The sequence below is a fragment of the Methyloversatilis sp. NSM2 genome, assembly GCF_038066675.1.
Lineage (GTDB): Bacteria > Pseudomonadota > Gammaproteobacteria > Burkholderiales > Rhodocyclaceae > Methyloversatilis > Methyloversatilis discipulorum_A.
Genome location: NZ_JBBUKV010000001.1, coordinates 804,363 through 859,937 on the forward strand (window position 1 = coordinate 804,363; position 55,575 = coordinate 859,937).

At 66.8% G+C, this 55,575-nt stretch carries 53 protein-coding genes, 1 tRNA gene and 1 riboswitch (2 of these 55 running past the window's edge); of the genes, 30 read left to right on the forward strand and 24 right to left on the reverse strand.

Translation table 11 applies throughout. The features are described from left to right. The 8 genes from der to WJU27_RS03690 all read left to right on the forward strand — a co-directional run. Positions 1-741: the 3' portion of a ribosome biogenesis GTPase Der gene (gene der / locus WJU27_RS03655; protein ID WP_019917980.1), read on the forward strand. It extends 588 nt beyond the left edge of the window; the window shows 741 of its 1,329 coding nt (coding positions 589-1,329); its start codon lies off the left edge, out of view; it ends in the stop codon at positions 739-741. A 100-nt stretch (positions 742-841) separates the two neighbouring features. Then, the gene (gene hfq / locus WJU27_RS03660; protein WP_019917982.1) at positions 842-1,081 is read left to right on the forward strand and encodes an RNA chaperone Hfq; all 240 of its coding nucleotides are present in this window, start codon (positions 842-844) and stop codon (positions 1,079-1,081) included. Between the two features lie 36 nt (positions 1,082-1,117). Then, on the forward strand, positions 1,118-2,383 hold the full coding sequence (gene hflX / locus WJU27_RS03665) for a GTPase HflX (protein ID WP_020164936.1): 1,266 nt from the start codon (positions 1,118-1,120) through the stop codon (positions 2,381-2,383). Positions 2,384-2,403: 20 nt separating this feature from the next. Beyond that, positions 2,404-3,615, forward strand: coding sequence for an FtsH protease activity modulator HflK (gene hflK / locus WJU27_RS03670; RefSeq protein ID WP_020164935.1), 1,212 nt, complete (start codon positions 2,404-2,406; stop codon positions 3,613-3,615). Next, complete coding sequence (gene hflC / locus WJU27_RS03675; RefSeq protein WP_019917985.1) at positions 3,615-4,496, forward strand: protease modulator HflC; 882 nt, start codon at positions 3,615-3,617, stop codon at positions 4,494-4,496. Before hflK ends, hflC begins: the two co-directional genes overlap by 1 nt. Positions 4,497-4,603: 107 nt before the next feature. Next, positions 4,604-4,789, forward strand: a complete 186-nt coding sequence (locus WJU27_RS03680; protein ID WP_019917986.1) for a DUF2065 domain-containing protein — start codon at positions 4,604-4,606, stop codon at positions 4,787-4,789. Next, positions 4,789-5,961 carry an ATP phosphoribosyltransferase regulatory subunit gene (locus tag WJU27_RS03685; protein WP_341421158.1) on the forward strand — a complete coding sequence of 391 codons (1,173 nt, stop codon included), beginning with the start codon at positions 4,789-4,791 and terminating at the stop codon, positions 5,959-5,961. The genes WJU27_RS03680 and WJU27_RS03685 overlap by 1 nt, the downstream gene beginning before the upstream one ends. 2 nt (positions 5,962-5,963) lie before the next feature. Beyond that, positions 5,964-7,268, forward strand: a complete 1,305-nt coding sequence (locus WJU27_RS03690) for an adenylosuccinate synthase (protein WP_341421159.1) — start codon at positions 5,964-5,966, stop codon at positions 7,266-7,268. Positions 7,269-7,383: 115 nt separating this feature from the next. On the opposite strand, the gene WJU27_RS03695 is transcribed toward WJU27_RS03690, so the two are convergent. Then, positions 7,384-7,468, reverse strand: a tRNA-Leu gene (locus WJU27_RS03695). A 57-nt stretch (positions 7,469-7,525) separates the two neighbouring features. Between WJU27_RS03695 and rnr the strand changes: the two genes are divergently transcribed. The 8 genes from rnr (at position 7,526) to WJU27_RS03735 (ending at position 15,193) form a co-directional block, all read left to right on the forward strand. Next, complete coding sequence (rnr, locus tag WJU27_RS03700) at positions 7,526-10,129, forward strand: ribonuclease R (RefSeq protein ID WP_341421160.1); 2,604 nt, start codon at positions 7,526-7,528, stop codon at positions 10,127-10,129. Next, a complete protein-coding gene (gene rlmB / locus WJU27_RS03705) occupies positions 10,126-10,878 on the forward strand; it encodes a 23S rRNA (guanosine(2251)-2'-O)-methyltransferase RlmB (RefSeq protein WP_296811936.1) in 753 nt (250 codons plus the stop codon). Before rnr ends, rlmB begins: the two co-directional genes overlap by 4 nt. Before the next feature lie 119 nt (positions 10,879-10,997). Further along, positions 10,998-11,384: a 30S ribosomal protein S6 gene (gene rpsF, locus WJU27_RS03710; protein ID WP_008058992.1), complete on the forward strand. Its 387-nt coding sequence runs from the start codon at positions 10,998-11,000 to the stop codon at positions 11,382-11,384. Next, complete coding sequence (priB, locus tag WJU27_RS03715) at positions 11,381-11,716, forward strand: primosomal replication protein N (RefSeq protein ID WP_341421161.1); 336 nt, start codon at positions 11,381-11,383, stop codon at positions 11,714-11,716. Before rpsF ends, priB begins: the two co-directional genes overlap by 4 nt. A gap of 32 nt (positions 11,717-11,748) precedes the next feature. Then, positions 11,749-12,021 carry a 30S ribosomal protein S18 gene (gene rpsR, locus WJU27_RS03720; protein ID WP_008058994.1) on the forward strand — a complete coding sequence of 91 codons (273 nt, stop codon included), beginning with the start codon at positions 11,749-11,751 and terminating at the stop codon, positions 12,019-12,021. 15 nt (positions 12,022-12,036) lie between these two features. Beyond that, a complete protein-coding gene (gene rplI / locus WJU27_RS03725; protein ID WP_029143718.1) occupies positions 12,037-12,486 on the forward strand; it encodes a 50S ribosomal protein L9 in 450 nt (149 codons plus the stop codon). Between the two features lie 189 nt (positions 12,487-12,675). Further along, complete coding sequence (gene dnaB / locus WJU27_RS03730) at positions 12,676-14,091, forward strand: replicative DNA helicase (protein ID WP_020164928.1); 1,416 nt, start codon at positions 12,676-12,678, stop codon at positions 14,089-14,091. 7 nt (positions 14,092-14,098) lie between these two features. Beyond that, positions 14,099-15,193 (forward strand): DUF748 domain-containing protein, encoded by a 1,095-nt coding sequence (locus WJU27_RS03735; protein ID WP_341421163.1) that lies wholly within the window; start codon positions 14,099-14,101, stop codon positions 15,191-15,193. Between the two features lie 35 nt (positions 15,194-15,228). Here the strand turns inward: WJU27_RS03735 and WJU27_RS03740 are convergent, their stop codons facing one another. The 4 genes from WJU27_RS03740 to WJU27_RS03755 are packed head-to-tail and all read right to left on the reverse strand — an operon-like array spanning position 15,229 to position 18,180. Continuing rightward, a complete protein-coding gene (locus tag WJU27_RS03740) occupies positions 15,229-15,690 on the reverse strand; it encodes a MarR family winged helix-turn-helix transcriptional regulator (protein WP_019917998.1) in 462 nt (153 codons plus the stop codon). A gap of 21 nt (positions 15,691-15,711) precedes the next feature. Beyond that, positions 15,712-17,166: a PhoH family protein gene (locus tag WJU27_RS03745; RefSeq protein WP_020164926.1), complete on the reverse strand. Its 1,455-nt coding sequence runs from the start codon at positions 17,164-17,166 to the stop codon at positions 15,712-15,714. 48 nt (positions 17,167-17,214) lie between these two features. Then, positions 17,215-17,667 (reverse strand): peroxiredoxin, encoded by a 453-nt coding sequence (locus WJU27_RS03750; protein WP_296811922.1) that lies wholly within the window; start codon positions 17,665-17,667, stop codon positions 17,215-17,217. A 36-nt stretch (positions 17,668-17,703) separates the two neighbouring features. Beyond that, complete coding sequence (locus WJU27_RS03755; protein WP_020164924.1) at positions 17,704-18,180, reverse strand: Mth938-like domain-containing protein; 477 nt, start codon at positions 18,178-18,180, stop codon at positions 17,704-17,706. Between the two features lie 72 nt (positions 18,181-18,252). Between WJU27_RS03755 and WJU27_RS03760 the strand changes: the two genes are divergently transcribed. The 3 genes from WJU27_RS03760 to WJU27_RS03770 are packed head-to-tail and all read left to right on the forward strand — an operon-like array spanning position 18,253 to position 21,322. Continuing rightward, a complete protein-coding gene (locus WJU27_RS03760) occupies positions 18,253-19,524 on the forward strand; it encodes a pyridoxal phosphate-dependent aminotransferase (protein ID WP_020164923.1) in 1,272 nt (423 codons plus the stop codon). Further along, positions 19,514-19,972, forward strand: coding sequence for a GNAT family N-acetyltransferase (locus tag WJU27_RS03765; protein WP_341421164.1), 459 nt, complete (start codon positions 19,514-19,516; stop codon positions 19,970-19,972). The genes WJU27_RS03760 and WJU27_RS03765 overlap by 11 nt, the downstream gene beginning before the upstream one ends. Positions 19,973-20,008: 36 nt before the next feature. Next, positions 20,009-21,322: a homoserine dehydrogenase gene (locus tag WJU27_RS03770; RefSeq protein ID WP_020164921.1), complete on the forward strand. Its 1,314-nt coding sequence runs from the start codon at positions 20,009-20,011 to the stop codon at positions 21,320-21,322. Between the two features lie 21 nt (positions 21,323-21,343). On the opposite strand, the gene WJU27_RS03775 is transcribed toward WJU27_RS03770, so the two are convergent. After that, the gene (locus WJU27_RS03775; protein ID WP_341421165.1) at positions 21,344-22,531 is read right to left on the reverse strand and encodes an HPP family protein; all 1,188 of its coding nucleotides are present in this window, start codon (positions 22,529-22,531) and stop codon (positions 21,344-21,346) included. 163 nt (positions 22,532-22,694) lie between these two features. Between WJU27_RS03775 and thrC the strand changes: the two genes are divergently transcribed. The 3 genes from thrC to WJU27_RS03790 all read left to right on the forward strand — a co-directional run bounded on the left by thrC (position 22,695) and on the right by WJU27_RS03790 (position 27,684). After that, a complete protein-coding gene (gene thrC / locus WJU27_RS03780; protein WP_341421166.1) occupies positions 22,695-24,140 on the forward strand; it encodes a threonine synthase in 1,446 nt (481 codons plus the stop codon). Positions 24,141-24,241: 101 nt separating this feature from the next. Continuing rightward, positions 24,242-25,087 carry an HDOD domain-containing protein gene (locus tag WJU27_RS03785; RefSeq protein ID WP_232416033.1) on the forward strand — a complete coding sequence of 282 codons (846 nt, stop codon included), beginning with the start codon at positions 24,242-24,244 and terminating at the stop codon, positions 25,085-25,087. Positions 25,088-25,159: 72 nt separating this feature from the next. After that, a riboswitch (cyclic di-GMP riboswitch) is annotated at positions 25,160-25,248 on the forward strand. Between the two features lie 87 nt (positions 25,249-25,335). After that, positions 25,336-27,684, forward strand: coding sequence for a DUF1631 family protein (locus WJU27_RS03790; protein WP_341421167.1), 2,349 nt, complete (start codon positions 25,336-25,338; stop codon positions 27,682-27,684). Positions 27,685-27,707: 23 nt separating this feature from the next. Here WJU27_RS03790 and WJU27_RS03795 read toward each other — a convergent pair whose 3' ends face one another. After that, positions 27,708-28,040, reverse strand: coding sequence for a hypothetical protein (locus tag WJU27_RS03795; protein WP_341421168.1), 333 nt, complete (start codon positions 28,038-28,040; stop codon positions 27,708-27,710). Between the two features lie 150 nt (positions 28,041-28,190). On the opposite strand from WJU27_RS03795, the gene WJU27_RS03800 reads away from it, so the two are divergent. The 4 genes from WJU27_RS03800 to WJU27_RS03815 all read left to right on the forward strand — a co-directional run bounded on the left by WJU27_RS03800 (position 28,191) and on the right by WJU27_RS03815 (position 30,097). Beyond that, positions 28,191-28,643, forward strand: a complete 453-nt coding sequence (locus tag WJU27_RS03800) for a DUF3106 domain-containing protein (protein WP_341421169.1) — start codon at positions 28,191-28,193, stop codon at positions 28,641-28,643. Further along, positions 28,627-29,226 (forward strand): RNA polymerase sigma factor, encoded by a 600-nt coding sequence (locus WJU27_RS03805; protein ID WP_341421170.1) that lies wholly within the window; start codon positions 28,627-28,629, stop codon positions 29,224-29,226. The genes WJU27_RS03800 and WJU27_RS03805 overlap by 17 nt, the downstream gene beginning before the upstream one ends. After that, on the forward strand, positions 29,219-29,485 hold the full coding sequence (locus WJU27_RS03810; RefSeq protein ID WP_341421171.1) for a hypothetical protein: 267 nt from the start codon (positions 29,219-29,221) through the stop codon (positions 29,483-29,485). The genes WJU27_RS03805 and WJU27_RS03810 overlap by 8 nt, the downstream gene beginning before the upstream one ends. Before the next feature lie 69 nt (positions 29,486-29,554). Continuing rightward, entirely contained in the window at positions 29,555-30,097 is a 543-nt protein-coding gene (locus tag WJU27_RS03815; RefSeq protein WP_341421172.1) for a hydrolase, read from the forward strand. Here WJU27_RS03815 and WJU27_RS03820 read toward each other — a convergent pair. The 5 genes from WJU27_RS03820 to nadC all read right to left on the reverse strand — a co-directional run bounded on the left by WJU27_RS03820 (position 30,075) and on the right by nadC (position 35,393). Further along, on the reverse strand, positions 30,075-31,046 hold the full coding sequence (locus WJU27_RS03820) for an alpha-hydroxy acid oxidase (RefSeq protein ID WP_341421625.1): 972 nt from the start codon (positions 31,044-31,046) through the stop codon (positions 30,075-30,077). The genes WJU27_RS03815 and WJU27_RS03820 overlap by 23 nt on opposite strands. A gap of 71 nt (positions 31,047-31,117) precedes the next feature. After that, positions 31,118-31,801, reverse strand: a complete 684-nt coding sequence (locus WJU27_RS03825; protein ID WP_341421173.1) for a Fe2+-dependent dioxygenase — start codon at positions 31,799-31,801, stop codon at positions 31,118-31,120. Further along, on the reverse strand, positions 31,801-34,047 hold the full coding sequence (locus WJU27_RS03830) for a TonB-dependent receptor (protein WP_341421174.1): 2,247 nt from the start codon (positions 34,045-34,047) through the stop codon (positions 31,801-31,803). Before WJU27_RS03830 ends, WJU27_RS03825 begins: the two co-directional genes overlap by 1 nt. Before the next feature lie 310 nt (positions 34,048-34,357). Next, positions 34,358-34,495, reverse strand: coding sequence for a hypothetical protein (locus tag WJU27_RS03835; protein ID WP_008059032.1), 138 nt, complete (start codon positions 34,493-34,495; stop codon positions 34,358-34,360). A gap of 49 nt (positions 34,496-34,544) precedes the next feature. After that, on the reverse strand, positions 34,545-35,393 hold the full coding sequence (gene nadC, locus WJU27_RS03840) for a carboxylating nicotinate-nucleotide diphosphorylase (RefSeq protein WP_020164908.1): 849 nt from the start codon (positions 35,391-35,393) through the stop codon (positions 34,545-34,547). A 302-nt stretch (positions 35,394-35,695) separates the two neighbouring features. Here nadC and WJU27_RS03845 point away from each other — a divergent pair, with 302 nt between their 5' ends. After that, complete coding sequence (locus WJU27_RS03845; protein ID WP_341421175.1) at positions 35,696-37,849, forward strand: putative bifunctional diguanylate cyclase/phosphodiesterase; 2,154 nt, start codon at positions 35,696-35,698, stop codon at positions 37,847-37,849. A gap of 3 nt (positions 37,850-37,852) precedes the next feature. On the opposite strand, the gene WJU27_RS03850 is transcribed toward WJU27_RS03845, so the two are convergent. Together WJU27_RS03850 and WJU27_RS03855 are read right to left on the reverse strand one after the other, a co-directional pair. Further along, positions 37,853-38,689 carry a DMT family transporter gene (locus WJU27_RS03850; protein ID WP_296811885.1) on the reverse strand — a complete coding sequence of 279 codons (837 nt, stop codon included), beginning with the start codon at positions 38,687-38,689 and terminating at the stop codon, positions 37,853-37,855. A gap of 22 nt (positions 38,690-38,711) precedes the next feature. After that, complete coding sequence (locus WJU27_RS03855) at positions 38,712-40,253, reverse strand: bifunctional ADP-dependent NAD(P)H-hydrate dehydratase/NAD(P)H-hydrate epimerase (protein ID WP_020164905.1); 1,542 nt, start codon at positions 40,251-40,253, stop codon at positions 38,712-38,714. A 300-nt stretch (positions 40,254-40,553) separates the two neighbouring features. Between WJU27_RS03855 and WJU27_RS03860 the strand changes: the two genes are divergently transcribed. After that, entirely contained in the window at positions 40,554-42,968 is a 2,415-nt protein-coding gene (locus tag WJU27_RS03860; RefSeq protein ID WP_341421176.1) for a putative bifunctional diguanylate cyclase/phosphodiesterase, read from the forward strand. Between the two features lie 15 nt (positions 42,969-42,983). On the opposite strand, the gene WJU27_RS03865 is transcribed toward WJU27_RS03860, so the two are convergent. The 3 genes from WJU27_RS03865 to WJU27_RS03875 form a co-directional block, all read right to left on the reverse strand. Further along, entirely contained in the window at positions 42,984-43,568 is a 585-nt protein-coding gene (locus tag WJU27_RS03865; RefSeq protein ID WP_020164903.1) for a DNA-3-methyladenine glycosylase I, read from the reverse strand. Then, complete coding sequence (locus WJU27_RS03870; protein WP_029143715.1) at positions 43,565-46,255, reverse strand: bifunctional acetate--CoA ligase family protein/GNAT family N-acetyltransferase; 2,691 nt, start codon at positions 46,253-46,255, stop codon at positions 43,565-43,567. The genes WJU27_RS03865 and WJU27_RS03870 overlap by 4 nt, the downstream gene beginning before the upstream one ends. A 185-nt stretch (positions 46,256-46,440) precedes the next feature. Continuing rightward, a complete protein-coding gene (locus tag WJU27_RS03875; RefSeq protein ID WP_341421177.1) occupies positions 46,441-48,147 on the reverse strand; it encodes a sensor histidine kinase in 1,707 nt (568 codons plus the stop codon). A gap of 93 nt (positions 48,148-48,240) precedes the next feature. Between WJU27_RS03875 and WJU27_RS03880 the strand changes: the two genes are divergently transcribed. Next, positions 48,241-48,768, forward strand: coding sequence for a class I SAM-dependent methyltransferase (locus tag WJU27_RS03880; RefSeq protein WP_341421626.1), 528 nt, complete (start codon positions 48,241-48,243; stop codon positions 48,766-48,768). Here the strand turns inward: WJU27_RS03880 and mnmH are convergent. Together mnmH and WJU27_RS03890 are read right to left on the reverse strand one after the other, a co-directional pair. Beyond that, on the reverse strand, positions 48,720-49,838 hold the full coding sequence (mnmH, locus tag WJU27_RS03885) for a tRNA 2-selenouridine(34) synthase MnmH (RefSeq protein ID WP_341421178.1): 1,119 nt from the start codon (positions 49,836-49,838) through the stop codon (positions 48,720-48,722). The genes WJU27_RS03880 and mnmH overlap by 49 nt on opposite strands. A 42-nt stretch (positions 49,839-49,880) precedes the next feature. Then, the gene (locus WJU27_RS03890; RefSeq protein WP_341421179.1) at positions 49,881-50,504 is read right to left on the reverse strand and encodes an arylesterase; all 624 of its coding nucleotides are present in this window, start codon (positions 50,502-50,504) and stop codon (positions 49,881-49,883) included. Here WJU27_RS03890 and WJU27_RS03895 point away from each other — a divergent pair. Further along, complete coding sequence (locus WJU27_RS03895; protein ID WP_341421180.1) at positions 50,503-51,192, forward strand: ABC transporter ATP-binding protein; 690 nt, start codon at positions 50,503-50,505, stop codon at positions 51,190-51,192. The two genes, WJU27_RS03890 and WJU27_RS03895, sit on opposite strands and share 2 nt — an antisense overlap. Before the next feature lie 214 nt (positions 51,193-51,406). Here WJU27_RS03895 and WJU27_RS03900 read toward each other — a convergent pair whose 3' ends face one another. The 5 genes in view from WJU27_RS03900 to WJU27_RS03920 are tightly spaced (each overlapping or abutting the next) and all read right to left on the reverse strand, a layout consistent with a single transcriptional unit that may run on beyond the window. After that, positions 51,407-52,504 carry an FAD-dependent oxidoreductase gene (locus WJU27_RS03900; RefSeq protein WP_341421181.1) on the reverse strand — a complete coding sequence of 366 codons (1,098 nt, stop codon included), beginning with the start codon at positions 52,502-52,504 and terminating at the stop codon, positions 51,407-51,409. Then, entirely contained in the window at positions 52,501-53,232 is a 732-nt protein-coding gene (locus WJU27_RS03905) for a DUF3047 domain-containing protein (protein WP_020164895.1), read from the reverse strand. The genes WJU27_RS03900 and WJU27_RS03905 overlap by 4 nt, the downstream gene beginning before the upstream one ends. Further along, positions 53,226-53,855 (reverse strand): TIGR04282 family arsenosugar biosynthesis glycosyltransferase, encoded by a 630-nt coding sequence (locus tag WJU27_RS03910; RefSeq protein ID WP_341421182.1) that lies wholly within the window; start codon positions 53,853-53,855, stop codon positions 53,226-53,228. Before WJU27_RS03910 ends, WJU27_RS03905 begins: the two co-directional genes overlap by 7 nt. Beyond that, positions 53,848-54,534: a TIGR04283 family arsenosugar biosynthesis glycosyltransferase gene (locus tag WJU27_RS03915; protein ID WP_341421183.1), complete on the reverse strand. Its 687-nt coding sequence runs from the start codon at positions 54,532-54,534 to the stop codon at positions 53,848-53,850. The genes WJU27_RS03910 and WJU27_RS03915 overlap by 8 nt, the downstream gene beginning before the upstream one ends. After that, positions 54,531-55,575: the end of an FAD-dependent oxidoreductase gene (locus tag WJU27_RS03920; RefSeq protein ID WP_341421184.1), read on the reverse strand. Its footprint extends 1,106 nt past the window's final position; the window shows 1,045 of its 2,151 coding nt (coding positions 1,107-2,151); its start codon lies off the right edge, out of view — the gene reads right to left on this strand; its stop codon occupies positions 54,531-54,533. The genes WJU27_RS03915 and WJU27_RS03920 overlap by 4 nt, the downstream gene beginning before the upstream one ends.

The following is a 55,575-nucleotide window of genomic DNA, read 5'->3' on the forward strand; positions in this document are numbered from 1 at the left end:
GGCGAGGAACGCGTGATCGCCTTCGATCAGGCCGGCACGACGCGCGACGCGATCAGCATTCCGTTCCAGCGTGGTGGCAAGGAGTACACGCTGATCGACACGGCGGGCCTGCGGCGCAAGGGCCGGGTGTTCGAGTCGATCGAGAAGTTCTCGGTGATCAAGACGGTGCAGGCGATCGAGCAGTCAAACGTATGCGTGCTGGTGCTCGACGCGACCCAGGAAGTGTCTGATCAGGATGCCCACATCGGTGGCTTCATCGTCGAGAGCGGCCGTGCGCTGGTGCTGGTGGTCAACAAGTGGGATGCGGTGGACAGCTACCGCCGCGAAATCTTCAAGCGGGAGATCGCGCGCAAGCTGGGTTTCCTCGGCTTCGCGCGCCAGCTCTACATTTCGGCGCTGGAGGGGCAGGGCGTCAGCGGCATTTTCGGCGCTGTGGACGCCGCTTACGCCGCGGCGATGATCAAGCTGCCTACACCGCGCCTGACGCGGGCGCTGCAGGCCGCGGTCGAAAAACAGGCGCCGCCCAAGCACGGCCTTTTCCGCCCGAAAATGCGTTACGCGCACCAGGGCGGCATGAATCCGCCGGTCATCGTGATTCACGGCAGTGCGCTCGAACACATTGCCGACAGCTACCGGCGTTTCCTCGAACGCAGTTTCCTCGAAACCTTCAAGCTTCAGGGCACACCGTTGCGGGTTCAGTTCCGCACTGCGCACAACCCTTTTGCCGCACGGGAAAAATGATCGGCCGCTCCGGGATCAAATCGGCTGACGCCGCGTCCAAGGCTGCGGTGCATCAAAAAATCCAGTACAGTTGAATTTCAAATATACAAGAGGTGTTCCCATGAGCAACAAAGGGCAAATGCTACAAGACCCCTTCCTCAACACCCTGCGCCGTGAGCACGTTCCGGTCGCGATTTACCTGGTCAATGGCATCAAGCTGCAGGGCCAGATCGAATCTTTCGACCAGTACGTCGTGCTGCTGAAGAACACGGTCACCCAGATGGTTTACAAGCACGCGATTTCCACCGTCGTGCCGGCCCGTCCGGTCAATATCCAGCACGACCAGGGCGAGGGCAGTTGATTCCGTTCCAGATCTCTTCCATGAAAGCCTGCGCGGATGTTTGATCGTCCGTCAGGTGGGGAGCGTGCGGTCATCGTCCAGCTCGATCTGGGTGCGAGGGACTACGAAGACCGTCTCGACGAATTCACTCTGCTGGTGCGCAGTGCCGGTGCCGAGCCGGTCGCTCGCGTCGGCGGGCGCCGGCAGTCGCCGGACCCGGCCACCTTCGCCGGCAAGGGCAAGGTCGCTGAAATCCTCGATCTGGCCAACGCCAACGAGGCCGACATCGTCCTGTTCAACCACGAACTGTCGCCGGGGCAACAGCGCAACCTCGAGCGCGCGCTGTCGCGCCGTGTGGTCGACCGCAATGCGCTCATCCTCGACATTTTCGCGCTGCGTGCGCGCAGTCACGAGGGCAAGCTGCAGGTCGAACTGGCACAGCTCGAACATCTGGCCACCCGCCTGGTGCGCGGCTGGACTCACCTGGAACGGCAGAAGGGCGGTATCGGCCTGCGCGGCCCGGGTGAAACGCAGCTCGAAACCGACCGCCGTCTGCTTGGGGAGCGCGTCAAGGCGCTGAAAGAGAAGCTTGAGCGCGTCGAGCGCCAGCGTGGCGTGCGGCGCAAGTCGCGCGAGCGCCGTGAAACCCCGGTCGTCGCGCTGGTCGGCTACACCAACGCCGGCAAGTCCACGCTGTTCAATGCCCTGACCAAAGCCGGTACCTATGCCGCGGACCAGTTGTTCGCGACGCTGGACACGACGTCGCGCCAGCTTTACCTCGGCGACTTCGGTCAGGTGGTGCTGTCCGATACCGTGGGTTTCATTCGCGATCTGCCTCATACGCTGGTCGCTGCCTTCCATGCAACGCTGGAGGAGACCGCGGGCGCCGATCTGCTGTTGCACGTGATCGATGCGTCGGCCCCCGATCGTGACGCGCAGATCGCGGCAGTGGACAAGGTGCTGGCGGAAATCGGTGCCGATGCGGTACCGCAGATCCGCGTGCTGAACAAGATCGATCTGGTGCCGGCTCTGGCGCCCGGAGCCGATTCGGGGGGCTGTGATACCATTCAAACGGCGCGTGTAAGCGCTCGCACGGGCGCCGGACTCGCCGATCTGAGGGCGGCGGTTACGCAGCGCCTGATTGACGAACGAATAGCTGCCGCCAACCGGAAGTCACCGAATGACGATCCGCGTGGGCTGAATCTGGAACCCTCGTCGAGGTCTGCACTCCCAGTCATCTCACCGTCGGCGGGTGATGAAGCTTCGTCAGCCGACGGAGCGAACGCGTCACCCGACTCATCCATCCTTACTTATCCAGTCTGAACGTGCTCAATGCGATCTTGATGTCGCTCAATGACCCCCGCTGGGGCAATCAGGGCGGCAACGGCAACAAGGGCGGCAACCAGGGACCGCCCGATCTGGAAGATCTCTGGCGTGACTTCAATCGACGACTGTCCGGCATGTTCGGCGGCAAGTCCTCGGGCGATGGTGGCAACGAGGCGCGCCCGCCGGTCGGCCCGCGCCAGTTCGGCGGCGGCATCGGCATCATTCTCGGCCTGGTGCTCATCGTCTGGCTGGCCAGCGGTCTGTACATCGTGGACGCCAGCCAGCGCGGCGTCGTGCTGCGCTTCGGCAAGCTGCACGAAACGACCGAGCCGGGCCTGCAGTGGCGCCTGCCCTTCCCGATCGATTCGCACGAGCTGGTCAATCTGACCGGCGTGCGCACGGTCGAGATCGGCTACCGCGGCAGCGAGCGCAACAAGGTGCTGAACGAAGCACTGATGCTCACCGACGACGAGAACATCATCAACATTCAGTTCGCGGTGCAGTACATCCTGAAGGATCCGGTCGCCTATCTGTTCCAGAACCGCCTGCCGGAAGACACGGTGGTGCATGCGGCCGAGACCGCGATGCGCGAGATCGTCGGCAAGAGCAAGATGGATTTCGTGCTGTACGAAGGTCGCGAGCAGATCGCCGTCGATGCACAGCGCATCATGCAGCAGATCCTCGACCGCTATCAGACTGGCATACAGATCAGCAAGCTGACGCTGCAGAACGCCCAGCCGCCCGAGCAGGTTCAGGCCGCGTTCGACGACGCGGTGAAGGCGGGTCAGGATCTCGAACGGCAGAAGAACGAGGGTCAGGCCTACGCGAACGACGTGATTCCGAAGGCGCGCGGTACCGCTTCGCGCCTGATGGAAGAAGCCAACGGCTACAAGCAGCGCATCATCGCCACCGCCGAGGGTGACGCCAGTCGCTTCAAGCAGGTTCTTTCCGAGTACGTGAAGGCGCCTGAGGTGACGCGCCAGCGCATGTACATCGACACCATGCAGCAGATAATGACCAATACCAGCAAGCTGATGATTGATGCCAAGGGCAGTGGCAACCTGCTGTATCTGCCACTGGACAAGCTGATGCAGCAGTCCGGCGCGTCGGCTGATGGCACCGCCCGTCCGGCTGAGCCGATGACCTTGCCGCCGCTGATGAGCGATCAGACGGCGAACGACGCGCGCAACCGCGAGGCGCTGCGTTCGCGTGAGCGGGGAGAGCGTTGATGAAGGAAAAGCTTCCGCTGCTGCTGGGCAGCATCATCCTCGCCATCGTGCTCGCGTCGACCTCGCTTTTCACGGTGGATCAGCGTCAGTACGCGATCGTCTTCCAGCTCGGTGAAGTCCGTAACGTGATCGAACAGCCGGGCCTGCATTTCAAGTGGCCGCTGGTGCAGAACGTACGCGTGTTCGACCGTCGCATCCTGACGCTGGACAGTGCCGATCCCGAGCGCTTCATCACGTCCGAGAAGAAGAACGTGCTGGTGGACCTGTTCGTGAAGTGGCGTATCACCGATGTGAAGCAGTACTACATTTCGGTGGGCGGCAACGAGCGCCTGGCGGAAACGCGCCTGCTGCAGACGGTGAATGCCGGCCTGCGCGAGGAGTTCGGTCGCCGCACCGTGCACGAGGTCGTGTCCGGCGAGCGCGACAAGATCATGGAAGACATGCGCAGCAAGGCCAACGTCGATGCGGTCAAGATCGGCGTCGAAATCGTCGATGTGCGTCTCAAGCGCGTCGACCTGCCGAGCGAGGTGTCGGAATCGGTCTATCGCCGGATGGAAGCAGAGCGCAAGCGGGTGGCCAACGAACTGCGTTCGCGTGGTTCAGCCGAGGCCGAGAAGATCCGCGCCGATGCCGATCGCCAGCGTGAAATCATCGTCGCCGAGGCCTACCGCGAAGCGCAGAAGATCAAGGGCGAGGGCGATGCCCAGGCGGCCGCGATCTACGGCAGTGCGTTCGGCTCCAATCCCGAGTTCTACGCCTTCTACCGCAGCATGGACGCTTACCAGAAGAGTTTCCGCAGCAAGAGCGACGTGCTGGTGATCGAGCCGAATTCGGATTTCTTCCGCTATCTGAAGAATGGTTCGAAGGCGCCCGGGAAGTAAACACAGCGGGTGAAGCCGGTGGGCGTGCTGTATAGTCCACGGGTTGTTCCAAGAGGGAACCGGATCGAAGGCGACAGCCCGCATTGCGGGCTGTGCCTTTTTTGCTGATGGAATCAATCCTGTTGATCGCTGTGGGGCTCATGCTCGTCATCGAGGGTGTGCTCCCCTTTGTCGCGCCCCGTCTGTGGCGCGACACCTTCCGACGGGCGACCGAACTGGCAGACGGCCAGTTGCGCTTCGTCGGCCTGACTTCAATGATTATCGGTATCGCGCTGATCGCGCTGTTCAAGTGATGCGTCGCTGGCTGCTTCCTGAATCCATAGAAGACCTGCTCCCCGATGAAGCACGGCAGGTCGAGCGTCTGCGCCGCGGATTGCTCGACGAATTCGCGCTGCACGGCTATGAGCTGGTTTCCCCCCCGCTGGTCGAGTACATCGAGTCACTGCTGACCGGCAGTGGCCGCGACATGGATCTGCGCACCTTCAAGCTGGTCGATCAGCTGTCGGGCCGCACCATGGGATTGCGTGCCGACATCACGCCGCAGGTGGCGCGCATCGACTCGCACCTGCTCAATCGAAACGGTGTCGTGCGTCTGTGCTACTGCGGCCCGGTCGTGCATGCACTGCCGTCAGGCTTCAATGCTACGCGTGAGCCGATACAGCTCGGCGCCGAGCTTTACGGCCACGCAGGTATCGAGGCCGACGTTGAGCTGATCGGCCTGCTGCTGCGTGCGCTCGAGGTGGCGGGTGTGCAGCCGGCGCGCGTCGATCTCGGCCACGTCGGCGTGTTCCGTGCACTGGCTTCGCGCCTGCAATCCACCGCGCTGCGCAGCGAGGACGGCGAGCAGGAGCTGTTCGCCGCGCTGCAGTGCAAGGATCTGCCGGCACTGCGCCAGTTGCTCGTCGACGAACCGGCCCAGGTGCGCGACGCCTTCATGGCGCTGCCCGGGCTGTACGGCAAGATCGATGTACTGACGAGGGCACGTGCGGAACTGCCGGACTGGCCGGACATCGGCCAGGCGCTGGACTCGCTGGCGCAGCTTGCAGCGGCGATCGATCCGGCCGTGGCGGGTGTGGATCTTGCCGATCTGCGCGGCTACCACTATCACAGCGGAGTGAGCTTCGCGGTCTATTGCGCCGGTCAGGCGCAGGCAATCGCGCTGGGCGGGCGCTACGATGAAGTGGGCAAGGCCTTCGGCCGGTCGCGGCCGGCAAGCGGGTTCAGCCTCGATCTGCGTCAGTTGGCACAGCTTGCGCCGACAGTCGAGGCGAAGTCAGCCATTCTTGCGCCGGCCGTCTCTGACGCCGCGCTGCGTGCCCGTGTGAGTACGCTGCGGGCACAAGGTGAAACGGTGATTGCGGCACTGCCCGGTCACGACGACGATGTGCAGGAACTGGCGTGCACTCGCCAGCTGGTATTTGTTGAAGGTGAGTGGCAGGTGAAGCCGCTCGAAAGAAAGGTTTGAGCATGGCAAAGAACGTAGTGGTCATCGGCAGCCAGTGGGGCGACGAGGGCAAAGGCAAGGTCGTCGATTGGCTGACCGATCACGCGCAGGGTGTCGTGCGCTTCCAGGGCGGCCACAACGCAGGCCACACGCTGGTGATCAAGGGGCAGAAGTACGCGCTGAACCTGATCCCGTCCGGCATCATGCGCGACGGTGTCGCCTGCTACATCGGCAATGGCGTCGTGCTGTCGGCTTCCCATCTGCTGTCGGAAATCGACAAGCTGGAAGCGGGTGGCATCGAGGTGCGTTCGCGCCTGAAGGTGAGCGAGGCCTGCCCGCTCATCCTGCCTTTCCACAGCGCGGTCGATATCGCGCGTGAAGACGCGCGTGGCGGTGCCAAGATCGGTACCACCGGCAAGGGCATCGGCCCGGCCTACGAAGACAAGGTCGCGCGCCGCGCGCTGCGCGTGCTTGATCTGTTCAATCCCGAGCGCTTCGCAGAGAAGTTGCGCGAGGTGATGGAGTTCCACAACTTCCTGCTGGAAAAGCAGTTGGGCGCCAAGCCGGTTGATTATCAGCAGACGCTCGATGACGTTCTGGCGCTCGCGCCGAGGCTCCTGCCCATGGTGGCTGACGTGTCGGCGCTGCTGCACGCGGCCCACAGGCGCGGCGACAACCTGCTGTTCGAAGGCGCGCAAGGTACGCTGCTGGATGTTGATCACGGCACCTATCCCTACGTCACGTCGAGTAATTGCGTGGCCGGTGCGGCCAGCGCCGGCGCCGGTGTCGGCCCGGGCATGCTGCACTACGTGCTGGGCATCACCAAGGCCTACACCACCCGCGTCGGTTCCGGCCCCTTCCCGAGCGAACTGCCGATCGAGGAAGAGGGCACCGTGGGCCATCACCTGTCGACCATCGGTCACGAGCGTGGCACGGTGACCGGCCGCGTGCGCCGCTGCGGCTGGTTCGATGCCGCAGCGCTGCGTCGCTCGATCCAGATCAATGGCGTGACTGGCCTGTGTCTGACCAAGCTCGACGTGCTCGACGGCATCGAGGAACTGCAGGTCTGTACCGGCTATCGCGTCAACGGTGAAGTGTCCGACCTGCTGCCTCTGGGGTCGGAGCGCGTCGGTGCTTGCGAGCCCATCTACGAAACGTTGCCCGGCTGGGATGGGACGACGGTGGGGGCGAAGCGGGTGGAAGATCTACCAGCCAATGCACGCGCCTACATCGCGCGCATCGAGGCCTTGTGCGACGTGCCGGTCGACATGATTTCGACCGGCCCCGATCGTGAAGAGACCATCGTGCTGCGTCATCCCTTCGAGTGAGGGTGACGGGTGCGACGAACCGCATGCCCCGGAAGGGGTGTGCGGGTTTTTTGTTTTTGGCGGCAGCAGAAAACAAAAAAGCCGACATTTCTGTCGGCTTTTCTGCTGGCTTGTTTGGTGCCCAGGAGAGGACTCGAACCTCCACACCTTGCGGCACTAGTACCTGAAACTAGCGCGTCTACCAATTTCGCCACCTGGGCAAGAGGCTGCGCATTTTATACTAGGCATCTACGTTGTCAAGAGAAAAAGAGAAAAAAGTGAAACTGAGCAAGATCCGCCGCGCGGATCCCTTCTTCGAGCGTGAAACCGCTCGCTACGAAAACCCCTTGCCGAGCCGCGAGTACATCGTTCAAGTGCTTGAGCAGGCAGCGGTTCCGATGAGTGCCGACGAACTGGTCCAGGCACTCGACATACAGCCGCACGAGCGCGATTACTTCGTGCGTCGCCTCGGCGCGATGGAGCGCGAGGCGCAGCTGATGCGCAATCGTCGCGACGCCTACATCATCCCCGACAAGGCCGATCTGATCGCCGGTCGCGTGGAGGGGCATCCCGATGGTTTCGGCTTCGTCATCGTCGGCGACGACAAGACGCCGCCCGGGGCCAAGGCGGAGCGCAAGGACATCTTCCTGAGTGCGCAGGAAATGCGCAGCGTGCTGCACGGTGACCGCGTGCTGGTACGCATCAGCGGCACCGACCGTCGCGGCCGGCCCGAGGGCAAGGTGGTCGAGGTGACCGAGCGCGCGAATTCGCGCCTGATCGCCCGCGTTGTCGAGGAGCACGGCGTGCAGTTCTGCATCGCCGAGAACCGCCGCATCCGTCAGCAGATCGTGCTGGCCGCCCCCGAGAAGGGCAAGCGCGCGCTGAAGGCCGCGGCCGGTGCCGTGGTCGAGGTCGAACTGATCGAACAGCCGACGCGCTACACGCCGCCCATCGGTCGCGTGGTCGAGGTGCTGGGCAACTACGGCGACTCCGGCATGGAGATCGAGATCGCGCTGCGCAAGCACGACATGCCGCACGAGTTCTCAGCCAAGGTGCTGGCAGCAACCAAGCGTCTGCCGGACGAGGTGCGCGAGAAGGACTGCGCCGGCCGGGTCGATCTGCGCGACCTGGAGCTGGTCACCATCGACGGTGAAACGGCGAAGGACTTCGACGACGCCGTGTATTGCGAGAAGCAGGGGCGGGGCTTTCGCCTCGTCGTGGCAATCGCCGACGTGAGTCATTACGTGAAGCCGGGCACGGCGCTCGATGCCGAAGCGTTCGAGCGCGGCAATTCGGTCTACTTCCCGCGCCGGGTCATTCCGATGCTGCCGGAGAAGCTGTCCAACGGGCTGTGCTCGCTCAATCCGCAGGTGGACCGCCTGTGCATGGTGTGCGACATGGATGTGTCGGCCGCCGGCGCGATCCAGCGTTTCCGCTTCTACGCCGCAGTGATGAATTCCAGGGCACGCCTGACCTACACCGAGGTTGCGGCCGCGCTGTACGACAAGGATGCCGACGCCCGCAAGCGGCTCAAGCCGCTGCTGCCGCGCCTCGAAGCGCTGGACGCGGTGTTCCGTGTCTTTGGCAAGGCGCGTGCGAAGCGCGGCGCCATCGACTTCGAAACGGTCGAGACGCAGATGCTGTTCAACGATGCTGGCAAGATCGAGCGCATCGTGCCGTACGCGCGCAACGACGCGCACCGGCTGATCGAGGAATGCATGCTGGCGGCCAACGTCTGCGCCTCGCGTTTCCTCGAAGAGAGCGGGCAGGACACGCTGTACCGCGTGCATGAAGGTCCGAGCGAAGACCGCCTGCAGAAGCTGCGCGCCTTCCTCGGTGAGTTCGGCTTCCAGTTGGGTGGCGGAGACAAGCCGCACGCGAAGGACTACGCCGCGCTGCTCGAACGCATCGGCGACCGCCCCGACCGCCAGCTGCTGCAGACGGTGATGCTGCGCTCGCTGCGCCAAGCCATCTACAGCCCGGACAATGTCGGCCACTTCGGTCTGGCCTACGAGGCCTATACCCACTTCACCTCGCCGATCCGCCGCTATCCCGATCTGCTCGTGCATCGTGCGATCAAGGCCGCGCTGGCGAAGAAGAAATACGCGCCGGGCGACTGGTCCGACATCGGTCTGCACTGCTCGACCACCGAGCGGCGCGCCGACGAAGCCAGCCGCGACGTGACCAACTGGCTCAAGTGCTACTTCATGCAGGACCGCGTCGGCGAGGAGTTCGAGGGCAGCGTGTCGGCGGTCGTGCCGTTCGGCCTGTTCGTCGCGCTCGACGACGTGTTCATCGAGGGTCTGGTGCACATTTCCGACCTGGGTGCCGACTACTTCCATTACGACGAAGGCAAGCATCGCCTGGTCGGCGAGCGCAGCGGCCGCATCTATCGCCTGGCCGATCGCGTGCGCATCCAGGTCGTGCGGGTCGATCTCGACAACACGCGCATCGATTTCCGACTTGCCGGCGGTGCCGAGCGGGACTTCGGTCGTGTGCCGCAGCAGGCGAAGCTGACGCCCAAGCCGGGGCCGACCGGTGCCGCGTCGCGCCGGCGTGTCGAGGGCGATGCGTCCGCGCGGGAGGCGAAGCAGGCATCGCACGCCAAAGTGAGAGAAAAAGCGAAGGCGAAGCCTGCTGCACCGGAAACGGCAGCGCCCGCGCCGCGCACTGAACCGCCCACGCGGACGGCCAAGCCCAAGACTGGCAAGGCTGCAGCACCGAAGCCGGCAGCGAAGAAGACGGCGAAGAGCGCAACGAAGAAAACGACAGGAAAGAAGAGCGCAGTGAGCAAAACCCCGGCGAAGAAGCCGTCCGCCGCCAAGAAGAGCGGTTCCCGTGCACCGAAGTCGGCTGTGCCGAAGCGGAGGGTGCGCGAATGAGCGATACCCGCTACATCTTCGGTTTCCACGCGGTCACCGCGAAGATCCGCCACGCCCCGGATGCGGTGAAGGAGCTGTTCGTATCCACCGCGCGTCAGGACGGTCGCATGCGCGATCTGATCCGTGCCGCAGAGGCGTCAGGCGTCAAGTGGGTACAGATGGAGCCGGCACGCCTCGACGGCCTGGCCGGAGGCGCCGCGCGTCATCAAGGCGTGGTGGCGCGTGTGCTGGCGCAGATTCCCTACCGCTCGCTCGACGACGTGCTCGATACGCTGTCCGAGCCGCCGCTGCTGCTGGTGCTCGACGGCATCCAGGACCCGCACAACCTCGGTGCCTGCCTGCGCGTGGCGGACGCGGCCGGTGCGCACGCCGTGGTCGCCCCGCGCGACCGGGCGGTCGGCCTGAACGCAACGGCGATCAAGGTGGCCAGTGGTGCGGCCGACACCGTGCCGTACGTGACGGTGACCAATTTGGCGCGCAGCCTGCGCGAGATGAAGGAGCGCGACATCCTGACCATCGGTGCGGCCGGTGAGGCCGACAAGTCGATGTACGCGGTCGACCAGTCGGGCGCGGTGGCGTGGGTGCTCGGCGCCGAGGGCGACGGCATGCGCCGGCTCACCCGCGAAACCGTCGACGTGCTGGCGTCGATTCCGATGCACGGCACGGTCGAAAGCCTGAATGTGTCGGTGGCCAGCGGCGTGTGCCTGTTCGAGGCGCGGCGCCAGCGCACGGCAAAGGGCGGCTTGTAAGAATCACGGCCCGCGCGCTATACTCGCGGGCTTACCTTGCCTCACCGGATTCGCATGCCGGGAGGTGTAACCGCCGGACAGGCTCGTGTTTGCCCGGCACTGAACCGCAAGGAGATTACATGCGACATTACGAAGTGGTTTTCATCGTCCATCCGGACCAGAGCGAGCAGGTGCCCGCCATGGTCGAGCGCTACCGTACGCTGGTCACCGGCCGCAACGGCAGCATCCACCGCCTGGAAGACTGGGGTCGCCGCCAGCTGGCCTACCCGATCCAGAAGGTGCACAAGGCTCACTACGTGCTGATGAACATCGAGTGCGACGGCGAAACGCTGGCCGAACTCGAGCACGCCTTCAAGTTCAACGACGCCGTTCTCCGCCACCTCACCATCAAGATGCGCAAGGCTGTCGTCACGCCGTCGCCGATGATGAAGGAAGAGAAGTCGCGTTCGCTGCTGGCACCGGCTGCTGAAGCCGCTGCCCCGGCTGCGGAACAGCCGGCGGCTTGACCGAAGGGCAGGGCGCGGTCGGCCCGGCGGCAAACAGCTTCACCTTGGCCGCCACGCTGATCGAACGCGATGCACTGAGACAGACCCCGGCCGGCGTGCCGATCCTGCGTGGATGCCTCGAGCACTTCTCGCAGCAGATCGAAAACGGTGCGCCACGCGAAGTCAGGTTTGAAACCGATTTCGTGCTGCTGGGAGACCTGGCAAGGATGCTCGCTCAAGCCCCGCTCGGAACGTCGTTGATCGCAGAAGGATTCATGGCAGCCCGCAGTGCGAAAAGCAGGCAGGGCGTCATGCACATAACCCGTATCGAATTCGTGACCTCGGGCAACTGAGCCCGGCGTCGCAACAGTGGAAGGAAACCACCATGGCTTTCAGACCGAAGAACGGCAAGAAGAAGGACGATCGCGGCTCGCGCAGCATGTTCAAGCGCCGCAAGTTCTGCCGCTTCAGCGCAGAGAAGATCGAAGAGATCGATTACAAGGACGTTGAAATCCTGAAGGACTTCATCTCCGAGAACGGCAAGATCATGCCGGCACGCCTGACCGGCACCCGCGCTGGCTACCAGCGCCAGCTGTCGACCGCCATCAAGCGCGCACGCTTCCTGGCGCTGATGCCTTACACCGACCTGCACCAGTAATCGAGGGAGACGACCATGCAAGTAATCCTGATGGACAAGGTCGCCAAGCTCGGCGATCTGGGCGATGTGGTGAAGGTGCGTGACGGTTACGCCCGCAACTTCCTGATCCCGACCGGCCGCGCCAAGCGCGTGACGCCGGAAAACCTGGCTGCTTTCGAAGCCCGCCGTGCCGAACTGGAAAAGGCCGCTGCCGAACGTCTGGCCGCTGCCAAGGCTGTCGCCGAGAAGCTCGAAGGCTTCATGGTGCAGATCACCCGCAAGGCCGGTGTCGATGGCCGCCTGTTCGGCTCGGTGTCGACGGCCGACATCGCCGAAGCGCTGGCTGCCCAGTCCTTCCCGGTGGACAAGTCGATGGTGCGCATGCCGGACGGCCCGCTGAAGGCCGTGGGCGATGCTCAGTTCGAGATCGCGCTGCACTCGGACGTGATCGCCACCGTGACGGTGTCGGTGCTCGGCGAGCATTGATCGCCGGCCTTCGGGCTGCGACGGAAAGGCCACCTGCGGGTGGCCTTTTTCGTTGACGCGCAGACGAACCGACATCTCATCCACAGCAAAGCCCACAGCTTTTCCACAGCTTGTGCAGTTGTCGTGCAGACGCTGCGCGGCTAGATTGCAGGATTGCCCCGGCAAGTTCTCCAGAATGAAAAAGACATCATGAGCAGCGTGCGCAACGCACCCGGTCCGGACGCCCAGGCGGCCCAGGCCGCGCAGGACAGACAGGTGGCGGCGCTGAAGCTGCCGCCGCATTCGATCGAGGCCGAGCAGTCGCTGATCGGTGGTCTGCTGCTGGACAACAGTACCTGGGACCGTGTTGGCGACCAGGTCAACGAATCCGACTTCTACCGCGACGATCACCGCCGCATCTTCCGCCACATCGCCAAGCTGATCGAGCAGGGTAAGCCGGCCGATGTCGTGACCGTCTATGAATCGATCGAGAAGGGCGACGAGGCGCAGCAGACCGGCGGGCTGGCCTATCTGGGCGAAATCGCCAACAACACGCCGTCGGCCGCCAATATCCGCCGCTATGCGGAAATCGTCCGTGAGCGCGCCATCCTGCGCAAGCTGGTCAGCGTCGGCGATGAGATCGCCGCCAATGCGCTGACGCCGCGCGGACGCGATGCCAAGACGCTGCTCGACGAGGCGGAATCGAAGATATTCGAGATCGCCGAGGCGGGCGCTTCGGCCAGTACGGGATTCGTCGCCATTCAGCCCATCCTGGTGCAGGTGGTCAATCGCATCCAGGAACTGTACGACCGCGACGATCCGTCGGAAGTGACGGGGGTGCCGACCGGCTACGTCGATCTCGACGACAAGACCGCCGGCCTGCAGCCCGGAGACATGATCATCGTCGCAGGCCGTCCGGCCATGGGCAAGACCACCTTCGCGCTCAACATCTGCGAACACGTCGCGGTCGAGCTCGGCCTGCCGGTTGCCATCTTCTCGCTCGAAATGCCGGGCACCCAACTGGCCATGCGTTTCGTTTCGTCGGTAGCGAAGATCGACCAGGGGCGTCTGCGCACCGGCCGCCTGACCGACGATGACTGGGGTCGGCTGACGATGGCGCTGGGCAAGCTGCACGAGGCGCCCATCCATATCGACGAGACAGGCGGCATCAACCCGACCGACCTGCGGGCCCGCGCGCGCCGGCTCTATCGCCAGTGCGGCAAGCTCGGCCTGATCGTAATCGACTACCTCCAGCTGATGTCCGGCACCCGCGACGGCGAGAACCGCACCGCCGAGATTTCGGAAATCTCACGCGCGATCAAGTCGCTGGCCAAGGAGCTGCACGTGCCCATCATCGCGCTGTCGCAGCTGAACCGCGCGCTGGAACAGCGTCCGAACAAGCGACCGGTGATGAGCGATCTGCGCGAATCCGGCGCCATCGAACAGGACGCCGACATCATCATGTTCATCTATCGGGACGAGGTGTACAACCCCGATACCCAGGACAAGGGTCTGGCGGAGATCATCATCGGCAAGCACCGTAACGGCCCGACCGGTACCGTGGTGCTCGGCTTCCAGGGCGAGCACACGAAGTTCGTCAACGCCGCACGGCCCGGTTCCTACTGAGGCGCGCGTGACGGTCTGGCTGCGTCGCCTCGCCATCGTCATCGTCGTTCTGGCGGTGCTCGGTGCCGGCGCCTTCCAGCTCGCGCTGCACATGTTGCGCAGCCAGGTCGAGGCAGCGCTGGGGCCGCGTGGTGAGGTGGCCAGCGTCGAGGTCCGGCTGGATGCGGTGGTGCTTCACGAGGTGCGCATCCGCGCGCAGCGGGACGGCGATGCACCATGGCCGGCCGACGACGAACTGCGCGCGCAGCGCGTCGAGGTGGTGCCGCAACTGCGCGACCTGCTGTCGGCACGCGTACGCATCGCTCGGATTACCGTCGAGGGCGCCTATCTGTCCATGCTGCGTACGCGGCAAGGTGGCTTGCGCGTGCTGCCCGCCCTGCTCGAAACGGGCTCGGCTGCCGACACGGACGGCAGCATGCCGCCGGTACATGTCGCGCGCATCGAACTGCGCGACGGCGCACTCGATTTCTTCGACGCCAGCGTGCGACGCACGCCACACCGGCTGGCGCTGACGGCGCTCAATGCGGACATCGGCCCGATCGACCTGCCAGCGCTCGACAGCGCGACCACGCTGGCCGTCGACGGGACCGTCAAGGGGCCACGACAGGACGGTCGGCTGGCACTGAATGGCGAGGTCGTGCTGGCCACGCGCGACGCGAAGCTGGAGTTCTCGCTGCGCGGCGTCGATCTGGTCGCCTTCCAGCCCTATCTGATCCAGGCCGCGGAAACCGGCGTCAAGCGCGGCACGATGGATCTGGACATCCGTCCTGTCGTCGCCGAAAAGCGCCTGAAGGCGCCGGGCACGCTCACGTTGACCGGACTCGAACTGGCGTCCGGCAACACCTTCATGGGCATGCCGCGGGCGGCGGTGGTCGGGCTGATGAAGGACAGGAACGAGCGCATCAGCGTCGATTTCACGCTGGAAGGTCGCATCGACGATCCGAAATTCTCGCTGAACGAAGGCTTCGCAACGCGCGTCACCAGCGCCATGGCCGAGTCGCTCGGCGTCAGTCTTGGGGGCCTGGTGCGCGGCGTCGGCAATGCGGGCAGTTCGGTGGTGAAGGGTGTGGGCGAGGCCGTCGGCAAGCTGTTCGGCGACTGATTGCTGCCCGATCCGCCACGCTTGCCGGGCGTGGATCAGCCCGCCTGTGTCCGCGCCTGTTCCGCGCCCTTGAGCTGTGCGCTCAGGCGCTGCAGTTCGGCCCGCATGCGCGCCATCGCGTCCGGCGGCAGGCCGGACTGACGGGCGACCTCTGCGTGTACCTCCTCCGCTCTTTCCCGCAGCGCGTGGCCGGCCTCGGTCAGTCGTATCTCGAGTGCCCGTTCGTCGGTGCGATTGCGCGCGCGCGTGAGGTAGCCGTTGGCTTCGAGCCGCTTGAGCAGCGGCGTCAGCGTCGGCGAATCGAGATCCAGCCGTTCGGCCAGTGCCTTCAGCGTCAGTGCATCTTCCTGCCACAGCACCAGCATCACCAGATACTGCGGATAGGTCAGCCCGAGCGCCTTAAGACCCGGCGTGTAACAGCGCGTGATCGCGTGGGCGGCGGCGTACAGGGCGAAACACAGCTGCTGGTCCAGCAGCATCGGGTCGATGAAGGTCATGGCGATGTCCTCCGTGAGGGATCAGAGCACTTCGGCAGCGTGGTCGGCCAGACGCGAACGCTCGCCGCGCTGCAAGGTGACGTGGCCGCTGTGCGGCCAGCCCTTGAAGCGGTCGACGACATAGGTCAGGCCGGAGCTGCCTTCAGTCAGGTAAGGGGTGTCGATCTGCGCGATGTTGCCCAGGCATACGACCTTGGTGCCGGGGCCCGCGCGCGTGATCAGCGTCTTCATCTGCTTCGGCGTCAGGTTCTGCGCTTCGTCGATGATGAGGAACTTGTTCAGGAAGGTGCGCCCGCGCATGAAGTTCAGCGACTTCACCTTGATGCGGCTGCGGATCAGATCCATCGTCGCGGCACGGCCCCATTCGCCTGAGCCATTCGGATCGTCCGTCTTGTTCAGCACGTCCAGATTGTCTTCGAGCGCGCCCATCCACGGCGTCATCTTCTCTTCCTCGGTACCGGGCAGGAAGCCGATGTCCTCGCCGACCGGCACGGTAACCCGGGTCATGATGATTTCGCTGTAAAGCTTGGTTTCAAGAACCTGGGTGAGTCCGGCCGCCAGTGTCAGCAGCGTCTTGCCGGTGCCGGCCTGGCCGAGCAGCGTGATGAAGTCCACCTCGGGGTTCATCAGCAGGTTCAGCGCGAAATTCTGTTCGCGGTTGCGCGCCAGGATGCCCCAGACCGAATTCTTGTGATGGCTGTAGTCGACCAGCGTTTCCAGCACCGCCGTCTTGCCGGCGCGTTCCCGCACCAGCGCATGGAAGGGCTTGTCCTGCTTGGCGCCGGCTTCCTTGTAGACGAATTCGTTGATCAGCAGATCCGGGCACAGCGGGCCCTTGACCCGGTACATCGTGCGGCCGTTTTCTTTCCACGACTCGAGGTTGCCGCCGTGCTCGTCCCAGAACTTCTCCGGCAGCTCGCGCGTGCCGGTGTAGAGCATGTCGGTGTCTTCGAGCACCTTGTCGTTGAAGTAATCCTGCGCATGCAGCCCGAGCGCGCGGGCCTTGATGCGCATATTGATGTCCTTCGACACCAGGATGACCTGACGACCCGGGTGACGTTCGGACAGGTGCATCACCACCGCGATGATCTGGTTGTCCGCCTTGGCGGTCGGCAGCGCGGTGGGCAGCACGCCGTTGATGGCTTCGGTCTGCAGCAGCAGATGACCGCTGGCGAGCTCACTCGATGCGGCCGCCAGCGGTATGCCTTCGGCGATCTTGTCCTCGGCACCGCTGACGATCTCGTCGAGCAGACGGCTCACCTGGCGCGCGTTGCGCGCCACTTCGGTCATGCCCTTCTTGTTGTTGTCCAGTTCCTCGAGCGTCATGATGGGCACGAATATGTCGTGTTCCTCGAAGCGGAACAGCGACGTCGGATCGTGCATCAGCACATTGGTGTCGAGAACGAAGAGTTTGGTGGCCGGGGGCGACTTGCGGGAACGGCGGGCAGGGGCTGCTGCGGGGCGTCGGGTGGCCATGTGATCCTGTGGGCGTGAAGTCTCGGGTGGTGTCGTGGGTGCGGCGTTTCAGAGCGAGCGGACGAAGGCGAGCACCTCTTCCGCGTGGCCCGGCACCTTCACACCGCGCCACTCGCGCAGGATAAGGTTGTCCGGACCGATGACGAAAGTGCTGCGTTCCACACCGCGCACCTGTTTTCCGTACATGTTCTTCATCTTCATCACGCCGAACAGCGCGCATGCCGTCTCGTCCGGGTCGGACAGCAGTTCGAAAGGCAGTTCGAGCTTTGCCTTGAAGTTCTGGTGCGACTTGATGCTGTCGCGCGAAATGCCGACCACGTCGGCGCCGAGCGCCTTGAAATCGCCGTAGCGGTCGCGGAAGTCCGCACTTTCCGTGGTGCAGCCCGGCGTGCTGTCCTTCGGGTAGAAGTAGATCACCAGCGGCTTGCCGGCAGCGGACAGCAGGAAGTCGGCGCCGGAGGTGGAGGGCAGGGTGAAGTCGTCAGCCCGGATTTCGCTCATCGTGTCTCGGTCTCCAGTGCGTGCAGAAAGATGGGGTCAGGATGTCGCGTCGGGCAGCAGCAGCGCGGCGGCCACCGCTCGCCCTTCGGCCACGAGAATGTTGTAGGTGCGGGCGGCGGCGAGGGTGTCCATCACCTCGACACCGATGCCGGCCTCGATCATCGGCCGCAGCAGCGAAGGGTGCGGGAAGCGCTGGGTCGGGCCGGTGCCGAGCAGCAGGATCTGCACCGGCAGGGCCGCGAGTTCGGTGAAGTCTTCCGGCTTCAGACGGTCGAGGTCGTCGGCGCCCCAGTCTTCGCGCAACTGCTCCGGCGCGATCAGGATGGTGCGCGTGACCCGGCGTTCGCCGATCTGCAGATAGCCGTCGCCGAAGCCGGTGACCAGCGGAATGGTGGGGCGGGGAGTCTGGTGCAGCTTCACGTCGCGTGGGGTGATGTCCGGGGTGGTTCGCAACTGTATCGTCGTGGCCGCCAGAACGGTTTTGCCCTGCTTTCGACGGTCGCTTACAATCATACCTTTTTCGCCTGTCGGCAATGTTGCCAGGGCAGCGGCAAGTGCGCGCGCGCCGCCGCATAGGTAATCCACATGTCCCGCCATACGCCCAAAGAGTCATCCGAGTCCGCCATCGTGCATCCGCCGGTCACCAAGTCGTCCAAGCTTGCCAACGTCTGTTACGACATCCGCGGCCCCGTCCTCGCCCGTGCCCGCCAGATGGAGGAGGACGGCCACCGCATCATCAAGCTCAACATCGGGAACCTCGCACCGTTTGGCTTCGATGCGCCGGAAGAGATCGTGCAGGACGTGATCCGCAATCTGCCCGATGCCGCCGGCTACACCGACTCGCGCGGCCTGTTCGCGCCGCGCAAGGCCATCATGCAGTACTGCCAGGAGAAGAGGATTCCCGGCGTCGGCGTGGACGACATCTTCATCGGCAACGGCGCGTCCGAGCTGATCGTGATGGCGATGCAGGGCCTGCTCAACACCGGTGACGAGGTGCTGGTACCGGCGCCCGACTATCCGCTGTGGACCGCCGCAGTGACGCTGGCCGGCGGTACTGCCCGCCATTACATCTGCGACGAGGGCGCCGACTGGATGCCCGACCTCAACGACATCCGTTCGAAGATCACGTCGAGCACGCGCGCCATCGTCATCATCAACCCGAACAACCCGACCGGCGCACTGTATTCCGATGATCTGCTGCGCGACCTGGTGCAGATCGCGCGCGAGCACAAGCTCATCGTGTTCGCCGACGAGATCTACGACAAGACGCTGTACGACGGCGCGACCCACACCTCGATCGCCTCGCTGGCCGACGATCTGCTGTTCGTCACCTTCAACGGCCTGTCGAAGAACTACCGCGCCTGCGGCTACCGCGCCGGCTGGATGGTGGTGTCCGGCGACAAGCGCCACGCGCGCGATTACATCGACGGCCTGAACATGCTGGCGTCGATGCGCCTGTGTTCGAACGTGCCGGGCCAGTTCGCAATCCAGACCGCGCTTGGCGGCTACCAGAGCATCAATGACCTGATCAAGCCGGGCGGCCGTCTGGCGCGTCAGCGCGACGTGGCGTGGGAACTGCTGACCGACATACCGGGCGTGAGCTGCGTCAAGCCGCGCGCTTCGCTCTACCTCTTTCCGAAGCTCGATCCGAAGATCTACCCGATCGAGGACGACCAGCGCTTCATCCTCGAACTGCTGGAGGAGCAGCGCGTGCTGCTGGTGCAGGGCACCGGCTTCAACTGGCCGCGCCCTGACCACTTCCGCGTCGTCTTCCTGCCGCACGAGGACGACCTGCGCGACGCCATCGGCCGCATCGCACGCTTCCTCGACGGCTACCGCAAACGTCATGGCACCTGAGTCGCCGGCGCTCGACGTGGTGCGCGTGGCTGTTGCTCGCGCGGTAACGGAACCGGGCTGGCTCGCCAGGGCCGAAACCGTGCATCGCGCGCTGCGGCCGGATCTGCCGGCTGACTACGCCGGCACGATGCAGGGCATCGTGGCCGACGGCGGCGAGATCGCGGTTGCCGTCGCTGACGGTAAGGTCGTCGGTGTCACGGTCTTCCGCAGCTATCGCAACACGTCCTGCGGTGTGTTCTTCTACGTCGATGATCTGGTGACCGATCCGGCGGCGCGCTCGCGCGGTGTCGGCAAGCGGCTGCTCGACTGGCTGGCGGCCGAGGCGAAGTCGCGCGGCGCGACCCGGCTGCGGCTGGATTCCGGCACCCATCGCGTCGATGCGCACCGCTTCTACCATCGCGAAGGCATGCACATCGCCTGTTTTCATTTTTCGCGTGACCTGGCCTGACCGGTCCGCGGCACCCATTACAAGACGAGGGACAGCATGAAACCCATCAACGTAGGCCTGCTCGGCATCGGCACCGTCGGCGGCGGCACCTGGACGGTGCTTACGCGCAACCAGGAAGAAATCACCCGTCGCGCCGGTCGCCCGATCCAGATCACCGCCGTCGCCGATCGCGACGTCGAGCGCGCGAAGTCGATGACCGGTGGTGCCGCCCGCGTGACCGGCGACGCCTTCGAGGTGGTGCGTGACCCCAGCATCGACATCGTGGTCGAGCTGATCGGCGGCTACACCGTGGCCAAGCAGCTGGTGCTGGAGGCGATCGCCAACGGCAAGCACGTGGTCACTGCCAACAAGGCGCTGCTCGCCGTGCACGGCCAGGAAATCTTCGCCGCGGCACAGGCCAAGGGCGTCATGGTGGCGTTCGAGGCGGCCGTGGCGGGCGGCATTCCCATCATCAAGGCGGTACGCGAAGGCCTGACCGCCAACCGCATCGACTGGATCGCCGGCATCATCAACGGCACCACCAATTACATCCTGTCGGAGATGCGCGACAAGGGCCTCACCTTTGCCGACGCGCTGGCCGACGCGCAGCGCCTGGGCTATGCCGAAGCCGACCCGACCTTCGACATCGAAGGCGTGGACGCCGCCCACAAGATCACGCTGCTGTCGGCGCTGGCCTTCGGCATCCCGGTGCAGTTCGAGCGCGCCCACATCGAGGGCATCACCAAGCTGACCGCCGACGACATCCGCTACGCCGAAGAACTGGGCTACCGCATCAAGCTGCTGGGCATCACCAAGCGCAAGGCCGACGGCTTCGAGCTGCGCGTGCATCCGACGCTGATTCCGGCCAAGCGCCTGATCGCCAACGTCGAAGGCGTGATGAACGCCGTCGTGGTGAAGGGCGACGCGGTCGGCGCGACGCTGTACTACGGCCGCGGCGCCGGCGCCGAACCGACGGCCAGCGCAGTCATCGCCGATCTGGTCGACGTGACCCGTCTGCACACCGCCGACCCGGAACACCGCGTGCCTCACCTCGCCTTCCGCGCCGATCAGCTGTCCGATACCCCGATCCTGCCGATCAGCGAGGTCGAGAGCGCCTACTACTTGCGTCTCCGGGTGCAGGACAAACCGGGCGTGCTGGCCGACATCACCCGCATCCTCGCCGACCAGGGCATCAGCATCGACGCGATGCTGCAGAAGGAGCCGTCGGAGGGCGAGCAGCAGGCCAACATCATCATGCTTACCCACGTCACCCGCGAGAAGCAGGTCGACGCGGCCATCGTCCGCATCGAGGCGCTGGACAGCACGGTGGGCGCGGTGACGCGCCTGCGTCTGGAAGAACTGAACGGCTGAGCGGGCAGGGCGGGCCGGCGCTCAGCCGGCCGGCGCCGGCTCGGCGCTCATCGCGTCGGCCAGTTCGATCCGGTGATACAGCGCCGCCACCATGTCGGTGCGATCCAGCATGCCGACCAGGCGGTCGGCGCCATTGATCACCGGTACCGCCGGCTGACGACCGGAGGCCAGCGCCTCCGCCGCGTCGGCCACGCTGTCGTTCTGGCGCAGCACCAGCACGCCGTCGCGCACCTCGCGCATCATCTGTCCGACCACTTCCGCCTTGTCCGAATGCGTGTGCGGCGAGCGCGCCAGCAGATGGCGCACGGCTTCGCCCATCGATCGGTTCGCCTCGGGCGACACTTCGCGCAGGAAGTCCTCCAGCGACAGCAGGCCGATCACCCGTCGGCTGCGGTCGACCACCGGTAGCGTATCGACCCGCAGCTTGCGCATCAGCAGCCAAGCGTCCGCCAGCGGCGTTGCGAATTCGACGGCGGGCGCCGTGACGGCGCCATCGATCAGATCGCCGCAGCGCATGCGATGCACGCGCTTGAAGGCATGCCGCAACGTGCGCTCGTAGAGATCGACCAGATCGTCCTCGCGAATATCGAGGAAGCTGTCGATCTCGCTCAGCGCTGCCTCCAGATCGCGGTGGGCGATGACGGGCGGCGCCTGATGCATCTGCTGCTGGGCGGCAGGCGGCGTGCCCTGCGGGTAATGGCGGCCGGGAACGAGGTTGTTCACCACCATCACCGCCACCATGATGGCGATCGTGTTCGCCGCCGTCGCCATCAAGGCGGGCTCGATGGCCGCGCCCTGGGCGGCGGCCATGGCCATGGTCAGCGCCATCGCGCCAGCGGGCGGGTGGATGCAGCGCGCCCATGCGGTGAGCCAGATCGACGCCGCCAGCGCGACCGCCATCACCCACGGTCCGGCCGGCAGCCAGTGACCACAGGCATAGCCCAGTGGTGCAGACAGCAGCAGGCCGCCGATCACTGACCACGGCTGGGCCAGCGGGCTGTGCGGCAGCGCGAAAAGGATGACGGAGGTCGCGCCCAGTGGCGCCAGGATGCGTTTTTCCTCGGCACCGAGCGGCAGCACGAAGAGCACGCCCTCGAACAGCAGCAGGCCGAAGAAGCCGGCGAGCGTGCTGCGCCAGCGTTCCGCGCGGGACAGCGGCGGTGCGTCGGATACCAGGTGGCGCCGCAGCAGTTCGGTCAGGCCGGTCATCGATACGGTCCGGACAAAACCCGGCAGTCTACCTGCACGCCCCATTGTGGTGCGAACATGTGCCCATAACTACGGCGAACGCTGGCCGGGGGCTGGCGGTACGCTGTGCTAGATTAATGCCCCTTGCGCGCGCTCCGCGCGCCGCTTTTCGACCACGAATCCGATGCACGACGCGATGTACTACGTATCCACCCGCGGCCAGGCGCCGCAGAAGCGCTTCACCGAAATCCTGCTGGGCGGCCTGATGGAAGATGGCGGCCTCGCCATGCCCGTGCAGTACCCGCGGTTCACGGCGACCGATCTCGAAGCGATGCGCGGCATGGATTACCGCCAGCTCGCCTTCGCCATCCTGTCGCGCTTCGCCGACGACATTCCGGCCGCCGACCTGAAGGCGCTGATCGACCGTACCTATACGCCGGAGGTGTATCGCAACACGGTGTCCGGCTCGGATGCGCGCGACATCACGCCGCTGTACACGCTGGAGCCCGGCCTGCACCTGCTCGAACTGTCCAACGGCCCGACGCTGGCGTTCAAGGACATGGCGATGCAGCTGCTCGGCAATCTGTTCGAGTACGCGCTGGAGAAGAGTGGCCAGCAGCTGAATATCTTCGGTGCCACATCGGGCGACACCGGCTCCAGCGCCGAATACGCGATGCGCGGCAAGCACGGCGTGCGCGTGTTCATGCTGAGCCCGCACGGCAAGATGAGCCGTTTCCAAACGGCGCAGATGTTTAGCCTGCAGGATCCGAACATTTTCAACATCGCGGTCCGCGGCGTGTTCGACGATTGCCAGGACATGGTCAAGGCGGTGTCCAACGATCTCGACTTCAAATCGAAGTACTGCATCGGCACGGTCAATTCGATCAACTGGGCGCGCGTGTCGGCCCAGGTCGTGTACTACTTCAAGGGCTATTTCGCCGCAACCAAGCACAACGGCGAACAGGTGAGCTTCACCGTGCCGTCCGGCAACTTCGGCAATGTATGCGCCGGCCACATCGCTCGCATGATGGGCCTGCCCATCCGTCACCTGGTCGTGGCGACCAACGAGAACGACGTGCTCGACGAGTTCTTCCGTACCGGCATCTATCGTCCGCGCGCCACCGCCGAAACGCTGCACACCACCAGCCCGTCGATGGACATTTCCAAGGCCAGCAACTTCGAACGCTTCATCTACGACCTGGTCGGCCACGACGCCGCCCAGGTTCGGGCGATGTGGGGCGAGGTCGATCGCGGCCGTCCGTTCGATCTGTCGGCGTCGTCGCTGTTCGGCAAGGTGGCTTCCGAGTACGGATTCCAGTCCGGCGCGAGCAATCACGCGCACCGCGTCGCCACGATGCGGCTGGCCAGCGAACGCTGGGGGCGCGCCATCGATACGCACACTGCTGACGGCCTCAAGGTCGCGCTGGAGCGGCGCGAAGCCGGCGTGCCGATGATCGTGCTGGAAACCGCGTTGCCGGCAAAGTTCTCGGAAACCGTGGTCGAGGCGCTGGGCCGCGAACCGGTACGCCCGGCCGGCATGGAAAACCTGGAATCGCTGCCGCAGCGCTTCGAGGTGATGGATGCCGACGTGGCGGCCATGAAGGATTACATCGCGCGCCACGCCGGCTGAGCGCAGGGGGCGCTCGCCCCACGGATTCAAGACATTCGCCGGCCTGCCGTAGACCCGTACATCGAACTGTGTATGTACGGGGACAACTCATGGGTGAGCCGGTGAACGCATCGCTTGAAGCACTGCAACGACTTTCGGCCGAACTGGAATCGGGGGACATCGTGTTCCCGACCAGCATCGACGTCTCGCTGCGCATCCGCCAGGCGCTCGAAAACCCGGACATCAACATCAACGAGGTCGCGCGCCTGGTCGGCGCCGAACCGGTGCTCAGCGCGAAGGCGCTGCGTCTGGCCAACTCGGTCGCCTACAACCGCAGCGGCAACGAAATCACCGACGTGCGCACCGCGGTCAACCGGGTCGGCACCGAGCCGATCCGCATGCTCACGATGTCGCTCATCGTCCGCCAGATGGTCGATGCGCGTGCCGACGAGCGACTGCGCGTGATGACGCACGATCTGTGGCAGCACACCATCCACGTGTCGGCGCTGAGCTATGTGATCGCGCGCCGGCTGTCGCGACTGAACGCTGATGCGGCCATGTTCGCCGGTGTGGTGCACGAGATCGGCCAGTTCTACCTGCTGGCCCGTGCGTCGGCCTTCCCGGCGCTGCTGCAGCGCGAGGAGGAATTGAGCGGCCTGATGTTCAGCTTCAGCCGTAGTGTCGGTCGGGCAGTGCTCGAATCGCTGAAGGTGCCGACCCAGATCATCGATGCGGTCGACGATCCGTCGATCACCGGCCCGGTCGTGCCGCCGCGTTCGCTGGCCGACGTGCTTTTCCTGGCCGAGAGCATGGCGGCCTTCCCCAACCCGTTCTGCAGTGCGACGGCAGTGCACGACGCGGCGATCGCCGAGACCGTCACCGCCGACATCGACAACGAAACGCTCGACGCGGTGGTGGCCGAATCGCAGGAGGAAATCGACTCCATCATCGCGACACTGCAGGTGTGATCGGCTCGACCGCCGGGGAGACCCTCAAGTCCGCGCCCGGCGGACCGTTAATTTCGGTGAAATCTGATAACAGCTGAACCAGGGCAAACCCGTCGAAAGACGGCGACGCAAAGTTTCCGGTCTACAGGGTGACGACACCCCATGACAGCGGGGCCGCCGCTATACTGCGCCACAGGTTGCGCTCCGACCTGAACCTTGCCCGGGTTTCGGCCTTTTCAGGTCGCTTTGAGCGACCGCAAAGGTAAACAATGAGCGCCGCTTCACCGATGCCTCCCAATCTGCCGCCCGAACGCGGACGCGTGATCAACGACTGCCGCGATTTTACGCTGCGTCGTCTGCGCGAATCGCTGCACGGCATGCTGACCAAGATCGAGGAAGATCTGGTTGCGCGTGCAGAAGCCGAGCTCGACCGCGACCAGCGCAACCTCTACATGTTCACCTGCGGTAAGGCCCGCGAGAACTGGGCCGGTATCGAGCAGGCCTTCATCGACAATCTTTCGCGCTATTTCGATGCCCGCGTGCGCGGTGAGCCGCTGAAGGCTTCGGCCGACGCCGCGCCGAAATCGCTTGACGAGCTGAGCCTGGTCGAGGAGGACGTGCTGACCCAGGATCTGGCGGTCAGCGAAATCACCCGCAAGCTGAAGGAACACTGCGACGAGGATCTGTACGCGGTCGAACAGCGCCTGGGCAGTCTGCTCGGCAAGCAGGATCCGACCGATGCTGACAATCCGATCGGTACCGAAGCCATTGCCAACGCGCTGCGCGCGGCGTCCGAGGAGGTCGATCCGGGCGTGCAGATGCGTCTGGTGCTGCTGCAATCGCTCGAGCAGCAGATTTCCAACGAACTGGCTCGTCTCTATCAGGAACTGAATACCCGGCTGGTGCGCCAGAACGTGCTGCCCGGGCTGCGCCGCGGGTTCCGGCGCGCACCGATGGCCGGGACGCGGCCGCGCGGCGCCGGGGCGGCAGCGGGTGGCGAACAGGCGGCGATGCCGCGGCCGGACTTCGGCACCGTGTCATCGGTACAGGGCTTCGGCAGCGCGTCGATGACGCAGGGTTTTGGCACTACATCGATGCATCAGGGCTTCGGCGATCCGTCGATGTCCGGCGTCGGCGGTTTCGATGGCGAGGGCGACATCTATGCGATGCTGGCCCAGCTGGTACAGGGGCAGATGGCCGCCCAGGGCATTCCGATGCCTGCTGCCGGCGGCTCCGGGCCCGCCGCCGGCTTCACGCCGGCCTCGCCCTTCGTGTTCGAGGCGCTGAGTGCGCTGCAGGCCGAGGCCGATCATCTGCCGGTGAGCCCGGGTGTCGGCCTTCCCGTTCCGGTGAATGTACTGCGCGATTTCCGCAGTTCCGATCTCGGCCGGCATCTGGGGCAGTTTGACGCGATCACGGTCGACATCGTCGCGATGCTGTTCGACCTCATCTTCGACGACGCGAACATCGCCGATCCGATCAAGGCGCTGGTCGGCCGGCTGCAGATTCCGCTGGTCAAGGTGGCCATGCTGGATCGCAGCTTCTTCTCCAGCAAAGCGCATCCGGCGCGCCGCCTGCTCGATCTCATTTCCCAGGCCATGCTGCGCTGGGGCCGCGATGTCGGACACGACGATCCGCTGTACGTGAAGCTGGCGGAAATCGTCGATCGCATCCTGCGCGACTTCGAACGCGACATGAGCCTGTTCGAGGCCTGCAACAGCGACCTCGAAAGCTTCATCGAGGCGCTCGAATCCGAGGAGTCGCAGCGTGCCGAAACGGCCGCCCGTCTGGCCGAAGAGCGCGAACAGGAACGTCTGCGCCGCGACGATGCGCGTCGCGCCGCCGACGACGCCGTCGACGACCGTCTGCGCACGCCGCTTCCTGCGGTGGTGCAGAACCTGCTCGACGGCGTCTGGCGCCGCCTGCTGCGCACGCTAGCCGAGCGCGGCGCCGATACCGAGGTCGATTACCGGCAGGCACTGGTAACCGCGGACGAACTGATCTGGAGCGTGCAGCCGAAGAGCGATCCGGAAGAGCGGCGCAAGCTGGTACAGGCGTTGCCCGGCCTGCTGCGCAGGCTGAATCAGGGTTTCGACACGGCCGAAGCGCACCCGGCCGACAAGTTGCTGCTGCTCAACGGCCTGTTCGATCTGCACGCGCAGTGGATCAAGCCGGGGGCGACGCCTGGCGCGCCGCCGCCGGTGAAGCAGTGGGTGCCGGGCGAGGGCTCGGCGAACGATGCGGTACCTGCGCCCGAAGTGGTGACCGAGCACGTCGAGCAGGATGGCCTCGAGTACGAGGACATTTCGCTCAATCTTCCGGCGCACCTCGACATTGCCGACGAAGGTCGGGTGGCCGAACTGAAGCGTGGCGACTGGGTCGAGTTCAAGCAGCCCGACGGCAGTTTTTCGCGCATGCGCCTGAACTGGGTCAGTCCGCAGCGCGGCATCTATCTGTTCACCAATCCGGGTTCGCCGCGCGCCACCTCGATTGCGCCCGACGCGCTGGCGCTGCAGCTGGCGCGGGGCGAAGCGCGTATCGTCGATGCCGCGCCGATGTTCGAACGCGCGGTCAGTCAGGCACTGGCACAGCCGCGCGACGAGGTTGCCGCCGGCTGAGTGTCCCGCGCGCGGCAGCGCATTCAGCGCGCGTGCTGACGATCGTGCTTCTGGTGGCGGATGCTGCGCTTGGCGCGGTCCTGCATCTTTTCCATGCGCAGCGCCTCCTTCCTGTTCAGCGAGCCGTCGGCCAGTGCCCGGTTTTCGGCGTGATCGATGTGCGCCTGCTGGTGTTCGAGCCGCGTTGCCTCGCGCTGGGTGAGCTTGCCACTTTCGACGCCGTGGTCGATGCGCTGTTCCTGTCGTGCCTGTCGCGTGTCGATGCGCTGCTCCATGTGGTCTGAGGGCGTCTGCGCGAGCGCGCCGCCGGCGACGAGCAGGGGGGGGATGGCGAGCAGGCCGGGAATGAGTTTCATCGTGTTCTCCGCAGGTTCAGCGTCGGCGGGATGCGTCCGCTGTGACCGTGAGACGCGTCGCCCCGGCCGGCCCTTACGCGCCGCCGCTGTAAGCGGATGTAATGTCCGGCCACCTGCGTAAGACACGCCGCGCTGCGACGTCAAACTGTCGTGTCCATCTTTCTGCCTGCGATGATGATTTTCCGTCTGACCCTGCTGTGTGGCCTGCTCTGGGCAGGTGTCCTGCAGGCCGAAGTGCCGGCGGTGCCGGACCCGGGTGCCTGGAGTGCCTTGCCCGCCGACCGTCGGGAAGCGCAGGCGCATGAGCTGCGGCAGAAGCTGAAGGCCGCGACACCCGAAGAGCGGCGCGAGTTTCGCGCCCGCCTGCGCGAGCGACTGTCTTCCCTGCCGCCGGAGCAGCGTCGGGAAATGAGCGAGCGGCTGCGCGAGGACTGGAAATCCATGAGCGAAACCGAGCGCGAGCGCCTGCGCGCCGAACGGCGCGCCTACATACAGTCGCTGTCGCCGGATGAGCGGCGTGCGCTGTTGCGCGAGCGCCGCGAAATGCTCGAACGGATGACGCCCGAAGAACGCCGGCGGCTCAAACGTGAACTTGAACGCTGAGGGGACGCTGTCCGGCTTCGGTGTGCTGCTGCCGACCGGCTGGCGCAGCGACGCGCTGTTGCTGCAGCAGGCGAGGGCGGGTGAGCGCGCGGCCAGTGACGAACTGGTTAAGCGCCTGCTGCCGCCGGCCCATGCGCTGGCCTGGAAACTGACCGGCGACGCCGCCGAATGCGACGACGTCGTGCAGGAGGCGTTCTGCCGCCTGTGGCAGCACGCCGGGCGCTTCGAGGGAAGGGCGCAGCTGTCCACGTGGTTCCTGAGCATCGTGCGCAATCTGTGCATGGACCGTTTCAGGCGCAGCCGGCCACGAGCGGACGAGGCGGAGCTCGAATCGCTGGCCGACCCGCAGCCCACGCCGGACGAGCAGTGGCAGGCGGCGGCGCGCAGCGGCGCACTGCGTGCCGCCCTGGTGCGCCTGCCAGAGCGCCAGCGTGCGGCGCTGATGATGTGGGCCTGGCAGGAGTACGATGTGGCGGCGATCGCGCGCGAACTTGGCATTGCCGACAATGCCGCGCATCAGCTGCTGTTCCGGGCGCGCACGCGTCTGAAGGCCCTGCTGGCCGGGGAGACTGACGATGACTGAACGATTTTCCGACGAGGCGCTTCGCAGCGCACTGCGTTCGCTGCCGCCACCGCCGGTGCCTGCAGCACTGGCGGCGCGCGTGCGGGACGGCGGGCCGCGTCGTCCCGTGTCGCACCGCCCGCGCTGGCTGACCGGCGTTGCGCTCGCCGCGCTGGTGCTCGCCGTGGCGGCCGGCGTGTTCGAGTACCGTGCGTGGCAGGAAACCGAAGAGCTGGCGCAGCTCGACGAGCTGTCGATCACCACCATGCTGGTTCTTTGACGCAACGGGTTTTCACCGTCGGGCCGGCCTGCTACGCTGCGCCGCTGCCTTGCCGATGGAGTGCATCTAATGCTGATTGACCGCCAACGTTCCTCGCTGCTGCTGATCGACATGCAGGAGCGCCTGCTGCCGGCGATGGACGACGCCGACCGCCTGCTCGACAACGTGGTGTGGACGGTGAAGATCGCGCAGCGGCTGTCAGTGCCGGTGCTGGTCAGCGAGCAGTATCCGAAGGGCCTGGGGCCGACGGTGCAGACCTTGCGCGATCTGATCCCGGCGGAATCCATCGTGCCCAAGATGCATTTTTCCTGCGTATCCGACGGCTGCCTGAAGCCCCTGCTGGACGAATCACGGCCGCAGGTCATCGTGTGCGGCATCGAGTCGCACATCTGCGTGCTGCAGACTTCGATGGATCTTCAGTCCAGTGGCCGTCAGGTGTTCGTCGTTGCCGACTGCGTCGCTTCGCGTGACCCGTCCAACCGCGGTCTCGCGCTGGAGCGTTTGCGCCAGCACGGCGTGGTCATCGTGTCGCGTGAAATGGTCGCCTTCGAATGGCTGGGTGCGGCGGGGTCCGAAGAATTCCGCGAGATCAGCCGCACCTATCTGCGCTGACGTCGGCCAGCGTGGCGCAGCCGCACAGCGCCATGCTCATTTCCAGTTCGTCGCGCAGCAGCCGGATCACGTGCGCGACACCGAGCGCGCCGCCGACGGCAAGGCCCCACAGATAAGGGCGTCCGACCAGCACCGCGCGGGCACCCAGCATCAGCGCGCGCAGCGCGTCGCTGCCGCTGTCGATGCCGCTGTCGAACAGTACCGGCACATCGTCGCCGACCGCGGCGATCACCTCCGTCAGGCATGTCAGCGCAGGTGGCGCGCAGTCCAGCACACGTCCACCGTGGTTCGACACGACGACCCCGTCGCAACCCAGATCGACGGCGCGCACGGCGTCCGGCGCGTTCAGCACACCCTTGATCAGCAGTGGAACCGGCGTGCGCGCGCGCAGCCAGGCGAGGTCGTCCCAGCCGGGTGCGTCGGCCATCCAGCCGTCGAACACTTCGCTCTGTCCCGGCCGCAACCGACGCCCGCCTGGCGGCTCGATATTGACCGCGCGCACGTCGGCGGGCAGCGGTGACGCGGCAAGCTTGATCGGTGCGTCGACGGTGAACACCACGCAGCGATAGCCGGCGGCGAGCGCGCGATCGAGCAGACGTGCCGTGCGCTCGCGGTCGCCCTGCCAGTAGAGCTGGAACCACAGCGGCTTCTCGGCGGCTCCGGCAATCTGTTCGAGCGGCTGGCTGGCCAGCGTGCTGACGATCATCTGCCCGTCCTGCGCCGCGGCCGCCATCGCGCTGGCGCATTCACCGTCCGGATGCTGCAGGCGCTGGTAGGCGATCGGCGCCAGCAGCAGTGGGTGGCCCAGGGTTTCGCCGAACAGTTCGATCCGCGTGTGGCCGCCGCGCACGTCGGTCAGTGGTCGCGGTCGCAGCGGCATGGCGTCGAGTGCAGCGCGGTTGGCGCGACCGCATACAGTGTCGCGGCCGCCGTCGAGGTAGGTCCAGATGTCCGGATGCAGCAGTTCGCGCGCCCGTTCGCGGTAGCCGGCGATCGACTGCGGCAGGTTCAGCGGCGCGTTCAGGCCGAACCCCAGCGGCGCAGCAGGTTGTGATAGATGCCGGTGAGCTTGACCATGGACGGCGTTTCGCCCAGTTGCTGGCGCAGCGTCAGCAGTTCCATGTCGAGGTCGAACAGCAGACGGCGCTGCTCGGCGTCGCGCACCATGCTCTGGATGAACATGAAGCAGGCGATGCGCGCGCCGCGCGTCACCGGCGTCACCTCGTGCACCGACGACGACGGGTAGAGCACCAGGCTGCCGGCCGGCAGCTTGACGCTGTGCCGGCCGAAGGTGTCGTCGATCACCAGTTGGCCGCCGTCATACTCGTCCGGATCGGTGAGGAAGAGGGTGGCCGACAGGTCGGCGCGCACATAGCCGCTGCCGTCCGGCATCGCGCGCATCGCGTTGTCGATGTGCTGGCCGTAACGGTTGCTGCCACCGGCGTAGCGGTTGAAGAAGGGCGGCAGTATCTTCGCCGGCAGTGCGGCGCTGAAGAACAGTGGCTCGCGGTTCAGCGCGGCAAGCACCCGTTGCCTCAGCTCCGGCAGCGTGGGGGCGCCTTCCGGCACCTGCTGGTTGTTCTTCACGACCGTCGCCTGCGATCCGGCGGTCAGGGCACCGCTGGCCCACTCGGAGCGGTCGAGCAGGTCGCGAAGGGCGGCGACTTCGTCGCCGGAAAGCAGGTCGTCAATCGTCAGCAGCATCAGAAGGAATATATGGCGGACAGTACGGCCGCGCGGCTTGCACCCGGGATGCTCTGGCCGCTGGCAAGTTCGAAGATGTACTTCTTGTCCAGCAGGTTATACACGTTCAGGCGCAGCTTGAGATCCTTGCTGACTTGATACAGCGCAACCGCATCGAACACCCAGTAGTCGTCCACCGTGGTGACCAGATCGCCGGTCAGGCTGCTGCGGATGATGGCATTGCGCGTATCGACGTACTGCGCGCCGCCGCCTACGCTCAGTGCCTCGGTGAGCTGGTAGGTCGCCCAGCCGCTGAAGCTGTGGCGCGGCGTGTTGTCCAGCGTCTGGCCTTCCTCGATCGTGTTATTCGACTTGCGCACCTGGCTGTCCTGGAAGGTGTAGCCCGCGAACAGGTTAAGGCGATTGGTCACGCGGCCGCTGGCCGACAGCTCGAAACCCTGCACCTCCTGCACGCCCTGCAGCACCACCGGCGGTTCGCCCGGCAGACCCGGCGTGCGTCCGTTGAACTTTTCGGTGCGGAACAGAGCCGTCTGGATCAGCAGCGCGTCGCCGAGAGCGTTCCACTTGGCGCCCACTTCGTAACTGCGGGTGCGTTCCGGCTTCAGGTTGAAGGTTTCGGGCGCGACCGGCAGGTTGTTGTTGCCGCCCGCCAGCTGGACGATGTCGGCGCGGCCGCTAGGATCGAAGGAACTGCCGTAGCCGGCGTAGAGGCTGAGCGTCGGAACCGGGCGATAGATCAGACCGAGGTTGCCGGACATTTCCTTGTCGGTACGGGACAGGTGCTGGCTGTAGGCCGGCACCGTGCCGTCGTTCAAGGCGCGCACCGTCGTCTTCACGTGATCCCAGCGCAGGCCGGCGTTGATGTCCCACTGCGGGGTCAGTGAAATGATGTCGCTGACATAGATCGCCGTCGTTTCGAGGTCGAGCTGTGCGCGGGTGCCGTTGTACGGGATGGGCGAGGCCGGGCGCAATTGCGGATCGAGCAGATTGGTCACCGGGCCGTTGGCGTCGAGGCGGCGCTTGTTTTCGTTGTCCTCGCGCGCCAGTTCGAGACCGGTCACCAGGTGGTGCCTGATGCTGCCGGTGGCGAACTTGAAGGTGAGGTCCGTCTGGTTGATCAGCAGATCGGTCTTCTGGTCGCGCGGCTTCTGGTTGCCGACGACATTGGTCGCGCCGGTGATGGTCGTGATGTTGCCGGGCGAGAAGCGCGGCGACGAGAAGATGGAATCGTTGTGGGTGTAACCGTAGCGCAGCTGGTTACCGATGCTCACCTTGTCGTTGAAGTCGTGCTCGAAGCGGAAGCTGGCCTGATGCGCTTCGAGGTCCTGATAGTCGGTCGAGTGACCGTAGAAGTTCGAGTACTTGACCGGGGCGACGCCACCGCCGAAGCCGGAATTGCGCAGGCTGAAGTTGCGTGCATTCGGCAGGCCGGAATCGGGGCGATTGTCCTGGCGCGTGTACAGATAGCTGAGCGTGACACGGGTCGGCGTGCCCAGACCGAAGGACAGCGACGGTGCGATGCCGAAGCGCTTGTTCTCGACGTGATCGCGCCCGGGCTGGTCGTTCTGGTGCGACATCAGGTTGAGGCGGAAGGCGGCGCCGTTCAGGCCTTCGATTGGCTGATTGATGTCGGCGGTGACGCGGTAGAGGCTGTCGGTGCCGATGCCTGCCTCGACTTCGCGTTTCTGCTTCAGCGACGGCAGCTTGGACACCTGATTGATCGTGCCGCCGGTCGAGCCGCGGCCGGCGAAGGCCGAAGCCGGGCCCTTGGTGACTTCGATGCGCTCAGTGTTGAACGGATCGCGGAAGAACACACCGGCGTCGCGCACGCCATCGACCAGGATGTCGTCACGCGCCGAAAAGCCGCGAATCTTCAGCTGGTCGCCGGAGGGCGGATTGCCCTCACCGGCCTGGAAGCTGATGCCGGTCACGTTGCGCAGCGCATCGCGCAGCGTTTTCGTGCCCTGTTCTTCGAGCAGTTGCTCGGTCACCACGTGCACCGTCTGCGGAATGTCCTGGATGGCCTGCGGCCGCTTCGGCGAACTCAGCGCCTCGGCCTTGTAAGGCGCAGGTGCCTGGCCTTCGACCTGCACGGCGGGCAGCGTGACGACGTTCGCTTCCTCCGCCTGTGCGCTGGTGCCAAAGCTGGCGGCCATCAGGGCGGCGCCCAGAGGCAGCAGTGTGCGATCGATGCTGCGGCGAGATGCCGAACTGCGGAAGCGCTGGGTGCGAACGTGTGCGGACATCGGGTTTCCTCTCCGTGGTGACGGCTTGCCGTTGTTGTGTCGGGCTCCTGTGGCGCAGCGCGCACCGGCCCGGAATCAATTCGCGCGCAATGTAAACGAAATGCAAATATTTCTCAAATGCTTAAAAGAACGTTTCGCAACGAGAATGAAGGCGGTGACGGATCCATGGCGGACGGGGCGCTGACGGCGGGGCGGCCGTCGGACGTGCGGGCGCTACGCCGCCCGGGGCGAGCAGGCTGCTTGAGACGGAAGCGGGGGAGGGCGCGCAGCGTCGCGCGCCCGGTTCAGGCGAGGGAGGGGCTGGTGTCGCTCAGAGATAGAGCACGGCCGGGAAGACGGTGACGGCCAGCACGAACACCAGCCATTCGAGGTTGTTGCGGGCGAGAAAGCCAGTGAAGTGCAGGATGAGCACCGTGATCGCCACAACGTAGTACAGGATGAACCACATCAGACGGAATCTCCGCGGATAGGGGCTGGACGAGGCTGGCGCCGGGCGCTCAGCGTTCGACGTGGCGAAGTGAAAGGTCGATGGCGCGGACGTTCTTGGTCAGGACGCCGATGGAGATGCGGTCGACGCCGGTTTCGGCGATGGCCCGCACGCGGTCGAGGTTCACGCCGCCGGACGCTTCGAGTTCGGCGCGGCCGGCGTTGATGGCGACCGCCTCGCGCATCTGTTCGATCGACATGTTGTCGAGCAGCACCATGGTGGCGCCGGCGTCGAGCGCCTCGCCCAGCTGGGCCAGCGTCTCGACCTCGATCTGGATGAAGGCATTCGACGGCGCGATGCCGCGCGCGCGCGCCAGTACCGGACGGATGCCGCCGGCGGCCATGATGTGGTTTTCCTTGATCAGGATGCCGTCGTACAGACCCATGCGGTGATTCAGGCCGCCGCCGACGGTGACCGCGTACTTCTGCGCCAGGCGCAGGCCGGGCAGGGTCTTGCGGGTGTCGACGATGCGTGCCGAGGTGCCGGCGATGGCGTCGACGAAGCGACGCGTGATGGTGGCGGTGGCCGACAGCAGCTGGACGAAGTTCAGCGCCGCGCGCTCGGCGGTCAGCAGGGCGCGGGTTTCCGACAGGATTTCGCACAGCCGCTGGTCCGGCTCGACCCACTCGCCCTCGGCCACATGCCAGGCGACGGTCGCTTTCGGGTCGAGCGCACGCAGGCAGGCTTCGAACCAGTCGCGGCCGCACAGCACCGCTTCCTCGCGCGCCGTCACCATGCCGGTGGCGGCGCGTCCGGCCGGGATCAGCCGTGCGGTCAGGTCGCCGGTGCCGACATCCTCGGCCAGCGCCTGCGACACGTTGCGTTGTATTTCGATGGACAGCTGATCGTTTTCCCGCATGGCTCGTCTTCTGTATTTGTCGCGGCGCATTCTAGCATCGGCCTGCCCCGGCCCATGCGAGCCGCAAGGCTGGCACAGGCAATCCGGCCTTCCTCCCAAGTTCGTCACGAATCCGCTTCACGCGTGCGCCGCCATGCTTAAAGTTGCGCCGTCCGCTGCCGTAGCAGGGGGATCAATACGAGAGCCGACTCGAACAGGCTCCGCTCGCATCGTCCTTTTGGGGAGAAGGAAATGTTCATCCACGTGGACGCGCCGCTGGCGCGCGGCCCGGCATCGCTCTGTCGATGCGGGGCGCTGCTGTCATGACGGGGCAATACCACCCGCTTCTGGTCGCGCTGTCACTGCTGGTGGCGGTGATGGCCGCCTGGTCAGCACTCGATCTGTCGCAACGCATCCAGAGCACCGACAGGCGCGCCGCGCGCATCTGGCTCTTTTCCGGTGCACTGGTGCTCGGAACCGGCATCTGGTCGGTGAACTTCGTCGGCATGCTCGCCTATGCGCTGCCGATGCAGACCGGTTTTGACCTGATCATCACCGTGCAGTCATGGCTGACATCGGTCGGCGTATCGCTGCTCGCGCTGCTGTGCGCCAGTCGGCTGGCACCGGCTCCGCGGCTGCGCGCGCCGCTGGCCCTGGTCGTCGGCGCGGGTGTCGTCATGGTGTTCCATCTTGCGTTGTCGGCGATGCGCATCGAACCGGCGGTCGGATACAGCCCGGGCGTGCTGGCGCTGGCCGTGCTGCTCGCCTGGGCGCTGGCGGTGGCGACTGCCCGCGCGCTGCTCAGGATGCGCGCACTCGATGGCCGCCCGCTCTATCTGTTCAAGGTGCTGGCCTCGATGGCGATGGGGCTCGTGCTGTGCGCCGTGCACTACCTCTGCATGGCGGCCGCCCGCTTCGACGCGAATGCGGTCAGCCTGGCCAAGCACGAGATCGATCCGACCTGGCTGGGGCTGACCATCGCCGTCGCGGCCATCGGCTTCACCTGGATAGGCAGCGTCGCCGCGCTGTTCGATGCCCGCATGGAACACCGCACGCGACAACTCGCGATGCGTTTGAAGGCGGCCAACAGCGAACTGATGCACGCGGCGCTGCACGACCCGCTGACCGATCTGCCGAACCGCGTCAATTTCGATGCTGCGCTGGCCGAGGCCGCCGAGCGCGTGCAGGGGCGAGGGGCGCGGCTGGCGGTGCTGTTCGTCGATCTCGATGGCTTCAAGCCGGTCAACGACGTGCTCGGTCACCACGTCGGCGACGAGGTGCTCAAGTGCGTGGCGCGCCGGTTGCGCAACGGTCTGCGCGAGGGCGATATGGTGGCCCGCATTGGCGGCGACGAGTTCGTCATGCTGTCCGAAGGTGCGATCGATGCTGAAGGTGCCGGCCGGTTGGCGCAGCGCCTGGTCGATGCCGCCAGCCAGCCGATGCTGATCGGCACTCACGAGATTCAGGTGTCGGCGTCGGTCGGTGTCGCGCTGTTTCCAGACGACGGCGACGAGAATCGCGTGCTCGTCTGCGCCGATACCGCGATGTACGCCGCCAAGCATGCGGGGCGCAACACCTGGCGCCTGTACTGCGAGGACATGGACGGCGGCGGCGCCGACATTCTCGGCATGCAGCGGGCGATCCGCCGTGCGCTCGACAACGACGAATTCGTGCTGCACTACCAGCCTAAGGTGAGTGCGGTCGATGGCGAATTGCGCGGCGTCGAGGCGCTGATCCGCTGGCAGGACCCGGAGCGCGGCATGGTGCCGCCGGTCGAGTTCATCCCGGTGGCCGAGCGCTTCGGGCTGATCAACGCGATCGGCTTCTGGACGTTGCGCGAGGCCTGCGGTCAGATCCGCAGCTGGATGCACGCCGGCCGGCGCATACCGGTGGCAGTGAATCTGTCGCCGCAGCAGTTCCGCCAACCTGATCTGGTCGAGCGCGTGCGCGCCTGCATCGACGAGTTCGACATCGATCCTGGCCTGCTGGCGCTGGAGATCACCGAGTCGGTGGTGATGGAAAGCTCGACCAGCGTGCGTCGCGTACTCGAAGAGCTGAAGGCGATGGGCGTCACGCTGTCGATCGACGACTTCGGTACCGGCTATTCCTGCCTGGCCTATCTGTGCAGGCTGCCGGCGCGCCAGCTCAAGATCGACCGCACCTTTGTCATCGACATGGACCACGTCACCGAGGCGCGCCACGTGGTCGAGGCCGTCATCCGCCTCGCGCACTCGCTGCGCATGGAGGTGGTGGCCGAAGGCGTCGAGCGTTCGGAACAGGTGGTTGCACTGCGTGCGCTCGGCTGCGATCTGATACAGGGCTATTACTTCTCGCGACCGGTACCGGCGGGCGAGATCGAGGCCCTGCTGCACAGCCGGCAGCTGGGCGACCTGTCGAACCGGGCACGCAGCCTCGGCGAGGGCTTGCAGGCCGATGCGGCCAACACGCCGCAGCCACTCGAACTGGCCGCCGGTTGAGCTTCAGCGCCGGTGGGCCAGCCAGGCGCTGGCCAGCCCGCAGACGACGATGAGGCCGGCGCCGCCGACAGCGCTGGCACCCGGCAGGTCGCCAAACACCAGCCAGCCCATCAATGTCGCCCACACAAGCTGCACGTATATGAGCGGGCTGAGCACCGATGCCGGTGCGAAGGCCATCGCGCGTATCAGCAGGAAGTGGCCGGCCATGCCGGACACGCCCAGCGACACCACCAGCAGCGCGTCGACCGGCCCCGGCAATTCGCTGTGCGCGGCCGCCGGCAGCGCCAGCGTGGACAGCGCCGCGCCGACCAGTGCGGTGTAGTAGAGCGTGGTCAGCGGCCGCTCGGTCGGCGCCAGCTTGCGCGTGGCCAGCTGGTACAGGGCATACAGCAGCGAGCCGCCGAGCAGCATCAATACCGGCAGCAGCGGCAGATGTCCGTCCGGGCGAGCGATCAGCAGCACGCCGGAGAAGCCGAACAGTGCCAGCAGCCAGTTGGCGACCGTCACCCGTTCGCCCAGCACCGGCCCGGCGAGCAGCGTCACGATCAGCGGCGTGACGAAGAACAGCGAGGTGCCCTCGGCCATCGGTATCGTCTTCAGCCCGCCCATGATCAGGAAGGACACGCCGGCCAGCAGTGCGGCCCGCAGTATCTGCAGCCGCCAGCGCGGCGTCACCAGCAGGTTGCGCCGCATGCGCGGCCACAGCACCGCGCCGAGCACGATGGCCGGCACCAGATAGCGCGCCCACACCAGCACGCCGACCGGGTAGCGCTGCGACAGGTACTTGCCGGTGGTGTCCAGCACGGCGAAACAGAACAGCGCGGCCAGCATGAAGGCCACGCCGATCAGCGGATGCCTGCGTTCAGAGGTGGATATGGCCGACTTCCTGCAGATCGGCACCGGCGATCAGTGCGTTGAAGGCGGCTCGCGCCGATTCGATCACCTCGCCGGCGGTCAGGCCGTTCGGACCCTTGCCCAGTGCGACCAGGCGGTCGCCGGCCAGTCCGTGCAGGTGCACGCCGCCGATCAGCGCGAGGTCGGCCGGCCAGCCCTGGGCCAGCAGGCCGGCGATCAGGCCGGTCAGCACGTCGCCCATGCCGGCTGAGGCCATGCCCGGATTGCCGGTGGTGTTGATGAACCAGCGTCCGTCCGGCAGCGCCAGCACGCTGCCGCAGCCCTTCAGCACGACCGAGGCGCGGAAGCGGCGTGCCATCTCGCGCGCGGCGGCGATGCGGTCGTGCTGCACCTTGGCCGTCGTGCTGCCGAGCAGGCGGGCGGCTTCCATCGGATGCGGCGTCAGCAGCGTGGCGGCGCCGCGGTCGACCAGCGCCTTCTCCAGGTCGGCATGCTGCGACAGCAGGTTCAGTGCGTCGGCGTCGAGCACCAGCGTGGCCGGCGACAGCACCGCGTCGCGCATCAGGTCGAGTGCGGCCGGGCTCTGACCCAGGCCGGGGCCGATTGCCACGCAGGTGGCCAGATCGCCCGCCAGCACCTCGGCCGGCGTGCGTATCATCAGTTCCGGCTGTTCCGGGTCGAGCGGCAGCGCGGCGTGGTCGAGCATGCCGACATAGACGCGTCCGGCCCCCACCTTCAGTGCGGCGCGACCGGCCAGCAGCGCGGCGCCGGCCATGCCGCGCGCGCCGCCAACCAGTACCGCATTGCCGTTCGTCCCCTTGTGGCTGTTGCGCGCACGTGGCCGCAGCAGGTGGTCGAACAGGCCGCGACCGACCTGCCAGCCGGAGGGCTGCACGACGGCGGCGCAGTCGAGCCCGAGGTCGTGCACCGACAGTTCACCGCAGTGGTCGGGGCCGTCCAGCGTCAGCAGCCCGGGCTTGAGCGCAATCATCGTCGCGGTGTGCGAGGCACGGATCGCGCGGCCGAGCACGGTGCCGGTGTCGGCATTGAGGCCGCTGGGTACGTCGATCGCGAGTACCGGGCAGTCCATGTCGTTGACCGCGTCTATCCAGGCCGCGTGTTCGCCCTCGATCGGGCGCGTCAGGCCGATGCCGTACAGCGCATCGACGACGATGGAAAAGTCGCCGCGTGGCAGACGCGGCACGGTGACGCCGCCGGTGGCGCGCCACGACGCCCAGGCCGACACCGCGTCGCTGGCCTGCGGGTGCTCGTCGCCCTGGTAGGCGACGACGACGTCGAAGCCGGTCTGCCGCAGCTGGCGCGCCAGCACGAAGCCGTCGCCGCCGTTGTTGCCGGGGCCGCACATGACCAGCACGCGACCGTGGCGCCCGCCGAGGATCTGCATCACCTTGGCCGCACCGGTGGCACCGGCGCGCTCCATCAGGCGCGGCGAACTGGCGGGCGCGTAATGGCGCTCGATGCGTCGCAGCGCCTCGGCGTCGTACAGCGCCGTCAGCGATGAGGTGTTTAGGGTTCGCGGGGTGGGCATGCTCGGACCGGACTGTCGCCGGACCGACGGGTCCGGCGAGCACAGGCGCGCATTCTATGCCCGGCGGCGTCATCGTGCCGAGGAATGCGGCACTTCAAGCGCGGGTGAGGCATGCGCTCGGCCCGGTCCGACGCAGTCGCCGCGACCGTCTATCTGCTGCGCTGCGGCAGCGATGCGTGCAGCAGCGCGTTCAAGTCTGCGCGCCACCGCGCCGATATGAGCGAAGCAACGCGTCGGATCGATGTTCAAGCAGGGATGGGCCGCAGCCGGCCATGTCCCGGAAAGAAGAGTCTGCAGATCATGCGCACAACCGGAACCGCCTCGCCGAGCTCCGCGGGAATCGCCTCGCGGCTGAACCGCTGGCTGGACGACGTCATCGGCACACGCAATGCCGATGCGCATCTGGCCGCCCGCATCCGAGCGCAGCAACTGCGCTCGGTCCTCCGGTTTGCACCGCTCACACTGACCGCGAATCTGTTCAATGCGCTGCTCATCGTGGTCGTGTTCTGGGACAGCGAGCCGCCCTGGGTACTGCTGCTGTGGCTGGCCGCACTGACTGCCGCGATGCGCTCGACGCTGCGCGCCTGGCGCCGCGATCAGGCCTCGCCGCCCGCGCGGGCGTCCGAGCGCGCCATACGCCGTGCCGCGCTGCATGCCGGCGTGCTGGCCCTGCTGTGGTCGGTGCCGTCGCTGCTGTTCTTCACCCGCGCCGAGCCCGACAGCGCACTGCTGGTCACGCTGATTTCGGGCGGCATGATGTGCGCCGGCAGCTTCGTACTGGCCAACATTCCGCGCGCAGCCGTGCTCTATGTGCTGCTGCTGTGCGCCTCCAGTTCACTCGCCTTCGTCATCGACCACCCGGTGCGCAACCTGGATCTCGTGGTGCTGATGAATTTCTATGCCGCGCTGGCGCTTGCCTGCGCCATTGCCAGCGCGCGTACCTTCGGCGCCCGCCTGCTGGCCGAAGCGGAGGCGGAGCGGCAGAAGCAGCTGGTCGGCCTGCTGTTGCACGATTTCGAGGCGCATTCGAGTGACTGGCTGTGGGACACCGACCGCAACGGCTTCCTGCAGCACGTGTCGGCGCGGCTGGCCGAAACCTTCGGTCGCTCGCTGGACGAACTGCGCGCGCAGCCCTTCATCGAGCTGTTCGCCCAGGGCGGCCGCGACATGAACGAGGCCGAGCGTGATGCGTTGAGCACGCTGGCGGCGCACCTGATGCAGCCGGTGCCTTTCCGCGACGTGCAGGTGGCGCTGGTGGTGGATGGCGAACGGCGCTGGTGGGCGCTCACCGCCAAGCCGCTGTTCGACGAGGGCGGTCACCACGCCGGCTGGCGCGGCGTGTGCTCGGACATCACGGACAGCCGACGCGCAGCACTGGAAATGTCGACGCTGGCGAACTTCGATTCGCTGACCGGGCTGGCCAACCGGCACCACTTCCGCAACCAGCTGGCGGCCATCCGTCCGGCCGGGTCGGACGAGGCGCGGCCATGCGCGCTTTATTTCTTCGACCTCGACGACTTCAAGAACGTGAACGATTCGCTCGGCCACGCGGCTGGCGATCGTGTGCTGCAGCTCGTGTCGCAGCGTCTGCAGGAGCGCATCCGCGCGGGCGACGTGCTGTCGCGGCTGGGCGGCGACGAGTTCGCACTGATCTGCTGGGGCTGCCGCACGCCGGAAGGCGCAGCCGAACTTGCCCAGCGCCTGCTCGACACCTTCGCGTCGCCGGTGTTGATTGACGGCGTCAGCGTGCAGATCGGCAGCAGCATAGGCATCGCGCTGGCGCCGCAGCACGGCAGCGATCCGGACGCGCTGCTGAAGAACGCCGACATGGCGCTGTATGCGGCCAAGGCCGCCGGGCGCAATACCTGGCGCTTCTTCGAGCAGGACATGGACGAGCGCGCGCGCCGTCGGCTGAGCATGCACAGCGACCTGCTCGGCGCGCTGGAGCGCGATGAATTCGAACTGCACTACCAGCCGCAGATCCACATGCGCAGCGGCCGCGTCGCCGGCTTCGAGGCGCTGATCCGCTGGCGCCATCCGCAGCGCGGTCTGGTGTCGCCGGGCGAATTCATCCCGCTGGCCGAGGAAACAGGCCTCATCGTGCCGATCGGCCGCTGGGCGCTCGAACAGGCCTGCCTGGCAGCAGCGCGCTGGCCGGACGACATGCACGTGGCGGTGAATGTGTCAGCCGTCCAGTTCGCGCGCGGCGCGGTGGTCGATGTGGTCCGCGACGCGCTGACACACAGCGGCCTGGCGCCGGATCGGCTGGAGATCGAGGTGACCGAGTCGCTGCTGATCCACGACAGCGCCGCGGCGCGCGACACGCTGAGCACGCTGCGCGCACTGGGCATCGGTATCGCGCTCGACGATTTCGGCACCGGTTATTCATCGCTCGCCTATCTGCGCAGCTTCCCGATGACCAAGCTGAAGATAGACCGCTCCTTCGTCACCAGCCTGAACAGCGAGGAGGGCGGTGGCGCCATCGTGCGCGCCATCATCAATCTCGCCGACGCCTTGCGTCTGGATACCACGGCCGAAGGGGTCGAAACCGCAGCCGAGTGGACGGCGCTGGCCGGCAAGGAGTGCACCTATGCGCAGGGCTATCTGATGTCGCGACCGCTGCCGGAACCGCAGATTGCCGCCTTCATCGATGGCTGGCGCGGGCTGGACGCCGTCCAGGGGGAGGAGAGCCGGCCGCTGCGCGCGGTCGGCTGAACACCGCCGGCGGTTTCAGTCCAGCGGACGGATCAGTTCGCGGTGGCGGAAGCAGTCGACCAGGTGGTCGTTCACGACGCCGACCGATTGCATCCAGGCATAGACGATGGTGCTGCCGACGAAGCGGAAGCCCAGCCGCGCCAGTTCCTTCGACAGCTGGTCGGACAGCGGTGTGCTCGACGGGCAGTCGCCGAGGCGCCGCCAGTGATTCACCATCGGTTGTCCGCCCACCGCGTCCCACAGCAGATCGCTCAGCGATCCGCCGCGCTCGTGCAGCGCGAGCAGCGCGCGCGCATTGCCTATGGTGGCGTCGATCTTGAGCCGGTTGCGCACGATGCCGGCGTCAGCCATCAGCCGCGCGCGGTCGTCTTCGTCATAGCGGGCGATGCGCTGCGCGTCGAAGCCAGCGAAGGCGCGGCGGTAGCCGTCGCGCTTGCGCAGTATCGTGATCCAGGCCAGTCCGGCCTGCGCACCTTCCAGTATCAGGCGCTCGAACAGCTCGCGTTCGTCGCGCACCGGCACGCCCCACTCGCTGTCGTGGTACTCGACGTAGAGCGGATCCTGCCCGCACCACGTGCAACGGGCGGGCGCCGCACTCATGCCGGGCGCAGCAGCAGTTCGCCATTCACCAGCGAACTGTCCTCGGGATCGCGGTTGATGTGGAAGCCCAGGCTCTGCACGAAACGCAGCATGCGTTCGTTGTTGGCGAGGAAGACGCCTTCCATCACCTTGAGGCCGCGCTCGCGCGCCGCTTCGATCAGCAGATTCATCATGATGCGGGCCAGGCCCTGACGCTGCCAGGCGTCGGCGATCACGATGGCGAATTCGCAGGTTTCGCCATCGGGATTCACCACGTAGCGACAGACCCCCAGCTGCTCCTCGGTTTCGCCCTCGCTGACCGCGACCAGCGCCATTTCGCGGTCGTAGTCGATCTGCGTCAGACGCGCCAGCAACTGCGGCGGCAGTTCCTTGATCGTGCTCATGAAGCGCAGGTAGCGGGTTTCCGCCGACAGCTCGCGTACGAACTTGGCTTCACGGTCGGCGTCTTCCGGCCGGATCGGGCGGATGATGGCGCGCGTGCCGTTGGGCAGGTTCACCACGTGCTCCAGCCGTGCCGGGTACGGGTGGATGGCCATGTGCGAGTAGGGCGTGGCCGTCGGCTGCACGTCGGCGAGGATGATGCGGGCGTCCACCGCCACGCAGCCGCTTTCGTCGACCAGCAGCGGATTGATGTCCATCTCGCGTATCCACGGCAGCTCGCACACCATTTCCGACACGCGGATCAGCACCCGTTCGAGCGCTTCCATGTCGATCGCGGGCATGCCGCGGAACTCGCCCAGCATGGCCGACACGCGGGTGCGCTGGATGGCGTCGCGCGCCAGTTCGACGTTGATCGGCGGCAAAGTGACCGCACGGTCGCGCAGCACCTCGACCCGCGTACCGCCATGCCCGAAGCTGATCACCGGGCCGAACACGTCGTCGTGCACCACGCCGACGAACAGCTCGCGCGCGTTGCGCTTGTTCACCATCGGCTCGATCGACACGCCGCGCAGGCGGGCGTCCGGCTTGCGGCGGCCGACTTCGGCCATCAGTTCCTGCCAGCAGTCGCGTACCGAACGCAGGTTGTCGACATGCAGGCGCACGCCGCCGACGTCGCTCTTGTGCGTGATGTCCGGCGAGTCGATCTTCATCGCCACCGGCAGCCCCATCTCTTCGGCGTACACCATGGCCTCGGTGGCGCTCCGCGCGACCACGGTTTGCGCTATCGGTATGCGGAAGGCGGCGAGCAGCGCCTTCGATTCCATCTCGGTCAGCACGGTGCGTCGCTCGGACAGCGCGGTTTCGATCACCAGCCGGGCCGATTCCACCGACGGCGGATCGAGGTCCTGCGCCAGCGAGGCCGGCGCGTGGCGCAGCAGCTGCTGGTTGCGGTAGTAGGAGGAGATGTGATGGAACAGCTCGACCGCCGGCTCCGGCGAGCGGAAGGTCGGAATGTGTGCGGCCTCGAACAGCGAGCGCGCGGCGCGTACCTGGTCGCAACCCATCCAGCAGGTCATCAGCGGCTTGTTGGCGGTCTTGGCGATGTCGATCACCGCTTCCGCCACCGCCGTCGGGTGCGTCATCGCCTGCGGCGTCAGCAGCGTCAGCACGCCATCGACGCCGGGGTCGGCCAGAACCGCTTCGAGCGCCGCGCGGTAGCGTGCATCGTCGGCGTCGCCGATCAGGTCGATCGGGTTGGCGTGCGACCAGGTCGGCGGCAGCGTGCGGTTGAGCACTTCCAGCGTTTCCGGCGCCAGCTGGGCGAGCGGAATGCCGAGGTCGGCTGCACGGTCGGCGGCCATCACGCCCGGCCCGCCGCCGTTGGTGACGACCGCCAGCCGCTTGCCGGCCGGCTTGAAGCCGGTGAACAGCGCATTGGCGGCCGAGAACATCTGGCCCAGCGTGGACAGCCGCACGACGCCGGCGCGGCGCAGCGCGGCGTCGAACACGTCGTCGGCGCCCACCATGGCGCCCGTGTGCGAAGCGACCGCCTTGGTGCCGGCCGGATGACGGCCAACCTTGATCGCCAGCACCGGCTTGACGCGGGCGGCCGCGCGCACCGCGCTCATGAAGCGGCGCGCGTCGCGTATGCCCTCGATGTACATGAAGATGCTTTCCGTCTTCGGGTCGGCAATCATGTAGTCGAGGATTTCACCGAAATCGAGGTCGATCGAGGCGCCCAGCGACACGACGGTCGAGAAGCCGACGCCGTTCGATTGCGCCCAGTCGAGCAGTGCGGTGCACACGGCGCCCGACTGCGAAATGAGGCCGATGCTGCCCGCCTTGCCAGGCGAGCGGGCAAAAGTGGCGTTGAGACCCAGAGACGGGCGCATCAGGCCCAAGCAGTTGGGCCCGATGATGCGCACGCCGTTGCGCTTGGCGGCGGAGCGGGTGCGGCGCACCAGTTCGGCGCCGGCCGGGCCGGTTTCGGCGAAACCGGCGCTGATAACGATGGCCGCCTTGATGCCGGCGCGACCGCATTCGTCGATCAGGCCGGGCACCGTGCGCGCCGGCGTGCAGATGATGACGAGGTCGGGCCGCTTGCGCAGGTCGTCGATGCGTGCCACGCAGGGCACGCCGAAGACCGCCTTGTGTTTCGGATTGATGGCATGCAGTTCGCCACTGAACTGCGCGTCCAGCATGTTGCGGACGATGACCGCGCCGATCGAGTCCGGCCGCTCGCTGGCGCCGATGATGGCCACCGACTGCGGCTCGAACATGGATTTGAGATAGTGCTCGTACTGCATCATGAACTCCCGTGTCTGGGAAGGCTTTCAGGCAGTGTGGGGTGTCCGCCTTGTGCGCTTCCGTGAGCAGTGCGCCCGTGCACGTTGGACCCCAGTATATTGCATTGCAACATAAATGCCGCTTGTGGAAATCCACACTTCGCGGCGAGTGTGGTGCGCAGCCTACATCCTTGCGCCGGCAGCCGTCAGTGTGTCGGGTCGGGCAGCGTGAAGTAGAAGCAGGCGCCCTTGTCCGGTGCGCCTTCGGCCCAGATGCGGCCGCCGTGGCGGTTGACGATGCGCTGCACGGTGGCCAGACCGATGCCGGTGCCGCTGCGGTCCGATTGGTCGTGCAGCCGGTTGAAAGGCTTGAACAGCTGTGCCGCGTGCGCCATGTCGAAGCCGATGCCGTTGTCGCGGATGTGGAACACCACTTCACGGTTGCGCAGGCGGGCGTCGAACTCGATTTCCGCGGTTTCGCGGCCGGCGGTGAAGGTCCAGGCGTTGCGCAGCAGGTGTTCCAGCAGCACGCGCGCCAGCATCGGGTCGACGCGCGCCATCAGGTGCATGCCGATGGCCAGCTTGCCCTCGCGTTCCGGCGATTCCGCACGCAGGTCGCGCATGATGGCGCGCGCCAGCGCCGACAGGTCGACCTCGGCGCGGCTGATCGGCGTGCGCGTGAGCCGGCCCAGTTCGAGCAGGTCGTCGATCAGCGTCGACAGCTTCTGCGAGGCGGCGCGGATGCGCGCGAGATGGCTGTGCGCCTGCGCATCCAGCTGGTCGCCATAGTCTTCCATGATGATCTGTGAAAAGCCGTCGATGGCGCGCAGCGGGTTGCGCAGGTCGTGCGACACCGAGTACGAGAAGGCCTCCAGTTCGCGGTTGGACGCCTCCAGCTCGGCGGTTCGGCGCTTCACGCGGCGCTCCAGCTCCGCATTCATGTCGTACAGCGTCGCTTCGGCCTGTTTGCGCTGGGTGATGTCCTCGATGCTGCCGGACAGGCTTTCGAGCTTGCCATTGCCGTCGAAACGGGCACCGATGGCGATTTCCAGCCAGCGCGCCGACGCGCTGCCGGTGCCGGTACGCACCTCGATCTGCATCGAGTCGCGGCGGCCGTCGAGCATGGGCTCAAGCCGCGCCAGCAGATAGCGCGCCTCGTCCTTGCTGAGCCAGCGCAGGATGCGCTGGCCGATGGCCTGGTTCACCGGCTGGCCGGTCAAGGTTTCCCAGGCGCGGTTAAGGTAGGTGAAGCGGCCGCGTGCGTCGATGCGGAAGATGACTTCGCGCAGGTGATTCACCATTTCGCGGTGTCGCGTCTCGACCTCGCGCAGTGCCCGGGTCGACTGCACGAAGGCGGTCTCGTCGCGGCCGGTGCCGCGATAGCCGCACAGCTGGCCGCTGCTGTCGGTGATCGGGCGCCCGCGCAGCTCGATGTGGCGCACTACGCCGTCCGGCCGGTGCAGCACCAGATGAAGCTGCAGCGATTTGCCGCTCTGGAACTGGCGATGACATTCCTCCCAGTCGCCGTGCACCGGCGACAGGGCGTTGATCTCCCACAGGCGACGGTTGCGCACGGCGCGCTGGTCGAGTGCGCTGGCCAGGTGACCTTCGGCGCGCGAGTACTGCAGCCGGAGTGCGGCATCGGTTTCCCAGTGCCAGTCGGTGGCAAGGTCGGTGTAGTCGCGCAGGCGCGCGGCGTCGAGCCGGTGCTGTTCGACCTCCCGCGCCAGCCGGTCCTGTTCGCGCAGCGCGAGCACGCCGATGCCGAGGCTGGCGGCCAGCACCGCGAGCCCGACCGGCAGCGACTCGGTGGCGGCGAGCGCTGCGGCGAGCAGGGCGAGCGGCAATGCGCGCCACAGAAAGAATGTCCGCGCGCCACGGGTGGGCGGCGGAAGGTCCGGAGAGCGGAACATTATTGTCCTTGGTATCCCCGGGATGATAATGCGACCCCTCGACACGAAAACCCGAATAAGGGCCCGCAGATGGCATCTCATCCTCATTTTTCAATGCAGGACGCGTCGGACTGGGTGGTGCGTTTCGGCGCACTGATCCCGCACGGCGCCGACGTGCTCGATCTTGCCTGCGGCGGTGGTCGCCACGCGCGCTGGCTGGCGGGACGCGACCTGAACGTGCTGGCGGCCGACCGTGACGCCGCGGCGCTGGCAACGCTGGACGGGCAGCCGCGCATCCGCACGCTGTGCGCCGACCTTGAGGGCGGCGACTGGCCCTGGGGCGAAGCCTGCTTCGATGCGGTGGTGGTGACCCGCTACCTGTTCCGGCCGCGGCTGGATCGTGTCGCCGCGCTGCTCAAGCCGGGCGGCCTGCTGATCTACGAAACTTTCATGGACGGCAACGCGCGTTTCGGCAAGCCGTCGAACCCGGATTTCCTGCTGCGACCGCATGAGCTGCTGGACTGGGTGCGCAGCTGGGGAAGCGTGATCGCTTTCGAACAGGGCGAGATCGCCCGTCCGGCGCCGGCGATAATTCAGCGCATCTGCGCGGTGCGCTCGGACGTGCTGCCGGTGCTGAACTGACCCGAGGCGGCTGCGATCTGCCCGGCCAGACTATCGATGCCGGCATCGTCCAGCCGCTCGGCGGCGACGGTCGGGGCATCGGTGTGGCGGCTGAAGTTGTTCGACTGCGAGCGGCGGTACAGCGGGTCGTAGTGCTGTCCGAGCAGGCTCGCAACCAGCTCGGCCCACTGCCCCGAGCGCGCGAGTGCGGACCACGCCGCCACGGTGTCGCGGCCGCGCAGCTCGGTCAGGCGCTCCAGCCGCTCGATCAGCGACTCGGCGTCCTGCGTCATGTAGTCGTAGTCGCGCAGCAGGAATTCGGTGCGCGCCGTAGCCGGCACGTCGATGCGGATGCAGGGTGCGGCGCGCAACCGCTCGATCAGCGCGTCCGGCACAGTGACCAGACCGATGCGGCGGCTTTCCGCCTCGGCGAACACCGGGCGCGCCGGGTCGAGCGCCGACAGCGCGTGCAGCAGGCGCGACTCGAACAGTTTCTGCGGTGGCTGGTCGACGCCGGGCTGGCGACCGAGCACCGAGCCCTTGTGCGCCGCCAGCGCTTCCAGATCCAGCACCTGTTCGCCGCGCGCGGCAAGGCGTTCGAGCACGCGGCTCTTCGCGCTGCCGGTCGGGCCGCTGACGACGCGGAAGTCGAAGGCGGCCGGCAGTGCCGCCAGCCGTGCCAGCACTTCGCGCCGGTAGGCCTTGTAGCCGCCTTCGAGCTGGTGGGCGTCCCAGCCGACCTGACGGAATATGGTGACGAAGGCGCCGCTGCGCTTGCCGCCGCGCCAGCAGTAGATCAGCGGCCGCCAGTCCGGCCCCTTGTCCTGGAAGCGTTCGAGCAGGTGACGGCCGATGTTGATCGCCACCAGCGCCGCGCCGCGACGCCTCGCGACAAAGGGCGACACCTGCTTGTAGAGCGTGCCGATCTCCGCCCGCTGTTCGTTGTCGAGCGCCGGGCAGTTGATGGCGCCCGGTACATGGTCGAGTGCGAATTCGGCGGGCGAACGGGTGTCGATGATGGCGTCGAAGGCGTACAGCTGGTCGACCTGGGCGATGCCGGCCGGGCGGCGCTGGCCGGAAGGGGCGTTCATGCAGCGGATGTCCTGTCTGTTCGTGTGTGCGCGGCAGCGCGCTCAGCGCCGCGCCAGCGGCTTGCCGAGCAGGGAGCGGAGCGGCGTCCATACATTGTCCACGATGCGCGACTGCGCCGCAGCAACCGGATGGATGCCGTCCGGCAGAAACTGCTGCGGATCGGTGGCGAAGCCGTCGAGCAGGAAGGGCAGCAGCGCCGAGCCGGTGGACTTTGCCACCTCGGAAAAGGTGGCGGCGAACTTTTGCGTGTAGTCGGGGCCGTAGTTCGGCGGCAGCTGCATGCCGGCGATCAGTACCTTGGCGCCGCCAGCCTGCGCCTTGCGCGTCATGCTTTCCAGGTTGTCGCGCATCGTTTTCAGCGACAGGCCGCGCAGGCCGTCATTGGCGCCGAGTGCGATGATGACGATGGCAGGCTTGTGCGCTGCCAGTGCGGCGTCGATGCGCGACAATCCGTTGGCGGTGGTGTCGCCGCTGGTGCTGGCATTGACCACCGCATGACCGTAACCGGACTGCTTCAGCCTGTCGCCGAGCAACACCGGCCAGGCCTCCTGCTGGCGCAGGCCGTAGCCGGCGGACAGGCTGTCGCCGACCACCAGCACGGTCTGCGCGGCGACGGGCATGGCGGCGAACAACAGGACAAACAGGGACCAGAAAAGCTTCTTCATGCCTACAGACACTCCGCAATCAGGCCTACTGCTCGAAGTCAGCGGGCTGGGAAAACAGGTCAGCAGCGGCAATGCGCCGCTGCAGATCCTTCAGGATATCGCCTTCGAGGTCGGTGCCGGCGAGGCGCTGGCCATCGTCGGCGCCAGCGGTTCGGGCAAATCGACGCTGCTCGGGCTGCTTGCCGGTCTTGACCTGCCAAGCGCCGGTTCGGTTCGCATCGCCGGTCAGGACATCTTCGCGCTCGACGAGGACGCGCGGGCCGAACTGCGCGGTGACAAGGTGGGCTTCGTGTTCCAGTCCTTCCAGCTGCTGCCGGCACTGACCGCGCTCGAGAACGTCATGCTGCCGCTGGAACTGGCCAATGCCGAGCGCGTGCGCGAGCGCTCGGTCGCGTTGCTCGAACGTGTCGGCCTCGGCAGCCGGCTGACCCATTATCCGCGTCAGCTTTCGGGCGGCGAACAGCAGCGCGTCGCGCTTGCCCGCGCCTTCGCGCCCGAGCCGCAGCTGCTGCTGGCCGACGAACCGACCGGCAATCTCGACGCGGCGACCGGTGCCTCCATCATCGACCTGATGTTCGAAATGAACGCCGAACAGGGCACGACCCTGGTGCTGGTGACGCACGACGAAGCGCTCGCTGCGCGCTGCAGCCGGCGCATCCGGCTGTCTGCCGGGCGGATGATGGCGTAGCGGCCTGAGCGTGCCCGTGCGCGGATTGCGAGAGCGGACCTGGCCGCGACACGGCCGCTTCATACTGCAGGCTTCGATTCAGGCTGCTGTCGGGGCCAAGACCCCTCCCACGGAGCCCCGCCCGGGCTCCGGCCACGGATCGGGCGCCTCCCCTTGTGGGAGCGGCCTTGGCCGCGACGCGGCTTCCGCACACGCGCGGTGCCTCTGCCCTCGCTCAGCCCATGTCAGCCGCAATATCGGCCCGTGGATCGAAACGGCGCACGAAGCCGCGGTCTATCGCGTCCTTCCAGCGCCATACCCAGTCGCCCTTGAGCACCCATCCGCCGCGGGCGGCGATGGCGTGGCGGCGGCCGCAGGCGAGCAGCATCAGTGCGTGCCGCTGCGCATGCCAGTCGAGCGGCGGCTGGCCGGCCAGCATGCGCGCGATGTTGGTGGCCAGCGGAGGCCCGGCGCGTACCGCGTAGACGCCGGACTTCGGTCGCGGCGAAGCACTCAGTGTTGCGACGTCGCCAGCGGCAAGCACCTCGGGGTGCGAGGTCGACTGCAGCGTGGCACCGACCTCGATGAAGCCGCGCGCGTCGAGCGCCAGTCCGCTGTCCCGCAGCCAGGCGGGTGCGGCGGCGCCGGTGGCGAGCACGGTGAAATCGCTGGCGATGGTGCGGCCGTCATCCAGCCCGATGGCGTCCGCGTCGATCCGCGTGATTTCGGCACCGGTGACGACATCTATCTGCTGGTGCGCGAGTTCGGCACCGACGCTGCGCTGCAGCCGCGCGCCAAGACCTTCGAGCGGCGCCGTGCCGCGTTCGACCAGAGTGCAGCGTGCCGCCGGCCAGCGGTGATGCAGCGCCATCGCCACTTCGACGCCGGCGGCACCTGCGCCCAGCACGGCGATGGCGCGCGGCACCGCGTCGGCGCAGCGCGCGAGCAGGCCGGCTATCGGCTTCACCGCGTGCGCGTGTTCGGCCGCACCCGGCACATCGGGGCGACGGGGTGTCGAGCCGGTATCCATGGACAGCAGGTCGTAGTCGATCACTTCGCCGCCGGTCAGCGTGATCCGGCGACGCGCGGCGTCGAGCCCGACCGCGCTGTCCAGCGTCAGCAGACAAGCCGCACGGTCGGCCAGCGGCCGCAGGTCGATGCAGGCCTGGCGCGCGCGGTAATGACCGGCCAGCACGCCCGGCAGCATGCCGGAGTAGGGCGTCAGCGCCTCGGGCGTGATCAGCCTGATATCGGCATCCGGCCGCTGCCGGGCGAAGGCTTCGAGCACGAAGAGGTGGGCGTGGCCACCGCCGAGCAGCACCAGCTTTGTCATGGCAGCGGCTGGGCGTCGAGCGACAGGTCGCCGAAATGGCCGAGCGAACTGCCGGCGGTGTTGTCGGTATCGGCCGCGACGACGACGCCGATGACCGGCGGAGCGTCCTCGCCGAAGGCTTCGCGGAAGTCGTCGCGCAGGTTGCGGCTGGCGCTGCGCCAGACGCCGGTCGGCGAGCCGTCGCCTTCCACCGCGATCATGCGCACGCGGTCGGTGTAGGCACTCCAGGCGCGCGTGCCGGGTTGCACGCGGTTGTCCCACACGTAGCAGAGCACCGCGGCGGGTACCTGATCGCCGTGCAACGCGCGGGCGATGCGCAGCTTCGTGCGGGCGCCGAAGGGCAGCTTGGCGATGTCGTAGTCGAACAGCACATAGACGCGCAGCACGTAGTCGTCGCCGTCGCGCGTCGCGAAGCGGTTGCCGGTCGGCAGGCGGTCGGCGCGCCAGCGCCAGTTCAGCCAGGGTGTTGCGGCGGTGTCGAAGCGACCGGCGTGGATCAGCGCCGACGCGGCATTGACGGCTTCGGCGCGCAGTACCGTCTGCCCGTCCAGTCCGGTCAGGCGGAAATCCGCGGGCGCGGCCTTGCCGCCCAGCGTCCACGGTGTCCAGCCGGCGATGGCGGCACCAGCGGACTGTGCCGAAAAGCGCGGCAGCGCGCCGCCCGCACACACTTCGCCGGCCAGCGCCAGCGCAGTCGCCCACAGCAGCAGGCGCAGACGGGTCAGCATGCGCCGCCCTCCAGCAGGCCCTCGCGCAGCGCGCGCTGCCAGTCGGCCGGGTGATCGACGTCGTAGCCGGTCGGCAGCACGCAGGTGCGCAGACCCTGCGCGTCGAGGCGTGCACAGGTCTGCGTCCATACCGACGAGCTGCCCCAGGCCGGGCCGTCGAACAAGGCGGGCTGCCGGCTGCGCAGCGCGACCAGCAGGTAGCCGCCGTCCTCGGCCGGCGCAAAGGCCGCGTCGTGCCCGTTCAGCGCAATTGCCGCGGCGGCCAGATCGGCCGCCTGCAGCGACACCGCGTCGGCGCCGATCAGTACCACCCGCGCATGCCGCCCCAGTGCGTCGTCGAAGGCCTGCGCCATGCGCTGGCCGACGTCGCCCGCCGACTGCGCATGCAGCGTGACCCCGAACTCGAAAGCGCAGTCGGCGAAGAAGGGGTGGCTGCAGTCGGGCGCGCACCACAGTTCGACTGCGCCAAGGCGTGCATCGGCCGCGGTGCGCAGCGCACGCCGTGTCAGGGCCGCGCTGGCGCGCGCCGCGCCGTCGGCGCCGAGCGCCGGCATCAGCCGCGTCTTTGCAGCGCCCGGCACCGGCGCGCGGGCAAACACCAGTACCGCGGTCGATTCAGTCATGGTGCGGCCGGTAGCTGCGCGCCAGCGCCTGCGGGTCGGCACCGAAAAAATAGCGCAGGCGCAGCCGCCACATCAGCCACACGGTGCGCAGCACGCCGTGCTTCTCCCAGCGGCGTCCCGAGGTGCGCACGCGTGCGCGCAGACAGGCAGGCGCGCTGAGGCTCAGTGCGCGGCGCGAGAAATCGATGTCTTCCATCAGCGCGATCGGCGCGAAGCCGCCCAGGTGATCGAACAGCGCGCGCGTACAGAACATCGCCTGGTCGCCAGTGGCGATGCCGCTCAGGCGCGAGCGCAGATTCATCATGAAGGCGACCACGCGCAGCAGCGGAGAACGGCCTTCGATCGCGACGTCGAAGCGACCCCATTGCGCGCCGCTGTCGAGCGCGCCGTCGATCAGCAAGGGCGCGCCGTCCGGCAGCGTGCTGTCGGCGTGCAGGAAGAGCAGCACCTCGCCGCGGGCATGCGCAGCGCCGGCATTCATCTGCAGCGCGCGGCCGCGTGACGACACGACGAGCACATCGCACAAGGGCCGCGCCAGCGCGCAGCTGTCGTCGCGGCTGCCGCCGTCGGCAACGACGATCTGCGCGCCGGATGCGCGCAGCGGCTGCAGTGCCTGCAGCGTCGCGACGATGCCCGGCGCCTCGTCGAGCACCGGCACGATGACGGACAGCCGGCTCACCCGCGCATCCATGCGTGATAGCGGCCGACCCATTCGAGCAGCTTCCGCGGCGCGTGCGCGCGCTTCCAGACGCCGGCGGCGTACTTGTTCGCCTCGTTCATGGTCGGGTAGATGTGTATCGTGCCCAGCAGCTTGTTGAGCCCCAGTCCGTGGCGCATGGCCAGAACGTATTCGGCGATCAGTTCGCCGGCGTGTTCGCCGACGATGGTGACACCCAGTATGCGGTCGCGGCCGGGCACCGTCAGCACCTTGACGAAGCCGTGTGCGGCTTCGTCGGCGATGGCGCGGTCGAGGTCGTCGAGGCCATAGACGGTCACCTCGAAGGGCACGCCCTTTTCGGTCGCTTCGCTTTCGTTGAGGCCGACGCGGGCCACCTCGGGTTCGGTGAAGGTGGCCCAGGGGACGACCGAATAGTCCACGCGGAAACGGCGGAAGCGGCCGAACAGCGCATTGACCGCCGCATACCAGGCCTGATGCGCCGCCATGTGGGTGAACTGGTAAGGGCCGGTCACGTCGCCGCAGGCGTAGATGTTGGGATACAGCGTCTGCAGGTAGTCGTTGGTGTCGACCGTACGGTTCGGGCGCAGCGCGATGCCCAGTTCCTCCAGCCCGTAGCCGCTCACGTTCGGCGTGCGGCCGACCGCGCACAGCAGCGCGTCGAAGACGATACGCACTTCGCCGGCCGGGCTTTCGGCGTACAGCACGCGCTCGTCGCCCTCGAGCGCGAAGCGTGCCGCCTTGTGCCGGGTGAGCACCTGCACACCGTCGGCGGCGAACTGTTTCTCGACCAGCGCCGACACTTCGGGATCCTCGCGCAGCATCAGCCGCTCTGCCATCTCGACCTGGGTCACCGTCGCACCGAAGCGGGCGAAGGCCTGCGCCAGCTCGCACCCTATCGGCCCGCCGCCGAGTACCAGCAGGCGTTGCGGCAGCGTGCGCAGCGACCACACGGTGTCCGAGGTCAGTACCTCGATCCGGTCTATGCCCGGTATCGGCGGCACGAAGGGTCGGGCGCCGGCGGCGATGACGATGTTGCGTGCG

Excerpts from the sequence above, each read along its gene's own strand:
- hfq (WP_019917982.1), top strand. The coding sequence starts at position 842 with ATGAGCAACAAAGGGCAAATGCTACAAGACCCCTTCCTCAACACCCTG.
- hflX (WP_020164936.1), top strand. The coding sequence starts at position 1,118 with ATGTTTGATCGTCCGTCAGGTGGGGAGCGTGCGGTCATCGTCCAGCTC.
- hflK (WP_020164935.1), top strand. The coding sequence starts at position 2,404 with ATGTCGCTCAATGACCCCCGCTGGGGCAATCAGGGCGGCAACGGCAAC.
- hflC (WP_019917985.1), top strand. The coding sequence starts at position 3,615 with ATGAAGGAAAAGCTTCCGCTGCTGCTGGGCAGCATCATCCTCGCCATC.
- WJU27_RS03680 (WP_019917986.1), top strand. The coding sequence starts at position 4,604 with ATGGAATCAATCCTGTTGATCGCTGTGGGGCTCATGCTCGTCATCGAG.
- WJU27_RS03685 (WP_341421158.1), top strand. The coding sequence starts at position 4,789 with ATGCGTCGCTGGCTGCTTCCTGAATCCATAGAAGACCTGCTCCCCGAT.
- WJU27_RS03690 (WP_341421159.1), top strand. The coding sequence starts at position 5,964 with ATGGCAAAGAACGTAGTGGTCATCGGCAGCCAGTGGGGCGACGAGGGC.
- rlmB (WP_296811936.1), top strand. The coding sequence starts at position 10,126 with ATGAGCGATACCCGCTACATCTTCGGTTTCCACGCGGTCACCGCGAAG.
- rpsF (WP_008058992.1), top strand. The coding sequence starts at position 10,998 with ATGCGACATTACGAAGTGGTTTTCATCGTCCATCCGGACCAGAGCGAG.
- rpsR (WP_008058994.1), top strand. The coding sequence starts at position 11,749 with ATGGCTTTCAGACCGAAGAACGGCAAGAAGAAGGACGATCGCGGCTCG.
- rplI (WP_029143718.1), top strand. The coding sequence starts at position 12,037 with ATGCAAGTAATCCTGATGGACAAGGTCGCCAAGCTCGGCGATCTGGGC.
- dnaB (WP_020164928.1), top strand. The coding sequence starts at position 12,676 with ATGAGCAGCGTGCGCAACGCACCCGGTCCGGACGCCCAGGCGGCCCAG.
- WJU27_RS03740 (WP_019917998.1), bottom strand. The coding sequence starts at position 15,690 with ATGACCTTCATCGACCCGATGCTGCTGGACCAGCAGCTGTGTTTCGCC.
- WJU27_RS03745 (WP_020164926.1), bottom strand. The coding sequence starts at position 17,166 with ATGGCCACCCGACGCCCCGCAGCAGCCCCTGCCCGCCGTTCCCGCAAG.
- WJU27_RS03750 (WP_296811922.1), bottom strand. The coding sequence starts at position 17,667 with ATGAGCGAAATCCGGGCTGACGACTTCACCCTGCCCTCCACCTCCGGC.
- WJU27_RS03755 (WP_020164924.1), bottom strand. The coding sequence starts at position 18,180 with ATGATTGTAAGCGACCGTCGAAAGCAGGGCAAAACCGTTCTGGCGGCC.
- WJU27_RS03760 (WP_020164923.1), top strand. The coding sequence starts at position 18,253 with ATGTCCCGCCATACGCCCAAAGAGTCATCCGAGTCCGCCATCGTGCAT.
- WJU27_RS03765 (WP_341421164.1), top strand. The coding sequence starts at position 19,514 with ATGGCACCTGAGTCGCCGGCGCTCGACGTGGTGCGCGTGGCTGTTGCT.
- WJU27_RS03770 (WP_020164921.1), top strand. The coding sequence starts at position 20,009 with ATGAAACCCATCAACGTAGGCCTGCTCGGCATCGGCACCGTCGGCGGC.
- WJU27_RS03775 (WP_341421165.1), bottom strand. The coding sequence starts at position 22,531 with ATGACCGGCCTGACCGAACTGCTGCGGCGCCACCTGGTATCCGACGCA.
- thrC (WP_341421166.1), top strand. The coding sequence starts at position 22,695 with ATGCACGACGCGATGTACTACGTATCCACCCGCGGCCAGGCGCCGCAG.
- WJU27_RS03790 (WP_341421167.1), top strand. The coding sequence starts at position 25,336 with ATGAGCGCCGCTTCACCGATGCCTCCCAATCTGCCGCCCGAACGCGGA.
- WJU27_RS03795 (WP_341421168.1), bottom strand. The coding sequence starts at position 28,040 with ATGAAACTCATTCCCGGCCTGCTCGCCATCCCCCCCCTGCTCGTCGCC.
- WJU27_RS03810 (WP_341421171.1), top strand. The coding sequence starts at position 29,219 with ATGACTGAACGATTTTCCGACGAGGCGCTTCGCAGCGCACTGCGTTCG.
- WJU27_RS03815 (WP_341421172.1), top strand. The coding sequence starts at position 29,555 with ATGCTGATTGACCGCCAACGTTCCTCGCTGCTGCTGATCGACATGCAG.
- WJU27_RS03825 (WP_341421173.1), bottom strand. The coding sequence starts at position 31,801 with ATGCTGCTGACGATTGACGACCTGCTTTCCGGCGACGAAGTCGCCGCC.
- WJU27_RS03830 (WP_341421174.1), bottom strand. The coding sequence starts at position 34,047 with ATGTCCGCACACGTTCGCACCCAGCGCTTCCGCAGTTCGGCATCTCGC.
- WJU27_RS03835 (WP_008059032.1), bottom strand. The coding sequence starts at position 34,495 with ATGTGGTTCATCCTGTACTACGTTGTGGCGATCACGGTGCTCATCCTG.
- nadC (WP_020164908.1), bottom strand. The coding sequence starts at position 35,393 with ATGCGGGAAAACGATCAGCTGTCCATCGAAATACAACGCAACGTGTCG.
- WJU27_RS03845 (WP_341421175.1), top strand. The coding sequence starts at position 35,696 with ATGACGGGGCAATACCACCCGCTTCTGGTCGCGCTGTCACTGCTGGTG.
- WJU27_RS03855 (WP_020164905.1), bottom strand. The coding sequence starts at position 40,253 with ATGCCCACCCCGCGAACCCTAAACACCTCATCGCTGACGGCGCTGTAC.
- WJU27_RS03860 (WP_341421176.1), top strand. The coding sequence starts at position 40,554 with ATGCGCACAACCGGAACCGCCTCGCCGAGCTCCGCGGGAATCGCCTCG.
- WJU27_RS03865 (WP_020164903.1), bottom strand. The coding sequence starts at position 43,568 with ATGAGTGCGGCGCCCGCCCGTTGCACGTGGTGCGGGCAGGATCCGCTC.
- WJU27_RS03870 (WP_029143715.1), bottom strand. The coding sequence starts at position 46,255 with ATGCAGTACGAGCACTATCTCAAATCCATGTTCGAGCCGCAGTCGGTG.
- WJU27_RS03875 (WP_341421177.1), bottom strand. The coding sequence starts at position 48,147 with ATGTTCCGCTCTCCGGACCTTCCGCCGCCCACCCGTGGCGCGCGGACA.
- WJU27_RS03880 (WP_341421626.1), top strand. The coding sequence starts at position 48,241 with ATGCAGGACGCGTCGGACTGGGTGGTGCGTTTCGGCGCACTGATCCCG.
- mnmH (WP_341421178.1), bottom strand. The coding sequence starts at position 49,838 with ATGAACGCCCCTTCCGGCCAGCGCCGCCCGGCCGGCATCGCCCAGGTC.
- WJU27_RS03895 (WP_341421180.1), top strand. The coding sequence starts at position 50,503 with ATGCCTACAGACACTCCGCAATCAGGCCTACTGCTCGAAGTCAGCGGG.
- WJU27_RS03890 (WP_341421179.1), bottom strand. The coding sequence starts at position 50,504 with ATGAAGAAGCTTTTCTGGTCCCTGTTTGTCCTGTTGTTCGCCGCCATG.
- WJU27_RS03900 (WP_341421181.1), bottom strand. The coding sequence starts at position 52,504 with ATGACAAAGCTGGTGCTGCTCGGCGGTGGCCACGCCCACCTCTTCGTG.
- WJU27_RS03905 (WP_020164895.1), bottom strand. The coding sequence starts at position 53,232 with ATGCTGACCCGTCTGCGCCTGCTGCTGTGGGCGACTGCGCTGGCGCTG.
- WJU27_RS03910 (WP_341421182.1), bottom strand. The coding sequence starts at position 53,855 with ATGACTGAATCGACCGCGGTACTGGTGTTTGCCCGCGCGCCGGTGCCG.